Source organism: Kitasatospora sp. NPDC059812, assembly GCF_042732075.1.
Lineage (GTDB): Bacteria > Actinomycetota > Actinomycetes > Streptomycetales > Streptomycetaceae > Kitasatospora.
Map to the genome: position 1 here is coordinate 1 of NZ_JBHWIO010000042.1, position 57671 is coordinate 57671.

49 protein-coding genes (1 of these 49 running past the window's edge) are annotated in these 57671 nt (G+C 71.1%); 22 read left to right on the forward strand and 27 right to left on the reverse strand.

From position 1 onward, the window contains the following. Positions 1-106 precede the first annotated feature (106 nt). From ACFV6D_RS21350 to ACFV6D_RS21360, 3 genes are all read right to left on the reverse strand, one after another. On the reverse strand, positions 107-505 hold the full coding sequence (locus tag ACFV6D_RS21350) for a hypothetical protein (RefSeq protein ID WP_380560747.1): 399 nt from the start codon (positions 503-505) through the stop codon (positions 107-109). 6 nt (positions 506-511) lie between these two features. Next, positions 512-718 (reverse strand): hypothetical protein, encoded by a 207-nt coding sequence (locus ACFV6D_RS21355; RefSeq protein ID WP_380560748.1) that lies wholly within the window; start codon positions 716-718, stop codon positions 512-514. A gap of 261 nt (positions 719-979) precedes the next feature. Beyond that, positions 980-2233, reverse strand: coding sequence for an MFS transporter (locus ACFV6D_RS21360; RefSeq protein ID WP_380560749.1), 1254 nt, complete (start codon positions 2231-2233; stop codon positions 980-982). A 185-nt stretch (positions 2234-2418) separates the two neighbouring features. Between ACFV6D_RS21360 and ACFV6D_RS21365 the strand changes: the two genes are divergently transcribed. From ACFV6D_RS21365 to ACFV6D_RS21375, 3 genes are all read left to right on the forward strand, one after another. Further along, positions 2419-3282, forward strand: coding sequence for an amidohydrolase family protein (locus ACFV6D_RS21365; RefSeq protein WP_380560750.1), 864 nt, complete (start codon positions 2419-2421; stop codon positions 3280-3282). Positions 3283-3378: 96 nt separating this feature from the next. After that, on the forward strand, positions 3379-4359 hold the full coding sequence (locus ACFV6D_RS21370; protein ID WP_380560751.1) for a GlxA family transcriptional regulator: 981 nt from the start codon (positions 3379-3381) through the stop codon (positions 4357-4359). A gap of 155 nt (positions 4360-4514) precedes the next feature. Beyond that, positions 4515-5918, forward strand: coding sequence for a DJ-1/PfpI family protein (locus tag ACFV6D_RS21375; RefSeq protein ID WP_380560752.1), 1404 nt, complete (start codon positions 4515-4517; stop codon positions 5916-5918). Between the two features lie 62 nt (positions 5919-5980). Here ACFV6D_RS21375 and ACFV6D_RS21380 read toward each other — a convergent pair whose 3' ends face one another. Then, on the reverse strand, positions 5981-6520 hold the full coding sequence (locus ACFV6D_RS21380; RefSeq protein ID WP_380429776.1) for a MarR family winged helix-turn-helix transcriptional regulator: 540 nt from the start codon (positions 6518-6520) through the stop codon (positions 5981-5983). Here ACFV6D_RS21380 and ACFV6D_RS21385 point away from each other — a divergent pair. Next, the gene (locus tag ACFV6D_RS21385) at positions 6501-6842 is read left to right on the forward strand and encodes an SDR family NAD(P)-dependent oxidoreductase (protein ID WP_380429773.1); all 342 of its coding nucleotides are present in this window, start codon (positions 6501-6503) and stop codon (positions 6840-6842) included. The two genes, ACFV6D_RS21380 and ACFV6D_RS21385, sit on opposite strands and share 20 nt — an antisense overlap. Before the next feature lie 297 nt (positions 6843-7139). On the opposite strand, the gene ACFV6D_RS21390 is transcribed toward ACFV6D_RS21385, so the two are convergent. After that, on the reverse strand, positions 7140-7559 hold the full coding sequence (locus tag ACFV6D_RS21390) for a hypothetical protein (RefSeq protein ID WP_380560753.1): 420 nt from the start codon (positions 7557-7559) through the stop codon (positions 7140-7142). Between the two features lie 413 nt (positions 7560-7972). Between ACFV6D_RS21390 and ACFV6D_RS21395 the strand changes: the two genes are divergently transcribed. Further along, the gene (locus tag ACFV6D_RS21395) at positions 7973-8116 is read left to right on the forward strand and encodes a hypothetical protein (RefSeq protein WP_380429768.1); all 144 of its coding nucleotides are present in this window, start codon (positions 7973-7975) and stop codon (positions 8114-8116) included. A 357-nt stretch (positions 8117-8473) separates the two neighbouring features. Next, positions 8474-9169 (forward strand): alpha/beta hydrolase, encoded by a 696-nt coding sequence (locus ACFV6D_RS21400; RefSeq protein WP_380560794.1) that lies wholly within the window; start codon positions 8474-8476, stop codon positions 9167-9169. A 61-nt stretch (positions 9170-9230) separates the two neighbouring features. Here ACFV6D_RS21400 and ACFV6D_RS21405 read toward each other — a convergent pair whose 3' ends face one another. Then, positions 9231-9779: a SixA phosphatase family protein gene (locus ACFV6D_RS21405; protein ID WP_380560754.1), complete on the reverse strand. Its 549-nt coding sequence runs from the start codon at positions 9777-9779 to the stop codon at positions 9231-9233. A gap of 139 nt (positions 9780-9918) precedes the next feature. Then, positions 9919-10821, reverse strand: coding sequence for an alpha/beta hydrolase (locus ACFV6D_RS21410; RefSeq protein WP_380560755.1), 903 nt, complete (start codon positions 10819-10821; stop codon positions 9919-9921). A 42-nt stretch (positions 10822-10863) separates the two neighbouring features. Here ACFV6D_RS21410 and ACFV6D_RS21415 point away from each other — a divergent pair, with 42 nt between their 5' ends. Beyond that, positions 10864-11337, forward strand: coding sequence for a MarR family winged helix-turn-helix transcriptional regulator (locus ACFV6D_RS21415; protein WP_380492981.1), 474 nt, complete (start codon positions 10864-10866; stop codon positions 11335-11337). Between the two features lie 452 nt (positions 11338-11789). Here ACFV6D_RS21415 and ACFV6D_RS21420 read toward each other — a convergent pair whose 3' ends face one another. Next, positions 11790-12899, reverse strand: coding sequence for an FAD-dependent monooxygenase (locus ACFV6D_RS21420; RefSeq protein WP_380560756.1), 1110 nt, complete (start codon positions 12897-12899; stop codon positions 11790-11792). A 166-nt stretch (positions 12900-13065) separates the two neighbouring features. Between ACFV6D_RS21420 and ACFV6D_RS21425 the strand changes: the two genes are divergently transcribed. Further along, entirely contained in the window at positions 13066-14043 is a 978-nt protein-coding gene (locus tag ACFV6D_RS21425; protein WP_380560757.1) for a TetR/AcrR family transcriptional regulator C-terminal domain-containing protein, read from the forward strand. Between the two features lie 204 nt (positions 14044-14247). Here the strand turns inward: ACFV6D_RS21425 and ACFV6D_RS21430 are convergent, their stop codons facing one another. Then, positions 14248-14928, reverse strand: a complete 681-nt coding sequence (locus ACFV6D_RS21430) for a hypothetical protein (protein ID WP_380560758.1) — start codon at positions 14926-14928, stop codon at positions 14248-14250. 112 nt (positions 14929-15040) lie between these two features. Beyond that, entirely contained in the window at positions 15041-15868 is an 828-nt protein-coding gene (locus tag ACFV6D_RS21435) for a M55 family metallopeptidase (protein ID WP_380560759.1), read from the reverse strand. A 219-nt stretch (positions 15869-16087) separates the two neighbouring features. On the opposite strand from ACFV6D_RS21435, the gene ACFV6D_RS21440 reads away from it, so the two are divergent. After that, the gene (locus tag ACFV6D_RS21440) at positions 16088-17050 is read left to right on the forward strand and encodes a phosphotransferase family protein (RefSeq protein WP_380560760.1); all 963 of its coding nucleotides are present in this window, start codon (positions 16088-16090) and stop codon (positions 17048-17050) included. Between the two features lie 79 nt (positions 17051-17129). Here ACFV6D_RS21440 and ACFV6D_RS21445 read toward each other — a convergent pair whose 3' ends face one another. From ACFV6D_RS21445 to ACFV6D_RS21455, 3 genes are all read right to left on the reverse strand, one after another. Further along, positions 17130-17258, reverse strand: coding sequence for a hypothetical protein (locus ACFV6D_RS21445; RefSeq protein ID WP_279634965.1), 129 nt, complete (start codon positions 17256-17258; stop codon positions 17130-17132). Positions 17259-17345: 87 nt separating this feature from the next. Next, complete coding sequence (locus tag ACFV6D_RS21450) at positions 17346-20381, reverse strand: M48 family metallopeptidase (RefSeq protein WP_380560761.1); 3036 nt, start codon at positions 20379-20381, stop codon at positions 17346-17348. Next, positions 20378-20905, reverse strand: coding sequence for a hypothetical protein (locus ACFV6D_RS21455; RefSeq protein WP_380560762.1), 528 nt, complete (start codon positions 20903-20905; stop codon positions 20378-20380). The genes ACFV6D_RS21450 and ACFV6D_RS21455 overlap by 4 nt, the downstream gene beginning before the upstream one ends. A 475-nt stretch (positions 20906-21380) precedes the next feature. Between ACFV6D_RS21455 and ACFV6D_RS21460 the strand changes: the two genes are divergently transcribed. Then, on the forward strand, positions 21381-22649 hold the full coding sequence (locus ACFV6D_RS21460; protein ID WP_380560763.1) for a phophatidylserine decarboxylase associated domain-containing protein: 1269 nt from the start codon (positions 21381-21383) through the stop codon (positions 22647-22649). Positions 22650-22838: 189 nt separating this feature from the next. Here the strand turns inward: ACFV6D_RS21460 and dacB are convergent, their stop codons facing one another. The 4 genes from dacB to ACFV6D_RS21480 form a co-directional block, all read right to left on the reverse strand. Further along, a complete protein-coding gene (gene dacB, locus ACFV6D_RS21465) occupies positions 22839-24485 on the reverse strand; it encodes a D-alanyl-D-alanine carboxypeptidase/D-alanyl-D-alanine-endopeptidase (RefSeq protein WP_380560764.1) in 1647 nt (548 codons plus the stop codon). Positions 24486-24549: 64 nt separating this feature from the next. Next, entirely contained in the window at positions 24550-25317 is a 768-nt protein-coding gene (locus ACFV6D_RS21470; protein ID WP_380560765.1) for a DUF4097 family beta strand repeat-containing protein, read from the reverse strand. Between the two features lie 53 nt (positions 25318-25370). Beyond that, entirely contained in the window at positions 25371-26711 is a 1341-nt protein-coding gene (locus tag ACFV6D_RS21475) for an FtsX-like permease family protein (protein WP_380560766.1), read from the reverse strand. Beyond that, positions 26708-27487 carry an ABC transporter ATP-binding protein gene (locus ACFV6D_RS21480; RefSeq protein ID WP_380560767.1) on the reverse strand — a complete coding sequence of 260 codons (780 nt, stop codon included), beginning with the start codon at positions 27485-27487 and terminating at the stop codon, positions 26708-26710. Before ACFV6D_RS21480 ends, ACFV6D_RS21475 begins: the two co-directional genes overlap by 4 nt. A gap of 267 nt (positions 27488-27754) precedes the next feature. Between ACFV6D_RS21480 and ACFV6D_RS21485 the strand changes: the two genes are divergently transcribed. Then, entirely contained in the window at positions 27755-28765 is a 1011-nt protein-coding gene (locus ACFV6D_RS21485) for a sensor histidine kinase (RefSeq protein ID WP_380560768.1), read from the forward strand. A gap of 33 nt (positions 28766-28798) precedes the next feature. After that, positions 28799-29467, forward strand: a complete 669-nt coding sequence (locus ACFV6D_RS21490) for a response regulator transcription factor (protein WP_208869262.1) — start codon at positions 28799-28801, stop codon at positions 29465-29467. Between the two features lie 19 nt (positions 29468-29486). Here the strand turns inward: ACFV6D_RS21490 and ACFV6D_RS21495 are convergent, their stop codons facing one another. Beyond that, on the reverse strand, positions 29487-29777 hold the full coding sequence (locus ACFV6D_RS21495) for a hypothetical protein (protein WP_380560769.1): 291 nt from the start codon (positions 29775-29777) through the stop codon (positions 29487-29489). Positions 29778-29939: 162 nt separating this feature from the next. Between ACFV6D_RS21495 and ACFV6D_RS21500 the strand changes: the two genes are divergently transcribed. The 4 genes from ACFV6D_RS21500 to ACFV6D_RS21515 are packed head-to-tail and all read left to right on the forward strand — an operon-like array spanning position 29940 to position 37600. After that, complete coding sequence (locus tag ACFV6D_RS21500; RefSeq protein ID WP_380560770.1) at positions 29940-32621, forward strand: aldehyde dehydrogenase family protein; 2682 nt, start codon at positions 29940-29942, stop codon at positions 32619-32621. Between the two features lie 23 nt (positions 32622-32644). Beyond that, positions 32645-34333 carry a thiamine pyrophosphate-binding protein gene (locus ACFV6D_RS21505; protein WP_380560771.1) on the forward strand — a complete coding sequence of 563 codons (1689 nt, stop codon included), beginning with the start codon at positions 32645-32647 and terminating at the stop codon, positions 34331-34333. After that, complete coding sequence (gene fabF / locus ACFV6D_RS21510) at positions 34330-35607, forward strand: beta-ketoacyl-ACP synthase II (protein ID WP_380560772.1); 1278 nt, start codon at positions 34330-34332, stop codon at positions 35605-35607. The genes ACFV6D_RS21505 and fabF overlap by 4 nt, the downstream gene beginning before the upstream one ends. A 10-nt stretch (positions 35608-35617) precedes the next feature. Then, positions 35618-37600: a condensation domain-containing protein gene (locus ACFV6D_RS21515; protein ID WP_380560773.1), complete on the forward strand. Its 1983-nt coding sequence runs from the start codon at positions 35618-35620 to the stop codon at positions 37598-37600. 33 nt (positions 37601-37633) lie between these two features. Here ACFV6D_RS21515 and ACFV6D_RS21520 read toward each other — a convergent pair whose 3' ends face one another. After that, the gene (locus ACFV6D_RS21520) at positions 37634-38857 is read right to left on the reverse strand and encodes an RNA-guided endonuclease InsQ/TnpB family protein (RefSeq protein WP_380560774.1); all 1224 of its coding nucleotides are present in this window, start codon (positions 38855-38857) and stop codon (positions 37634-37636) included. Between the two features lie 185 nt (positions 38858-39042). Between ACFV6D_RS21520 and ACFV6D_RS21525 the strand changes: the two genes are divergently transcribed. The 3 genes from ACFV6D_RS21525 (at position 39043) to ACFV6D_RS21535 (ending at position 42027) form a co-directional block, all read left to right on the forward strand. Continuing rightward, positions 39043-40290, forward strand: a complete 1248-nt coding sequence (locus ACFV6D_RS21525) for an aminotransferase class I/II-fold pyridoxal phosphate-dependent enzyme (protein WP_063351932.1) — start codon at positions 39043-39045, stop codon at positions 40288-40290. Positions 40291-40392: 102 nt separating this feature from the next. After that, positions 40393-40635, forward strand: a complete 243-nt coding sequence (locus ACFV6D_RS21530; protein WP_063351933.1) for an acyl carrier protein — start codon at positions 40393-40395, stop codon at positions 40633-40635. 135 nt (positions 40636-40770) lie between these two features. Then, the gene (locus ACFV6D_RS21535) at positions 40771-42027 is read left to right on the forward strand and encodes an MFS transporter (RefSeq protein WP_380560775.1); all 1257 of its coding nucleotides are present in this window, start codon (positions 40771-40773) and stop codon (positions 42025-42027) included. Between the two features lie 765 nt (positions 42028-42792). Here ACFV6D_RS21535 and ACFV6D_RS21540 read toward each other — a convergent pair. Further along, positions 42793-42963, reverse strand: coding sequence for a hypothetical protein (locus tag ACFV6D_RS21540; RefSeq protein WP_380560776.1), 171 nt, complete (start codon positions 42961-42963; stop codon positions 42793-42795). 459 nt (positions 42964-43422) lie between these two features. After that, positions 43423-45705, reverse strand: a complete 2283-nt coding sequence (locus ACFV6D_RS21545; protein WP_380560777.1) for a DPP IV N-terminal domain-containing protein — start codon at positions 45703-45705, stop codon at positions 43423-43425. An 89-nt stretch (positions 45706-45794) separates the two neighbouring features. Here ACFV6D_RS21545 and ACFV6D_RS21550 point away from each other — a divergent pair, with 89 nt between their 5' ends. Then, positions 45795-46463, forward strand: coding sequence for a TetR/AcrR family transcriptional regulator (locus ACFV6D_RS21550; protein ID WP_363367813.1), 669 nt, complete (start codon positions 45795-45797; stop codon positions 46461-46463). 216 nt (positions 46464-46679) lie between these two features. Here the strand turns inward: ACFV6D_RS21550 and ACFV6D_RS21555 are convergent, their stop codons facing one another. The 3 genes from ACFV6D_RS21555 to ACFV6D_RS21565 form a co-directional block, all read right to left on the reverse strand. After that, positions 46680-48167 carry a transglycosylase family protein gene (locus ACFV6D_RS21555; protein ID WP_380560778.1) on the reverse strand — a complete coding sequence of 496 codons (1488 nt, stop codon included), beginning with the start codon at positions 48165-48167 and terminating at the stop codon, positions 46680-46682. A gap of 109 nt (positions 48168-48276) precedes the next feature. Then, positions 48277-49938, reverse strand: coding sequence for a hypothetical protein (locus ACFV6D_RS21560; RefSeq protein ID WP_380560779.1), 1662 nt, complete (start codon positions 49936-49938; stop codon positions 48277-48279). A 474-nt stretch (positions 49939-50412) separates the two neighbouring features. Then, positions 50413-50985 carry a hypothetical protein gene (locus tag ACFV6D_RS21565; protein ID WP_380560780.1) on the reverse strand — a complete coding sequence of 191 codons (573 nt, stop codon included), beginning with the start codon at positions 50983-50985 and terminating at the stop codon, positions 50413-50415. 226 nt (positions 50986-51211) lie between these two features. Here ACFV6D_RS21565 and ACFV6D_RS21570 point away from each other — a divergent pair, with 226 nt between their 5' ends. Beyond that, entirely contained in the window at positions 51212-54121 is a 2910-nt protein-coding gene (locus ACFV6D_RS21570) for a BTAD domain-containing putative transcriptional regulator (RefSeq protein ID WP_380560781.1), read from the forward strand. A 15-nt stretch (positions 54122-54136) separates the two neighbouring features. Here ACFV6D_RS21570 and ACFV6D_RS21575 read toward each other — a convergent pair whose 3' ends face one another. From ACFV6D_RS21575 to ACFV6D_RS21585, 3 genes are all read right to left on the reverse strand, one after another. Beyond that, the gene (locus ACFV6D_RS21575; protein ID WP_380560782.1) at positions 54137-54931 is read right to left on the reverse strand and encodes a hypothetical protein; all 795 of its coding nucleotides are present in this window, start codon (positions 54929-54931) and stop codon (positions 54137-54139) included. A 180-nt stretch (positions 54932-55111) separates the two neighbouring features. Beyond that, positions 55112-56614 carry an ATP-binding protein gene (locus tag ACFV6D_RS21580; protein WP_380560783.1) on the reverse strand — a complete coding sequence of 501 codons (1503 nt, stop codon included), beginning with the start codon at positions 56612-56614 and terminating at the stop codon, positions 55112-55114. After that, positions 56607-57281, reverse strand: a complete 675-nt coding sequence (locus ACFV6D_RS21585) for a response regulator transcription factor (protein ID WP_063351942.1) — start codon at positions 57279-57281, stop codon at positions 56607-56609. Before ACFV6D_RS21585 ends, ACFV6D_RS21580 begins: the two co-directional genes overlap by 8 nt. A 131-nt stretch (positions 57282-57412) precedes the next feature. On the opposite strand from ACFV6D_RS21585, the gene ACFV6D_RS21590 reads away from it, so the two are divergent. Continuing rightward, positions 57413-57671, forward strand: the 5' end (the start) of a protein-coding gene (locus ACFV6D_RS21590; protein WP_380560784.1) for a DUF2079 domain-containing protein. The gene runs 1196 nt beyond the window's last position; the window shows 259 of its 1455 coding nt (coding positions 1-259); its start codon is at positions 57413-57415; the stop codon falls past the right edge of the window.

Below are 57671 nucleotides of genomic sequence, written 5' to 3' on the forward strand. Positions count from 1 at the left end.
GCGTGGGTGTGGGGTCTGTCTCGGCGTGGGGGGGGGGCGCCGGCCCCCCCGCGCCCGCGGGGCGCCCCCCTATACCACGTTCAGGGTGTGTCGCCGGGAGCGGGGATCAGAGGCGGAACGGGTTGCCGCCCTGGGCTGCGATCACGTACCAGGCGGTCGCTCCGGTGTGCAGGGCGGCGTAGTAGTAGTCGCCCTGGCCGGTGTCGAGGCTGTCGCCGGAGGCCGCGACGATGCCGCTGCCGTCGGTGTTCGGGGCGCTGGTCTGGGCCGTCTCCAGGGTGGTGAGAAGCTTGTTGGCCTCGACGGGGTCGGTGCCGTTGGCGCGGGCGTGGTAGGCGACCAGCAGGTGTCCGGTTCCTTCGAACCAGACCTTCTTGGTGTCGTTCCGGTAGAAGCTGACACCGGTGTAGACGCCGTCCGTGGCCTTGATGGTGGTGGCCGCCCAGTCGATGGCGCGGCAGTAGGACGGGTTGAGGGTGGCCCGGTAGAGGCGGGTGAAGGCCATTCCCGCTCAGGCCATGTTGCCGGTGTAGACGGAGGGGCTGCCCACGTACGGGGTGGTGTCCTTGGTGACGAACGGGTGCGGCTCGTAGGAGGCGCGCAGGCGGCCGTCTGCGAGTTCGGGGTCGTGGGCCTGCGCGTGGAGCAGGCTCCGTCCGAGCTGGGCGGCGTACTGGACGTCGTCGGTGGTGCCGCGCTGGAGGAGCGCGGTGATCATCAGGGCGTTGTCGTAGGTGAAGGACGCCTGGAAGCCGTCCTGGCCGAAGATCGAGGTGCCGGAGAAGTGGCCGCCCTGGTAGCTCTGCGGGACACGGCGGCTGCCACCGGGGACAACGGGGTGGCGTCGGTGGTGGGTTCACCCGCTGGAGGCCCCAGGCAGTCCCGCATGCGGACGTGTCCGCCGTACACCGGGCCGCCGTCACGGGACGGTTGCCTGGTATTCGGGAAGGAAGAACACGCCCAGGCCGAAGGGGCGTTGTCAGCTGGCGATGCGCTCCGGTCGGGCGGCGGGGGCCGGGTCGTGGGGCAGTTCGCGGTTGCGGGTCTCGGGGAGGCAGGTGGCGGCGATGGCCGCCAGTGCGTAGGCGAGCCCCGCGAAGAGGGCGATGCTCGCCGCGAGTCCGAGGCGTCCGGAGAGGTAGCCGACGAGGGCGGGGAACGCGGCGCTGACGATGCGGCCCAGGTTGTAGCAGAAGCCCTGCCCGCTGCCCCGGACGCGGGTGGGGTACAACTCCGCGAACAGGGCGCCCAGTCCGCCGGGGATCCCGGCCGAGAAGAACCCGAGCGGCGCGCCCGCGATGAGGGTGCCGAGATCGCCGAGTGGCAGCAGCAGGTAGGGAACGAGGGTCACGAGGCTGCACAGGGCGAAGAGGACGACGTTGCGACGACGGCCGATCCGGTCGGAGAGCCACCCGGAGGCGAGGTAGCCGAGGAACGAGCCGGCGATGAAGACCGCGAGGTGCCCGCTGCTGCTCATCACCGACAGGTGCCGGGTGGTGTGGAGGTAGGTGGGCAGGAAAGTGGTGAGGGCGTAGTAGCCGCCGTGGCTGCCGAGCCCGAGCAGGGCGCCGAACACGGTGATCCTCAGCAGGCCGGGGAGGAAGATCTCCGTCGGCGACGCCTTCTCCCGCCGCCGCTGGTCGGCCGTGGGGTCGGCGATCCCACGGCGGAGGGCGAGCACCAGCAGGGCGGGCAGCACGCCGAGCCAGAACATCGCCCGCCACGCCCAGGCCTGCGGCAGGACGGTGACCAGCACCGAGTAGGCGGCGAGGGTGAAGGCCCAGCCGACGGCCCAACCACTCTGCACCGCCCCGAGGGCCCTGCCCCGGTACCGCGTGGTCACGTACTCACTGATCAGCACCGCGCCCGCGGCCCACTCACCGCCGAAGCCGATGCCCTGCAGACACCGGAAGGCCAACAGTGACTCGAAGCCGTTGGCGAAGCCGACGAGCGCGGTCGCCACCGCGTACCAGGCGATGGTGAAGCGCAGGACGGCCACCCGGTCCCACCGGTCGGAGGCCGCCCCGGCCAGCCAGCCGCCGAGCGCGGTGCAGACCAGGGTGACCGAGGAGGCCAACCCGCCCTGGCCGTTGGTGAGATGCCACAGCGCGGTGAGGGTCGGCAGCACCAGGCCGTAGATCTGCGCGTCGGCCCCTTCCAGCGCCCAGCCGCCGAAGGTGGCCCAGAACGCCCGTCGGCCCCCGGGCGGCGCCGAGCGGTACCACTGGCGCATGCTCGCTCCTTACCTGAGGTCCGTGCGGTGCCGGAGGGAACCAACGACCGGCGCGGCGCAGTGGCAGCGCCTCCGCGGCGCCGACCGACCTGAACGTGAGCACGTCAGTACGTCGTCGAACATGCAGGCCAATATGACAGTCGGTCAGGTGAAGGTCCAGAGGCCCCCGGGCCTACCATCGGCGGGTGATCTGCGAATCGGCCACGTCGGTGGAGTTGGCCGCGTCGGTGGAGTCGGTGGACACCCACGCCCACGTGTTCCACCGCGGCCTGCCCAGGGCCGACCGCCCCCGCTACGTGCCCGACTACGACGCCCTCCCGGCGACGTACCTGGCGCTGCTCGACCGGCACGGCATCGGCGGCGCGGTCCTCGTCCAGCCGAGCTTCCTGGGATCGCGCAACGACTTCCTGCTCGACTGCCTGGCCCGGCACCCCGCCAGGTTCCGCGCCGTCATCGTGCTGGACCACGACCGGCCCTGCCGACCAGGCGCGCTCGCCCCGCTCGCCCTCGACGGCGTCGTGGGCATCCGCCTCAACCTGATCGGCCGGCGGGTGCCCGACCTGGCCGGGCCGCACTGGCGGCAGGTGGCCGCGCTGCTGGCCGAGCGCGGGCAGCACCTGGAGGTGCACGCGGCGGGCGAACAGTGGGCGGCGATCGCACCCGCCCTCCGCAGCTGGCCGTCCCCCGTGGTGATCGACCACCTCGGCCTGCCGGGCGCATCCGAGGGCGCCGACCGCGCGGTACTGGATCTGGCCACGCGCGACCACGTGTGGATCAAGGCCTCCGCGCCCTACCGCTGCGCCCCCGGCGCGCCCGGCCGCATGCTGCGGCGCCTGCTGGAGGAGGCGGGCCACCAGCGCCTGTTGTGGGGCAGCGACTGGCCCTGGACCCGCCACGAACGCGGCAGGACGTTCGCCGACTGCCTCGCCTGGCCGGCCGAGCACGTCGACCCGTCGGTCCTGCGCGCCGCCCTCACCGTGAACCCGGCGCGGCTGCTGAACTGGTCCCCCGGGCGGCGAGCAGCATCCGGACCGCAGCTGTCGGCGTAGGTGCAGTCCACAGCCGGGACGGCAGTGCCAGATCTGTCCGCCGCCTGTCCCTGGGAGACCTCGTGCGGACGGTTCGTGGCGGCCTACCGTGGCGGGGTGAGCGAGGAGACGAACGGGCGTACCGGGCGGGTGCTGGTCCTGGTGCTGCCCGAGGTGAATCTGCTGGACCTCGGTGGTCCTGTGCAGGTGTTCGACGCTGCGGCGCATCTCGGCGGCGGCTACCGGCTGGAGTTCGTCGCCGAGACGGACGGTCTGCGGTCCGCGCAAGGCCTGCGGCTGGCGGGGCTGGCACCGCTGTCGACGAGCCGGGCGGCAGCCGGCGACCTGGTGCTCGTGCCGGGCCCCCGGCTGACCGGATCAGACCGGCCGGTGACACCCGCCGTGGTGCGCTGGGTGCGCGAGGCCCACGACGCGGGTGCCCGGGTGGCGTCCGTGTGCAGCGGTGCAGTCGTTCTGGGGGAGGCGGGGCTGCTGGACGACAGGGCGTGCACGACCCACTGGTCGCTCACCTCGGCGATGCGCGACCGGTACCCGCGGGCCCGGGTGCGTGAGGCCGCGCTCTACGTGCACGACGGGCGGATCAGCACCAGCGCGGGTATCTCGTCGGGGATCGATCTCGCGTTGTCCCTGGTCGAGCGGGAGCGCGGCCCCGAACTGGCCGCGGGAGTCGCGCGTGAACTGGTGCTGTACCTGCGGCGGGACGGGGACGCGGCACAGATCAGTCCGTTCCTGCGGCACCGCGACCACGTCCAGCCCGCGGTGCACCGGGTGCAGGACCATCTGGCGCAGCATCTGGACGTCGCCTTCACCCTGCGTGAACTCGCAGGCATCGCCGGGCTGTCCCCGCGCGGTCTGACGCGGGCCTTCACCACGGCTGCGGGCATCACCCCGTTCGCCTACCAGCGGCAACTGCGGCTGGAGCGGGCCCGCGCCCTGCTGTCCGGTACCGACCTGACGGTGGAGGCGGTCGCGCTCCGGTGCGGATTCCGTGACGCCCGGCAACTGCGCCGGGTGGTCGCTGACGCCTTCGGCGCGCCGCCCTCGCTGCTGCGCGCACCAGCGCGGCCGACTGCCTGACGGACTGGCCTCCTCGGCGAAGGGGCCTCCTTCCCGGCCGTCCCCTCTTTCCCTTCCTCTTTCCCGTTTCCCGTTTCCTGTTTCGCTTTTCCCACTTCCACGAGGGCCGACGGCACCGTGCTGCCAAAAACGTGCCCGGATTGTTGAGGTATGTCTTGCTCAAGGCGAGTTCCGAGGCGCGCAAGGGGCACCGCGCGCTGCGCCGCACCGGCTGGGTACTGCTGGGCACAGCTCTGGCGACCGCGTCCTTCGCGGGGATCGCCTTCGCGGGGGTGAGCGCATCGATGGCCGACAGCTTCGCCGCCGCCCCTCGCGGATCCGATGCCGGGGTGTGGCCTGCCGCCCGGCCGGTACCGGAGGGCAGGATCACGGTGGCGGTCGCGGTCGGCAACGAGGGCTCCGTGGCCACCGATGTACTCGCGCCCTACCAGGTGTTCGCCGAGTCGCGGGACATGTTCGTCTACACGGTGGCGGCCGAACGCCGTGTCTCCCCACTGTCCGGCGGCGCCCATCTGCTGCCCGACCACACGCTGGCCGAGGTGGCGGACGGCACTCTGCCGGAACCCGACGTGGTGGTCGTGCCCGCCGTGACCGACCCCACCGGCGCGGGCGAGGAGCGCCTGCGCCGGTGGATCGTCGAACGCCACCACAGGGGCGCCCGGATCCTCGGGGTGTGCGCGGGCTCCGAACTGCTGGCCGCCTCCGGTCTGCTCGACGGCCGCGACGCCACGTCGTTCTGGTCCAACATCACTTCCCTGGAGCGCAGTTACCCGAAGGTCGCCTGGAAGCGAGGGCTGCGCTACGTCGAGGACGGGCGGGTGACCACCACCGCGGGCGTCACCTCCGGCACCATGGGTGCGCTGCGGTTGGTCGAGGAACTGGCCGGCACAGCGGAGGCGACCCGTATCGGCACCGGCCTGTCCTACCCCGGCTGGACTCCGGACGGACCGACCGCGATACCGGCCAACCATCTCGCCCTCGGCGACCTCCCGTACGCCTTCAACGCCGCATTCCCGTGGCTGCGCCCCACCACGGCCATCGGACTGGTCGACGGAGTCGAGGAGATCGACGCGGCCGCCGCCTTCGAGGTGTACGGCGGAGTCTCCTTCGCCACCCGGACGCTGGTGATCGGCGCCGGTGACACCGTCACCACCCGCCACGGCCTGGTCCTCGTCACCCGGTCGGCGAAGGGGGGCGCCCACGGGGCGGATCGCTTCGTGGTGCCCGGTGTCAAGAACACCTCCGACCTCGGCAGTGCGCTGGACGGCTGGGCCCGCCGCAACGGGCTCGCCGCCGAACTGCCCGGCGGAGGACGGCGGTCCGGGGAGTTCGGCTTCGATCCGGTGCTGCGGGACCTTGCCGAGAACAGCGACCGTCGCACGGCGCTGGCCACCGCGAAGTTCTCCGAGTACCCCTCGGCCCACCTGGAGCTGACCGGCGCGTCCTGGCCGTGGCGGTCCACCCTGCTGGCCGCGGCGGCGGTCGTCGTGAGCGTGGGGGTGGGGCTGGCCCCGACGGCGATCCGCCACACGGTTCGACGGCGGCGCCCCACGGCGTAGCTCGCCTGACGCTCGGCGCCTTTCCGGGCTCGCTGGTTCGAGCGTTCCCGTGGGCGCGTGGTTCAGGCGCGGTGGTGGGCGCGGTCGCTGAGGTCCTGCAGCAGCACTGCCAGGAGGCGGGCCAGTTCCCGCTGCTCCTGGGGCGCCAGGGCTTCGATGAGGCCCCGCTCGTAGTTCAGGAGGCCGTCGACGGCGTTCTCCACTGCGTGGTGCCCCTCGGGGGTCAGCTCCACGGGCACGGCGCGGGTCCCGGGGTCCGCAGCCAGTCTGCGGACGAACCCCTCGTGCTGGGCTCGGTCCACCCGTTGGGTCACGGCCCCGGGTGTGATCAGGCAGCGGCTGGCGAGCTCGCGGGTGGACAGCCGGTAGGGCCGACCGGAACGGCGGAGGGTGCTGAGCAGGTCGAGGGTGGCGGCGTCCATGCCGACCTGGGTCAGGACGCGGCGCCGCTCGTCGGCCAGCAGTTTCGCGGCGTCGTGGATCCGGGTGAGGATGCCGATCGAGTCGACCGGGAGTCCGGGCTGCTCGCGCCGCCAGGCTTGGGAGATCTCGTCGGCGCGGTCGGTGCGGGGCTGGTCCGGTGTGGTCAGCGTCAGCTCCATCGCGGCCCACCGCGGCGGATCCGGCTCCTACGGCTCCGCCAAGGCCGCCGTCGAGGCCTGGAACCTCACGATCGCCCAGGACCTCGACAAGGACCGGATCACGGCCAACGTCATCGCCCCGGGCTACATCGAGTCCACCGACTTCTTCCAGGGCGGGATGATCCCCCAGCGCCGTGCCGCCCTGCTCGCCCAGACGGCCAACGGCCGGGCCGGCACCCCGGCGGACATCGCGGGCACCGTGCTGTTCCTCGCCTCACCGGCCGCAGGGCACATCACCGGCCAGACCCTGCACGTCAACGGCGGCGCGCTGGCCGGGCGCTGAACAACGCGCTCGGCCGGACCGGTGCCACCGGCAGGAGCCTCGGCGTCGGTGACGGGCAGGCCTTCACCGACGCCGACGGGCGCATGGAGTGCCAGTCATGTCCGATGTGCCATCCGATCCGCCACACGCCGAACCGTCCACCGTGGGCGACCGGTTGGCCGATCCCGCGTCCCTCCGGTGGGACAGGCCAAGTCCGAGGACGGACCTGGGCCACGCGGCGGCGACCCACCTCAACCTGCCTCGACCGATCTCACCGAGGTTTGACCGCACGGCGGTTCGTGGCCGTCGATCGAGGGTTCACAGGTACGGCCGCAGGTCGTCGCGGTAAGCGGTGGTGCTGCCTTCAGGCCGCCAGGAACGACTGTGCCGGGACAGGGTCCAGGCTTCCGGCGCGTCCCGAGCGGCACTGATCCAGGCCGCGAGTTCGGGAACGGCGATCTCCCGCAGGACGTGTCGAGCCGCCGCCCGTTCGGTGGCCGGGAGCGGAGCAATACGAACCCGCACGGTGCACCACCAGCTGGGATGGATGCCGCCACCGTAGTTGGCGGAGATGGGTGGCACCCACTCGGCGTGCAACGCGGTCCCGTCCCCCCAGAGCCGGTCGCCGAAATCCAGGTCGACGGCATCCGCCTCCTGCGCGCCGAGGACGGTGCGGATGTCCGTCGGGGTGAGCGGCCACGACAGGCCGCGCGGCAGGCGGCGGTTACGGGCTGGCATGCGCCCGAGGATGGCAGACGCCCTGCGGAAGCGCATGCGCATTTCGACCCGGCTCTACCGAGACGCCGGTCAACTTCGTTGGTACCAGCCGGACTTCGGCGAGGCATGTCAGGTTGAACACCCTCAGGGCCTCGGGCGCCCGTCCCGGCTCGGCCACCGTTTCGCCCATTCTCAGCGAACACGGCGGATCTTCAGGGGCGCCGTCTTGCCGGTCGGCCGGCCGCCCTCTGGCACCTGTCGGGCCGATCACACCTTGGACTTCTCAACGTTCTCATGCCACGTCAGGTAACTGATGGCACCGCCAAGTTGGCGCCGAAACGGCTCCTCCGATCTGTCGAGGGTGATAGTCCGGTGACGGTTGGTCATGGCAGGATCAGCACGGGCCGACACCGTGTCGGCCGGAAGGAGGAGACATGGCCGAGGACAGCAAGGTGACGGCGTCCGCCGAGGGCAAGACTCCGTCTGGCAAGTACGCAGGCACTGAAATCAAGATCGAGGGCGAGGATCACATCATCATTCGGGAGGACGAGGTTCCGGTAGCCACCGACACCGAGTGATACGCCCGCACTTCGGTCCGGGCTGATCTTCGCCCGTACTGGAACGGAGCGTTGCCCAGCTACGAGAAGGGCCCCGTCGGTCGCCACCGGAAGGGCCCTTTCCGCTGCGAGTTCCGCAGGCCGCAGGCTCGCCCTCCACACCGGTTCCAGGAACAGCCCGGAGGCGGCCGTGTCGTCGTGGACGGTGAGGCGCAGCAGGGCGTCGAGGTTGCTGTAGTGGATGGCCCAGGGGGCCAGGATCAGCACTCCGGGGCGGGCCTGACGAGATCCAGGCGTGCGGGATCTCGCGCAGCCCGTACGGGGCCACGAGTCGCGGCGACCACCGACGACATGATCGAGGTCGACGCGGAGGTGGCGATGAGGGTCGTGTTCGTGCACGGGGCGTGCGGGCGGGACGGTTCGTGGTGGTGGCACCGCGCCGCCGACCTGCTTCAGGAACGAGGGGTTCCGAGCGTCGCCCCGGCGCTACCGAGCTGCGGCGAGGCGGGCCCGCCCGGTGGCGTCGGCGGTCCGGGGCTGCCCGAGGACGTCGCCGCGGTGCGGCGGGTGCTGCAGGCCGGCGACGAGCCGACCGTCGTGGTCGCCCACAGTTACGGCGGTGTCGTCACCGCGGAAGCCGCCGCGGGGGTCGGGGCGGTGCGCCACCTGTTGCTGGTCTCCAGCTATCTGCCCGAGGTCGGACAGAGCCTGTCGGAGTTCGGGGACGGCCGCCCCGCCCCGTTCCTCGACGTCGACCCCGACGCCGGCACGTTCAGGGTCCGCTCCGAGCTGCTCGTGGACACGTTCCTCCAGGACTGCGATCCCGAGGTCCAGGCACAGGCGGCGGGCCACCTCGCCCGGCAGAGCGTGCGGGTGACCGGGCAGCCGGTCCGGGCGGCCGCATGGCAGCAGGTGCCCTCGACCTACCTCGTCTGTGCTCAGGACCGGGGCACCCCGCCGCAGTTGCAGCGCGAGTTCGCCCGCCGGGCCGGCCACGTCGTCGAGCTCGACGCCGGCCACCACCCGTTCCTGTCCCAGCCGGCAGCGGTCCGGGACCTGCTGCTGAGCCTGTGACGGCGGCGGCTGAACACCTCATGGGACGGCCGGACGCACCGACGCCCCGAGGCGCACCGTCTCAGCCCTGCGACGGCGTCCAGAACGCGGTGATCCTCGCGGCTCCGGGCCCGATCCCCTGCCAGGAACCGTCGAACGCGAGGACGGCCACGGAGGCCGTCGGGAACCCGGACTCCTCCACCCGCCGAGAGAGGTCGCCCTCGGCCGTTCCGACGAGGAGCCGGACCAGCTCGGGCAGGCTCGGATTGTGTCCGACGACGACCAGGTCGCCCACGTCGTCCGAGCTCCCCCGCACCATCGCGACCAGCTCGCCGATCCCCGCCTCCCCCCGATGGATCTCCACACTGAGGTCGTAGAGCCCCTGCTCGTGGACCGTCTCGGGGAGCCGCGGCAACGCGGCGCCCACGCGTTCCCAGGTCTCCCTGGTCCGGCGGGCGCCGGACACCCGCGCGAGATCGGGCGTGATGCCGGAACCCGCGAGCCATTGTCCGGCCCGGGACGCCTCCTCCTGCCCCCGCTCGTCGAGGCGCCGTTCCTTGTCGACCGCCGTCTCCCGTTCGGCCTGCGCATGACGGATCAGGACGAGCCTGCGGCCGGTACCCACGATCACGTTGACCTCCCCATGTCCGCGGGCCGTGGCGCGGCCCGGCGGAATCGCTTGATCCTTTGCATCCGAACACTATCCGGCCGCAGGTCCGCACAGCCGCGGTCTCCGGGTGGTGCCCCGTCACACCTGTGCGGTCGGGACGTCAGGGGGTCGGGATCCGCTGGGTGAGGAAGAGGGCCGCGCGGTCGAGTGCCTGGTCGGCTTCGTCGAGGGTGCCGCCGGCGAAGGCCTGGAAGACGTGGGGGGCGTCGGCGGTGATGTCGAGGATGACGTCGACTCCGGCCTCGCGTGCGCGGGTGGCGAGGCGGGTGGAGTCGTCGAGGAGGATCTCGTTGGCGCCCACCTGGATGAGGAGCGGGGGGAAGCCGGTCAGGTCGGCGAAGAGGGCCGGGCTGAGGAGGGGCTGCTCGGGGTCCTGGCCGGCGAGGTACATGGCCCCGGTGTGTGTGACGGCCTCGCGGGTGAAGATCGGGTCGATGCCCTCCTTGGTCGTCATGCTCTCCCCGCTCCGGGTGGCGTCCAGGCCCGGGGAGAAGACCACGATCGCGGCGGGCAGCGGCAGGCCCGCGTCGCGGGCGGCGAGGGCGGTGGTGACCGCGAAACCGCCGCCGGCGGAGTCCCCGGCGAACGCGATGGCGGACGGGTCCAGGCCGCTGTCGAGGAGGGCGCGGTAGGCGCTCAGGTTGTCTTCCAGACCAGCCGGGAACGGGTGCTCGGGGGCCAGCCGGTAGTCCACCGAGTACGCGTCGAGCCCGGTCTTCGAGACCAGCTGCGCGGTGAGCGACAGCGCGGTCTCGGGAGAGCCGAAGACGAAGCCGCCACCGTGGAAGTACAGGATCGTGCCCGGGCGCGCGCCGTTGTCCGGTGTGACGTGCAGGGCGGGCCGGCCGCCGAGCGCGGTCTGATCGGTGCGGACGTCGTCCGGCACGATCATCGTGTCCATGAGCGCCCTGAACCCGGCGCGCAGCTCCTCGACGGAGCGTTGGCCCTCCGGTCGGGGCCGGCGGAGCATCGCGTCGATCTTGGCGAGCTGTTCCTTGCTCATCTGCGTTCCTCCTATGAAATGGCTTCCTCTACACTATATGCCGTGGAATATACATCGGATGGCGCCGCCGACCTCCAGGGATTCTTCGCGGATCTCGTCCGCTGCGAGACGCGCCTGTACAACGCGCTGAACGACCGCCTGCGCGAGCGGCACGGCATCGTGACCTCGCAGTTCGAATTCCTGCGGTTCCTGCGCGAGCACCCGGGGGCCCGGGTGGCCGACCTCGCCGCGGAGTTCGCCATCGGAGCCGGCGCGACCAGCAAGGGCGTCGACCGCCTGGAGAAGCAGGGCTGGATCGTCCGCCAGGCCAACCCGGCGGACCGCCGGTCCTCACTCCTGGCCCTGACCGACGACGGCTCCCAGCTCCTCGACGCCGCCGAGGCGACCTTCACCGCGGGCCTGAGCGAACTGGTCGAAGGCACCCTCGACCAGTCCACGACGGCCGCCGCCGCCCAGGCCCTCCGCCGGCTGCGCTCCGCGCTCGAACGCGACCAGATCGGCACCCCCACCGGCTGAAAGCGCGAGCCCGGCCACCTGCTCGCCTACGCGCGGCCCGGCGACACCACGCCCTTCCGCCGTCACCTTCGGTGAAGGCCCTGCTGGGGTTGCCTCCGCGGCCGACAAGGCGCACGCTGGGGGGTGTCCCCTGGAAGCCGCGTAGGGCGAGAGCCCCACGGAAAGCAGGGAGCTCGGGAGCATCACCGCCCCATCCGGAGGAGCGGCCCCACCCCGAGCAAACCCGGGTGAAACGAACCGTCCGATCCGACTGCGCACGGACGGAGGCCCCAGCGGGGGTCGCTCTCGGAACAACATCACGCCGCGTCGTACGCGACGCTCGCTCCGTCCGGCCAGTGAGCACGGACGGCACCAACGAAGCATGAACAGGCGTCAAGAACGAGAGTGTAAGTCGCAGGAGCAGTAGAGGCCCCCTCCTGGTAGAGGGGGCCGACGCCTGCGCCGGGCAGGGCTCAGCCGTCCAGTGAGAGTGCGTTCTTGGCGTGCGCGACGGATTCCTGCGAGGCGGGCCCGCCGGGGCTCTCGGTGGCCAGGGCCTGGTTGAGGGTGACGAAGGGGCGCATCCGCCGCTCGTAGCGGGCATATGCGGCGCGGTGGTCGCCGCCGGCCCGGGCAAGGCAGTCGGCCAGCACGTGGGCGCCCACGAGGGCCAGGCTGGTGCCCTGCCCCGAGAGGGGGGAAGGGCAGTAGCCGGCGTCTCCGAGCAGGGTCACCCGGCCCCGCGACCACGGGTCCATGCGGATCTGAGCCATGGCGTCGCAGTAGAAGTCGGGGGCCTTCCGGGCGGCCTCGGCCAAGCGGGTCCCTTCCCAACGCATCGATACGAGCTTGTCCACGACGAGCTGCCGGAGGGCGCCGCCGCCGCGGAGGTCGTGGGCGAGGGGGGCGGACTCGAAGCCGAAGGCGATCCTGAGTTCGGTGTTGTCGCGTACGGGCATGATGCCGAAGCCCGCGTCGCCGTCCCGCAGCCACACCTGCCAGTTGTCCAGGGCGAGGAAGTTGTCCGCGCTGAACACCGAGAGGTAGCTGCCCAGGTGATGGGCGAAACGCTCCTCCGGCCCGAAGGCCAGGCGCCGTACGGTGGAGTGCAGGCCGTCAGCCCCGACCACGAGGTCGAAGCTGCGGGACGGTCCGTGCGCGAAGTCGACGCGCACGCCGGTGTCGTCCTCGTCGAGCGCGGCGATGCTGTCGCCGAAGAGGTACTCGACGCCTGCGCGCGTGTGCTCGTACACCATCCTCACCAGGTCCTCGCGCAGCACCTCGATGTCTTCGCTGTCGAGCCGTCCGCTGCTGAAGGTCGCCTCGGTGGAGCGGTCGACCTCGCGGCCGTCGGGGCCGAGGATCGACATGCCGCGCATCCGGGTCCGTACGCGGCTCGCCTGCTCCAGCAGGCCCATCCGCTCCACGACTTCCAGCGCGACACCGCGGATGTCCACGGCCTGGCCGCCGGGGCGCCGGCCCGGAGCGCGTTCGACGACAGTGGGCGCGAATCCGTGGCGGCGCAGCCAGTAGGCGAGGACGGGCCCGGCGATTCCGCCGCCGGAGATGAGTACGGTCTGCATGAGGAGCTCCTCCAGTGCTATGTACGGTGTACGCGCCCTGAACGTACGCCGTACGCGCAGAGCCTTCAACCAGCCGTCTACGCGACGTGTACTAGAGCAGTCCCCTTCCGTTCGGCGTTGCCGCTGCTACCCTCTGTCCTAGTACACAGAAGGAAGGCGGCAGGTCGTGACGAAGACCACAGGGACAGCCGGCGATCCGCCCTATCTGCGCATCGCCGCCGCGATCCGGCGGCGCATCGCGCACGGTGAACTCGCCCCCGGGGACCGGGTGCCCTCAACCCGGCAGATCGCCGCGGAATGGGGCGTCGCGCTCGCCACCGCCACCAAAGCCCTGACCACCCTGCGCCTGGAGGGACTTGTCGAGGCCCGGCCCCGGATCGGCACGGTCGTCGCCGGAACCACCCCCGCCGCACCGGCCCGCAGGCGCCCGCCACCCGCCCCGGACCCCGAGCAAGAGCAGGAGCTGAGCCTCGACCGGATCGTCCGTACCGCCATCGAGATCGCCGACGCCGAAGGGCTCCCGGCGCTCTCCATGCGCGGCGTCGCGGCCCGCCTCGGCGTCGCGGCGATGTCGACCTACCGGTACGTCCCGAGCAAGGAAGACCTCGTCCTGCGCATGGCCGACGCCGCGTTCGGCGAGAAGTCCTACCCCGCAGAAGCCCCCGACGCCCCCGAGGATTGGCGTACCCGCATCGAGCTGGGCGCCCGGACCCTGTGGAGCCTGTACCGGCAGCACCCGTGGCTGGCGCAGCTCGGCTCCCTCACGCGCCCGCTGCTCGTGCCCAATCTGATGGTCCACGGCGAGTGGGTGCTGAGCGCCCTCGACGGCCACGGACTCGACCCCACGACGCTGTTCGACATCCACGTCCTGCTCTACAGCCATGTCCAGGGCCTGGCGGTGCACCTGGAGATGGAAGCGCACGCCGAAGCCGCCACGGGCCAGTCGGAAGACCAGTGGATGGACAGCCGCGCCCCCGCCCTCCAGGAACTGGTGGAATCCGGCCGCTTCCCGGCCTTCACCAAGGTGGTCGGAGCCTTCGAGGACGGCTACGACCTGCGCCTCGACGCGCTCTTCGAATTCGGCCTCAAGACACTCCTCGACGGCCTGACTTCCATCGTCGAAGGCCAGGAAGCTGCCACGTAGAAACACGAGCGAGTTCATCCAGAACCGGACCCACCCACCCATTCGCGCCATCAGGGCACCCGCCGACGTCCAGTCCTGGCGGGCAGCGGCTCATCTGGAAGAACTACCGATGGGCAGTGGCGCGCTGCCTCCCGATACGCCGCAGGCGACCACCTACGATCACCATCCGGCTGGGCTCCCCAGCGAGTCACCGGCCGTTGAAGCTCAGGTCGCGTCCCGGACCGGCTGCGGGTAGCCGATCTCGGCGATGTCCTCGGCCAGGTCCGCGAGGGTGACCTCCGCGTTGAGTGACGACACGAGTTCCTGGCTCAGCGGTCGCAGGGCATACACATCGCGCACCGCTTCCAGGTCCACGGGGACCTCGTAGTAGTTCTCGGCGAAGCGCTGGAACGCTGCCGGCGAACGGTCGACCAGGAGCTCGAACAGGCCCGTGGCCCCGTCGGGGTCGGAAAAACCGGCGGGGAAGTCGATCACGCCGTGCTGCCACCGATCGTCCGTCGCCCCCCGCCACAGGCAGGCCGTGACGACGGGCACGTCGTCCTCGTCGGTGAACGCCGGCTCCTCGACAAAGGGCCTGAAGACCTCCGGGACATCGTCGATCACCCCCGGCCAGGTCTCGCCCTCGTTGCCGTACGGGCTCGTCGGTGCTTCGTGGTCGAAGCCGCGGGCATAGGCCCCGGCCTCCGAGAAGACGACGGAGTACTCGTCCCCCGACCCGTTCCGCATCGAGGCCATCTCCTCGCCGTCGGCCCAGCCTGCGTTGAAGGAGTAGCACCGGCCCTCCCAGTCCGGGCTCAGGATCGCATCGAGCATCGCCAGCGAGCGGCAAAGGTTCCGCAGGTCGGCGATGGAAGGGAACTGACGAGCTACGTCATAGACAGTCACGTGCTCATCCAACCGGATGCCCCTGACACCCAGAATCTCCGCCCAGGCCCGTCACACCCAGGAGTGAGTCCGAGGCCGGACGCGCCGTAACGATCCCCCTCAAGGGCGGGCTCTAGCCGGGCTTGATGCTCGCGAGTTGTACGAGCAGCAGGACCAGCCGGTAGGCGACGGCGAAGTCTGTGGCAGTGAAGGTGACCGTCCGGCCACCCTCAGCGCGTGAGACACCTGGCACGAGTGTCGCCAGGTCAACCATGTAGGGGCTGTGCAGGTCGACCTCGACTTCAAGGGGCCCGGCAAGAACAAGTGGCGGGACCGTCGTTCGCGCTCTGACAGCTTCGACGGCCGCCTGGTGCAGACGCTCTCGGGCTTCCTCAGGGTGCAGTGCCACGGCAGCGGCCTGGCCGATGCCTTGTTTGACCGCGACGGTGACAGCCGAGGGCACCAGATCACTCAGTTCGGCGCAGGCGGCGTCATCGCCACTGAGCAGTACGACTGGCACACCCACATGCCCGGCCATGGCAGCGTTGAGACCAATCTCGCCCAAGGAACGGCCGGCTACGCGAACGTCCAGGATGGCGTCGCTCATCGTGTGCGCCAGCACAGCTGGACCACTGCCGGCACGGGCGTGGTAACCGACGAACAACACCGCGTCAGTGTGCTCGTCGAGCCCACCGAGCATGCCCAGGGAGCGTGGCTTTCCGCGAACCAGCCGGGCCCGCCGGTCGAGTTCCGCCGGCAGCAGGTTACGGAAAGACCCGTGAGCGTCGGCAACCCACACCTCAGCCGTCGGCTCGACGTCCAAGACACCCGCGATCACGGCGTTCGCGTCGGCCATCATCAGCGCACGGCCTTGCTCGTAGTCATGGCGATCCGGATTCGTCTCGGCAGGATGCACGATCCCCGAGATGCCCTCCATGTCAACAGAGATCAGCACCTTCATGGCCAGGGAGCCTATGCGCCCCGCACACAGGCCGACAGTGCGCATGAGGACTCCTGGTCGGCCGGGACGGCTCGCCGTCAGGGCGCTCCGCTCGGGAAGCTGCGATGAGGCCCCGGCCTCCTCGATGGCGGTGACGGTGGCGGTGGCGGTGGCAGCTGCGATGCCGCCGGACGCTGAAGTCCTTTGCGCGCGCTGCCGCCTGGATGATGAGGTGGCGCGGTGACCAACCATGACGAAGCGTCAGCCGTCCGACCGTTGACGCTGGCTTGGGTGCGCCGGCACCTGGAGGCCGGCGAACGGATCGTCGGAATCGAGGCGCTGCACGGCGGCATCACTGCCGAGATGCGGAGGCTGACCATCGGCACGCGGGACGGAGGCACCCGCGACCTGGTGCTGCGGAGTTTCGTCGACCCGTTCTCCGTGGCGCGCGCCGAGGACTGGCTGGACAGGGAGGCCGGCGCCCTGGCCCTGCTGGCGGGGACCGGCGTGCCGGCTCCCGCGCTGGTCGCGGTTGATCCGAGCGCCGCGCAGTGCGAGTATCCGTCGCTCCTCATGACCCATCTGGCGGGCCGGACGGTCCTCGACGATGAGGGGGTGGAGACACGCGTCCCGCTGCTGGCCCGTCAGCTCGTGGCGATCCATGCGCTGCGGCCCGCCGAACGACCCCGGGATTATGTGGCGTTGACGACCGCCGACACCGTCGTCGTGCCGAAGGACGCCGACGCGGAGGCATGGGCCGCGGCGATCGACGTGATCCGCAGGCCCGCGCCGCCCGGTGAAGGGCGGTTCCTGCACCGGGACTTCCAACCCGGCAACGTGCTGTTCGACGTGCCGCCCCCAGGGCCGGCAGGTGCGCGGATCACCGGCGTCGTCGACTGGGCGGCGGCCTCCTGGGGCCCGGCGGATCTCGACGTGGCGCACTGCTCCACCAATCTCGCGCTGCTGCACGGCCCGGCGTGGGGTCAGCGGTTCGCCGAGGCGTACGAGGAGGCCGGCGGGGTGCTGGCCGCGACCGCGGGCGAGCGGCTGTACTGGCGGGTGCGGGACGGACTGGCGTGCTCGGAGGAGGTGCGGTCGGTGGCGCAGCCCTGGCGGGAGGCAGGGAGGACGGAGCTGACGACGCGAGCCGTGGAGCAGCGGCTGGACGCCTACGTCACCTCCCTGATGGACGCCTGGGGCTGAGCCGAGGCGGGCCGGAGCGCGGTCCGGGCGCCGAACGACGTCTGCACCGCGGTGACGCTCGTCGAGCAGATCGAAGGGCTCACCGCTCCGCACGCTCGCAGGACTCCGCGGTGCCGTCCCGTGGCGCCGCCCCATACGCCTCCACGTAGACGACCCGTGCCGCCTCCACGTCATCCAGTTGGATCGGCAGCCGATCCAGGTTTCCCACGACGCCTCCCGGAGCCCCGCCGACGGCCGGCACCAAGCGCGGCAGGGGCGACGGGCACGGTCATGATTGGGCCGCGGTGGTCGCGGGTCATCGGGGTGGGGTTCGCCGGACCACCGCGCCCGATCCGGCGAGCCAGGAGACCATCCGGCTCCCCGCGTCGACGGCGGCGCGCTGCGCCGCCCCGGCGGCATAGCCGTTCGCGACGATGTCCGGCCGGTCCACGAGGTTCCGGCACGCAGTGGTCAACTGCTGGTAGCCGAGCAGCAGTCGGGACCACAGCCGCTGTCCCGTCGGGTCGGGCACCGTGAAATACTCGTCGGCCCGCCGGGTCGCCCCGGCGAGCTGTTCGCAGGTGCCGCCCACTGTGCGCAGCTCCGCCTCGACCTGAGCGTCGGAGGTGGCGTTCGCGGCGCCGCCCATTGCGGCGGCGAAGTCACGCTGCGCCGCGTTGAACTCGTTGATGTGGTCCAGGCCTCCGACCGCCGCCCAGGCCTGGTTCTGGGCCAGCGCGATCGCCGCCGAGGGAGCGCTCCTCGTCTGGTCCAGCATCGACTCCGCGCGTTGGGCGTTCCCGCTGCCCGAGCCGGGCAGCTGGGCGACGGTCACCGCTGCGCCGGCGGCCCCGGCCACCACGGCCGCGACAGCCGCGACGGCCGCCACCCGGGCGCCATACCGCCGCCTCCGGCGGGGCAGCCCCACCGCGACGGGCGGCGCGACGTCAGGCGGTACCGCGACGGGGCGCAGCCCGGCCCGGACGCGCCGCCACAGCAGGCCCGCCCCCCGGCCCACGAAGGCGGCCAGGGCCGCCACCAATATCCCCAGGGTCAGCGTGTAGGCCGCCGCGATCTCCACCAGCCTCCACACCGCCCCCGGCCTCCACCCACAGGTGTTGGTCATGACGTTGAACGGGCCGAGGCAGCCGTCCGCACTCGCCAGAACGAAGGTGCCCACCATCCCGATCAGGCCGGCGACGCCGGCTGTGACGAGCCCGGCGAGCAGCCAGGCCGCCCTCGTCACGGCGGCGACGACCACGGCGGTCAGTGCCATCGCGGCGCAGATCACCAGGATCGGCCACATCAGGTAGGTGATCTGGAACGGGCCGGTCATCCGCACGGCCGCCGGGCGCGGTGTGTGCATGTGGGCCTTCGCCGCGGCCAGGGCGGCCCAGCAGAGCAGCCCGCCCGCCAGGCCGGCGACCAGGAGCCTGCCCGGGCCGGGCAGCGCGGCGGCGTTCGGTGACACGGCCAGGGACAGGGGCGAGGGCGAGGGCGGCGGTGCGTCCGGGCCGGGCGGTACGTCCGTGTTCGGCTGTGCGTCCATGTTCGGCTGTGCGTCAGCCGCCCCCGGCAGCGCTTCGGCGAGCCACTTCGCGCGGCGCCCCGGCCGGCGCAGCGCCAGCGCGAGCAACGGCAGCATCCAGAGCAGCGCCTCGGCCCACCACAGGCTGTGGGCCTCGCTGTCGGCGCCGGGCAGGACGCCCACCACCGCGATGACCTCCAGCAGCGGGCCGATGTGCGCCGGCGGCAGCCCGGACAGACCGTACGAGCCCAGGAGCCCGGCCGTGGTGAACGGCCACCCGTCGGTCAGGACCTCGCCCTGCGCGTACCACCAGTACAGCACGCAGGCGAGGGCCAGCGAGGCGGCGGCCAGGCCCACGACCATGACGGGGCGTAGCGAGCGCCCGCGCCAGGAGGCAATCCACCACTCGGCGTTCTGTGCGGTCCAGGTCATCGCCAGCACCAGCGCGGCGACGAGGACCAGCAGGGCTTCGGGGTGGTTGGGCCACCAGTGGTTCCAGGCCGCCCTTGGGCCGAGCAGTTCGGCCGCGACGACGCCGGTGCCGAGCCACAGGCCAGCGGGCCATCCCGGTGGAGTCGGCCGGCCGGTGAGGACGGCGTACACCACGGCGCGCCACAGGGCGACGCCGCCGATGCCGACGACGAGTGTCGCGATGAGGACCGCTTTCGCGGGGAAAGCCTCGTAGGGCAGGCTTCCGAGCTGCCAGACGAGGATGTCGGCGGCGAGCCCGGTGAGGAACAGGGGCAGGGCGTCCAGCGCGAACAATGCCTTCGGGTCGGTCAGGGAGGTCCGGCGCAGTTCCCAGGACGGGTGGGTGCGCCAGAGTTCGACGAACGCGGCGAGGGCCCGCGGCAGTGCGCGGCCGGAGCCCGGCCGGACGGGGACGTTCCAGGACTCCCGGCTCGCGCCCCAGCGGGCCGCCATGAGGTCGGCGTAGATCTCGCGGTTGCGCAGGATCCCGGCCCGCGTGAGGTGGACGGACACCGCGATCAGGAGGCCGAGCACCAGTTCGTGCGTGTTGAACGGGGCGAACTGCCCCCGGACGTCCGCGGTTCCGGTGAAGAAGAGGTTCTTCACGCCCACTGCGGCCCACGGGAGCAGGACCAGCACAAGGAAGACGCGCCACAGGGCGACGGTGGCGTAGGTGATGCCGATGTCCTTGTTCCGCAGGTGCGCGAGCTCGTGCAGGACCACGGCACGGAACCGGTCCCGGTCCGTGCCGCTTGTGGCGAACAGCCCGCCGTACAGGCAGACCGTGGGGTTGCGCCAGCGGCCGAACACGACGGCGCCGACCTCCGGCACGACCGGGTCGACGACGAACCGGGGCGTGCGGGCGAGCCCGGCCGTATCCACCAGCTCGTCGAGCTGCTGCCGCAGCCGTCCGGTCGTGTCCAGCTCCTCCAGGGCGACGACCCGGGAACGGCGTGCCTTCCACACCGGCAGCAACCAGTACGCCGTGAGAACCACGACGACCAGCAACGCGCCCACGGCGACGGACACCCCGTCGAAGTTCTGGACGTAGCGCGCCGCGCACACCTTGAGCGCGGACTGGTTCCGGGTGGACAGAACGTAGCCGGCATTCATGGGTGCGCCCGGGTCGAGGCCCGCGGCCAGCCAGCAGGCCATCTCCTTGTCGGCCTGCTGGGAGGAGGCGAGGAGCTGCCAGACGGTCCTCGGGACCATGCTGGCGCCGGCCGCCGCCAACAGGAGCAGGAGCAGAACGAAGCGCAGGGTGGTGCCGGCGGCGAGGACCCGCTCGTCGGGCGGAGCCGGGGCCTGCCGTGGGCCTGCGTCGGGGGCGGCGTCGGCGGGCGCGTCGGTCATCGCGCCTCGCCGTCGACCGCCGGGTCGGGTTCGGCCGGGTCGGCCAGGGCCAGCCGGGCCACCACCGCGTCGGCGATCGCCGACGCGCGCTGTTCCGCCAGGCCCCGCTGCGCGGCCGAGTCCAGCACCGACTGCCGCACCTCGACGAGCTGCTCACGCGTCAGCGGAGGGATCGTCACCGGCGCGGCCCCCTTGCGGAAGACCTTGCGCAGCCCGGCTCTCAGCCCCTTGGCGGCGCCGTCCACCGCGGCGTCCGCGATCCTCTGCCCCACCTGGTCCAGCGCCAGCCACACCACGGGGGTCACCAGCGCGGCGACTTCGCCGAGGCCGAAGCCCAGTGGTTCGCTCCGGCTGCGGCCCGCGAGCCGGCGCACGGCCGATGCGTCGTCGAACCGAGTCAGCCACGTCACGAGCGGCAGTTCCTCTGCGGCGGCCTCGGCCACCACGTCACGGACCACGTCGCGCACTCGTGCCCCGCCCGGCGCGGCCTTGCGGCTTTCGGAGTGAGCTGCTTCGGAACCCATGGCACCTCCGTGGCCAACTCGCGGCACGCCCAGGCCGGTTGCCGCACCGGTCTCACCTTGACCCAAGGAATCCGACGGGGCAATACCCGGCGGCACTCCCCGTACAATGCGGAGCCGCTGCGCCCGACCGGCCGTGCGCGGCGGCGCAGCCTGGCGGACGCCGGTGCCAGAAGGTCGGCCGGCGGGGAAGCAAGCAGGTGGCCTGGCTCGTCCACTACGGGCAGACCGCGCGCCTGGCCGCCGACACCAGCGGCGCGCATGAGAGTGACTCTGCGTAACGGCTCAAGTGGACATCAGATAGATCGTGTGCAGATAATGCTATCGGGGAGTGGGCGGGTTCGAGGTCGCTCCGAAAGAACCTCGTTCGGGCCGCACAGCACCGCGCGCCGCAGATCGAGGTCGTGCTGCCGAATGTGGACGCGGAGTCAGGCCCTCCCCATGCGTTCAGTTCACCAGCCAGGGCGAAGGGAACCCAGTGACGCACAGTAACGGTAACCAATGCACCGAGCAGGCCATTGAGGCCCGCTACCAGAACTCGTTCGCCCGGTCCGCCGGGTACCTTCCGCCGGACCGGGCCGTCGTCCACGCCTGGCTGGACGAACTCGGCGGGTACGTCGAGCGGCAGCAGACGCAGGGCGCCATCGTCCGGCACAACTCGGTGGCCGAGCTGGCAAGGCTGATCGACCGGGATCCCGTGGTGCGGATGTACGTGAGCCTGATGATCGAGCAGGCTCTGGAGAGCTGGAAGGGCAGGGTGCGCGACATTCCCGGCCTGCTCGACCACCTCGACGCCATCGTCACCTGGGCCCCGCGCTACACCGACAAGATCCACTTTCCGATGTCCGCCCTGTTCGTCGACATGATGTACACGCCGGCCGGAGAGGCGATCTTCCGCAACAGGGACCTCAACAGGGCGCTCGTGGGGATCCTGCAGGAGTGGTGCACGTACCTGGACAGCCCTGCCAGTCGTGAGGTGCTGACCACCGACCAGTGGCTGTCAGCGGATGCGAGGAAGGAGCTCAAGCTCGACGACTTCGAAGTCGATTTCACCCAGCCCTACGGTGGGTTGGCCTCGTTCAACGACTTCTTCCACCGGGAGGTCAGGCCCGGCAAACGCCCGGTCGCGGGCAGCACGGATCCCAAGGTCATCGTCGCCCCCAACGACGGCAGGGTGGTCAAGATCCAGGGCAACGTGCGGCGCACCGACGAGTTCTGGGTCAAGGGCCAGCGCTACTCCCTCTACGACATGCTGGACGGCAGCGATCTGACGGACGGCTTCGTCGGAGGCGACGTCTACCAGTCGTTCCTCTCCGGCGGCGACTACCACCGCTGGCACACCCCGGTCAGCGGTACGGTCATCAGCGCCCGGGTGGTCGAGGGGCTGACGTTCACCGAACTCGAATCGGCGGGCCACGACGAGGATGCCGGAGTTCAGTCCCAGATCTACGAGGCCTCGGTCAACGCCCGCGCCCTGATCTTCGTCAAGAGCCCCGACCCCGTCGGCATCGTCTGCGTGATGCCCATCGGCATCACCGAGATCTCCTCGCTCACCATCGGGGTCACGCCGGGGCAGCACGTCGACAAGGGCGACGAGCTGGGATATTTCAGCTACGGCGGCTCCAGCATGGTCCTGGTCTTCCAGCCGGGTGCCGTAGCCGCCTTCGACGTGCCGGACAACACGACCGGAGACATGGAGAAGGGCCAGTGGTGCGCGGTCAACTCGCAGATCGCCCACACCCGTTGAGGAAAACGCCGTTGCGTTTGGCTGTTCGGCGGCTGGTCAAGTCCCTGACGACGAGGAGCGGGACCTCTGGTAGATCACTTGTGTCGAGCAAGATGATCAAGAACCAGGGGTCCCGCTGCACGCCGCCGCCGGCAAACGCAACGGCGTTGGTCTCCGGCTGCTGAATCGATCACCTGCTCGGGCTGCCCATCACGCCTTGGGCGACTTGTAGATGGTGGCGGCCATCGCTCCCAGTTGCTTGTTGGCCTTGAGCGCGAGGTCGATGGCATCGCTCACGGAGTCACTGGGCACCGGAATGTTGTTCACGTAGATCGCGAAGGCGTAGCGGCGACCGTCCTTCGCATCGATATAGCCTGCGAGCGCCTTCGTGCCGAGAGCCAGCTTGCCCTGGTAGGAACTGACCAGGGTGCCAGTCTTCGCACGGATGTGTCCTGCGGCGGGATCGGTGCGCTCGATGACGTCGGCAAGCGAACCGTCGACGCCCATGCTCGGCATGGAGTCGTAGAAGACGTCGAAGTCGTCCTGTCGTGCCAGGTGCCGCAGCAGCGCCACCTGGGCAGTCGGCGTCGCCTTGTCGCCGGGGAGGCCCTGGGCATCGACGAGGCTCACCGAATTCGGATCCACACCTGAGTGAGCGAGGAACTCCTTCTCGATCTTCATGCCGTCCGCATAGGTTCGTTGCCCGTTGTGTGCTGCCATCAGCGGCGGCAGAAGGTTCGCCCCGAGGTTGTGGCTGACCTTGTTGATCAGCTTTGCGTACTCCTTGAAGGGCGGAGAAGTGTAGGTCGCCGATACGGGCAGCGAGCTCACTTCCGCCGACGGAGGAAGCTTGCTGTCGGGGTTCGCTCCCAGCGAGGGGGCGGATACGCTGACGCCGTTTCTGGCGAGTGCCTCGATGAGGACGGTGCGGGCGAACGCCGCCGGGTCGGGAACCTGGTAGGTCGTCACGAAGGGAGCCTTCACGTCCGCGGGCACGGAACCTCGGACCCGAATATGACCAGGACTCACGCTTTCGGTCGTCACCGTCGGCTTGCTTCCGGCGGGTGTGGTCGTCACCTGCGCGTCGACGCCGAAGGCGGCCGTCTTCGGGCGCCAGTCGACCTTGGCCGGCTCGCCGGGTGCGCCCGGCGTGATGAGCACGTCGATCAGGTTGTCGTTGACGATGGCCGGAGTGACCGGCACCCCGCCGATCGACACCGGATCCCAGAGTCGGTTGTCGATCACCACGTCGCCGTCGACATGGCGGACTCCACTGGCCGCGACCTGTCGAGCCAGCTCGTTGACACCCGCCAGCGGATCCTCTTCGGTGATGGTCGCCATGCCGGGTACGGCGTTGGCGTCATAGTGGTCGAAGTCGGGGACGTCCAGTCCGCCTGACGCGGTGGTCCGCCCACCGAGTGCCAGATCGCCGCTCCCGACCAGGATGAGATCGCCGGAGAGCCGCCCGTCCGCGGAGACCGTACCCGAATGCACCACGGGCGTACGGAAGCGATGGTCGTCACCCAGGACATCGAGCGCAGCACTGACCGCGAAGGTCTTGGCCGTCGAACCGGTCATGAACTGAGAATCGGCGCCCTTGGATTGGACGACCTTCCCCGTCTGCAGATCGGCGACCTGCAGGCCCCACTGGCCCGACGACCACGGCGCGGTACTCATGAGCTTCTGCAGGTCGACGCTTACCCGTGTGGCACCCGGTGCCGGAGAGGCTGAGTTGTCCGTGGAGTTGTGGGAGCACGCCGTCATCGCCACGGCAGCCGTCATCGAAGCGGCGAGCGCCAGGGCTGTACGCCGCCGTACCCGAGGTGTCTTGATTCCGGAGAGGGAGTTGCTTGGCATTCGTTCTTTCCTGTTCGAATTTCGCGCTCGATCGAACGCTTCCGGCCTGGTTGCTGCGCGACGGCTAGGACTTCCCGCCCTTGCCGATGGCGATGCTGCCGTTGCGGGTCCGGACGGCCACGGAATGGCCGCTCGCGTCGTCCTTCGCGACGTTCACGGTGACGTCGCCCTTCTTCGCGGCCGTGCGGACCGCGTACTTCGATTCCGGCAGGCCCAGCTCGACGTTGCCGTCCCTGCTCTGCACGTCGACCAGGTTGGGCACGGCGGCCAGGCCCAGGTCGACGTTGCCGTTCCGCGACGTGACGCTGACGGACCGGGCGGAGATCCCGTCGCCCTTGATGCTTCCGTCGCCGCCTTCCAGGGCCAGCTTGGCTCCGTGGAGGTCCGACAACCGGACGTCGCCGCCGGCGGTCCTGGCCGAGAAGTCCGCGGTGAAGCCGGTGGCCTCGATGCGCCCCTTGCCGCTCTCGGCGGTGACGGCGACGGCGCGCGGCACCTTCACGGTGTACTTCGCGCTGCAGCCCACCGAGATCCCCGTGCAGTCCAGCGAGAGTGTGAGCGTGCCCCCTTCGAGCTGCCAGCCGGACCCCACCTCCCCGCCGACCTTCCTGCCGCTGACCCGTCGTTCCACCTGAACGCCCTCGATGTCGGCGGCCACCAGCGCGAGGTCGGCGGAACCGGAGTTGACGGTCAGGCTGCCACCGGCGAAGTCGAAGGACTTCGATTCCACGGTCGCGTCGGCCGATGCGCCGTCCGTGGTGCAGGCCGTGGCGGCGAGGCCGAGGAGCGCGGCTGCGCCGAAGGCGAGAAGCGTGCGCGTGGTCGGTTTCATCGAAATTCTTCCTTCGTCAACGAACATGGTGGTGTGGATTCCCGCACCCCGGTTCACGAGCGCAGCGCCCGGACCGCGACCGTGCGCGACACCCGGGCCGCCTGCAGGACCAGCGCGAGGCAGGTGGTGACCAGCGTCCCGGCGGCGAGCGCCCCGAGCGTGGCCCAGGGGAGGCCCGCCAGGACCCGGACGACGTCGATCCGGGCTCCCAGGGCGATGGTGAGACTCGACACGGCGACGAACAGCGCGCCGAAGACGATCGCCGTCCCCGCGTAGATCGCCCCCTCGTAGACGATCGACCGGGTGACCACGCCCGGCCGCGCACCGGCCACCGTCACGACGGCGGAGTCACGGGCGCGCTCCCGCCCGACGAGGGCGATCACGGCGAGGCCCCCGACCCAGGACACGACGAAGACCCAGCCCAGCACGACCAGGATGTTGTCCAGCCCGGCGCTGCCTCCGGGCATGACCTTCCCCATCACCATGAAGAGGCCGACGAACGACAGGGAGAGCGCGAAGGGCAGCACCGTGGTGACGCTCCTCGTCGCGCGGGCCCGGCACGACTGCACGGCAAGGTGCCAGGCGACGCCGCGCGAGGGCACCAGCGCCGTCCAGAGCTTCATCAGCGGGGTGAGCACCCACGGCCCCATCAGCAGCAGCAGGCAGAGGAGGAAGAGGTTCCCGGCGAACGCGAAGGCCGTCCGCTGGGCGAGCCCGCCCTTGAGTTCGAGGCCCAGGCCGGGGACCCACATCCCGACCACACCGGCGAGCAGGCACAGGGCGAGGCCACCGCGGGCTACGCCCGGCCGCGCCGGGGGATCGGAGAGGTCCCGGAAGGCGCGCATCTCCGGCGTCCTGGCGGCCCGCCGGGTGACGCCCCAGCCCCCGAGCAGGCACGGAACCAGTCCGAACAGCACGCTCACGCCGACGTACCAGAACCGGAACCCGACCGAGGCCCCGTGCAGTTCGAGACCCGTCCCCTTCCACTGCGCGAGGGCGACACCCGCGACCAGCAGGGCGAGCGGTGCGGCCAGCGCGCCGGCCACCGCGCCCAGCACCACCAGCTCCGTCCGCAGGATGAACCTGACCCGGTGGCGCGGAATCCCGAGGATCACCCACAGGGCGTGCTCGCGCCGCTGGGTCGTCAGCGTCAGACCGACCGCGGAGGCGACGATGCCCACGGCGGCGAGCACGGTGAAGAAGACGATGTTGCCGCCGAGGGCGATCGACGCGGAGACCATCCGTGCGTCACCCGCCGCCCGCGCCGCCGAGACGGCGGTGAACATCGCGATGGCCGAGCCCGCCGAGCACGCCGCGCCGACCGTGGCGCACAGGAGCGTCCACCACCACATCGACGCCTGCAGGCGGATGTCCGACAGCACGAGCCGGATCACGACTCCTCCCCGCCCGCTTCGTCCGCCGACTGCGCCGCGAGGACGGCGTCGCCCACCGCGCGGGAGTCGCCACCGGGGATGACGGCGTGTACCCGCCCGGACCCCATCACCACGACCTGATCGGCCCGCGCGGCCGCATGAGGGTCGTGGGTGACCATGAGCACCGTGCTCCCCTGCGCGGGAAGCGCCTGCAGCCAGTCGAGCACCACATGACCCGACTTGAGGTCGAGCGCACCCGTCGGCTCGTCGGCGAAGACGATCCGCGGCTGGTTCGCCACCACCCGGGCCACCGCGACGCGCTGGCGCTCGCCACCGGAGAGGCGGTCGGGGCGTCGCCGCGCGTACTTGGCGATGCCGAGCCGCGCCATGGCGTCCTCGACCCGCGCCCTGGGCACCCGGCGGCCGGCGAGTCGCGCCGGCAGGGCGATGTTGTCCTCGACCGTCAGCGAGCTGACGAGGTTGTACTCCTGGAAGACGAAGCCGATGTTCTCGCTGCGGAACGCGGCCTGCTTGCGGGGGCTGAGTGAGCGGACGTCCGTCCCGAGGATCTCGACGGACCCCGCGGTCGCCCGCTCCAGCCCGGCCGTGCAGAGCAGGAGCGTCGACTTGCCCGAACCGGAGGGGCCGACGACGGCGGTCAGCCGGCCTTCGGGAATCTCCAGGTCGATGTCGTGCAGGACGCGCGTCGTCTCGCCCCGGCGGCCGGGAATGGGGAATTCCGTCCGAAGGCCGCGCAAACGAATGCACGGCACGGGAGCGGTAGTGGAAACTGGCATGAACCAAGGAAAGCAGGGCCGGGCAGTGGAGTGCACGGGTTCCTGCACTGCTATTGGAGGTAGACTTGGATCTACCGCCCGACCGATCCGAACTGTGCGAAAATGTTGATCATGGCGCAGATTCGTGTTGCCCGGAGGCTGCTGACCGAATTCGTCGCAGTGGCCGCCTTTCCGATTCTCCTGATTTCCGTTCTCGCTGCGCCGGTCTCGGTTCCGGTGGTGGCCGAACTGGACCGCTCCAGGGCGCAGTGGTGCGGAGTCCGGACGATGCCGCTGCGACCCGCCGGCCGCAGCTGGCCGCAGTGGGTGGCCGGCCGGCTGCGGACACGGTCGGTGTGGAGGACCGACCTCCCCGTGTTCGTCACCGCCGCGCTCCTGTCCGCGCTCTCGCTGTTGGTGGGCTTCTTCGGATTCTTCGGCGCTCTGGCGCTGGTTTTCTCCCCCGTCCTCTGGGGTTTCGGCATCGCCGCGAAAGTCGGCCCGTTCACCCCGGCCGCCCTGTGGGAAACCCTCGTGGCGGTGCCCGCGGGAATCGCCCTCGGTGCGGTCACCGTGGGCGCGCTGGCCGGCATCTCCCTGCTCCGCGACCTGCTCCTGCGGGCCTTCTCGGGGAGCCGGAACCCCGACCTGCTCGCGAAACTGGAGGAAGTCCGCGCCAGCCGGGCCTCGCTGACGGCGGCCTTCGAGAACGAGCGCCGGCGCATCGAGCGTGACCTGCACGACGGCGCCCAGCAGGAACTCGTCGCCCTCGTCATGCGCCTGGGAATCCTGGAAGCCGCAGCGACGGCCACCGACCAGGAACGGATCGTCCAGCTGGCCCGCCAGGCCCAGGCCCAGGCGGAGCGCGCGCTCGAACGGCTGAGGGAGACGGTGCGCGACATCCACCCCAGCGAACTGAGCGATCTCGGTCTCATCGCCGCCGTCCGGGAACTGGTGGCCAGATCACCGTTGCAGGTCGAACTGACCAGCACCGGTACGGACGCCTGGCTCTCCTCGACGATCGCCACGGCCGTGTACTTCACGGTCTCCGAGGCCCTGACGAACATCGCCAAGCACGCGGGCGTCGGGAGCGCCCGGATCGAGATGCGGTGCACCGAGAGCGGCGTCCGCGTCCGGGTGGGCGACGACGGCGCCGGCGGCGCGCGGATCAGCACCGGATCCGGGCTCTCCGGGCTGCGTGAGCGGATGCGAAGCGTCGGTGGGAACCTCGAAATCATCAGCCCGCCGGGCGGCGGAACGGAGGTCGTGGCATCCGCCCCGGCCCAACCCTCGTGGTGACGGAATTCGACAGGGAAAAGCGATGGGAAATCGATTGTGAGAATCATCCTGGCGGACGACAGTCTGCTGATACGCGCCGGAATCCGGGAGATCCTGGTTTCCAGTGCCCACGACGTGATCCGCGAATGCGAGGACGCCGACGAACTGGTCGCCGCTGTCGACGACCTCGCCGCCGCCGGAGCCGCCCCCGACCTGGTGATCACGGATGTTCGCATGCCGCCCGGGAACACCGACGACGGACTCCGGGCCGCGATCGACATTCGGTCGCGGCACCAGGACCTGCCGGTACTGGTCCTCTCCGCCTACGTCACGGGCCCATACGTGCGCGAACTCCTGAACGGCCCGGGCGCCGACGGGGCAGTCGGCTACCTGCTCAAGGAGAAGGTGGGCAGAGTGGCGGACTTCCTGCGGGCCGTCGAGACGGTCTCCGGCGGCGGAGTGGTGATCGACCCCGAGGTGGTTCGCCACGTCACCCGCGCCGACCCGCCGCGGGGCCCGCTCGCCCGGCTCACGGCCCGCGAACAGGAGGTGCTCGCTCTCATGGCCGAAGGCCGCTCCAACGCGGAGATCGCGGCAGAGCTGTTCCTCTCGGGCGCCGCCGTGGCCAAACACGTGGGGAACGTCTTCCTGAAACTCGGCATGCCCTCCGGCGAGGACAACCGCCGGGTGAAGGCCATCCTGACCTGGTTCGAATACAACTAGGACTTCAACGCCGTTGCGTTTACCGGCGGCGGCGTGATGCAAGTCCGTCTTCCGTGACGTGGATCTCGACGGAAAGGGCGTGGGTCTGGGTGGTCTGCGGGTGTTTTCCTGCGATCGGCCCGTACTTGCTCGTTGGGTTCTTGCGGCTGCGGGCCTTGACGCGCTGGCGCCGCGCGGTGGGCAGCAGGTTGTCCAGGACCATCCGGCCGATCGGTCCGAGCAAGGAGTCGGGTCCGGCGGCGTGTGTGCCGGTGGCGGTGGTGACCTGATCGGCGGCATTGCCCGCTCCACCTTCACCCTCAATGGCCATATTAAATGATTTCTATTGAGAATACCTCACACCCCATATTCCCCTTCCGTCACTACACACTCAATCACCCCTCACAGGTAGTGGAATTTCACCGAAGCACTCGACACCGTTCTTCGGATGTGGGACAGTCAATTTGAACCACCTGGTTTTGAGGAGCACAAGTTGCCCGTTTCCAGGAGATTGATCTCGCCCGATGGACACATCTGGGAAACCGACGAAATCACGGCCCACGTATTCGCCGCCACCGAACTCCTCGCACACCGTGGCGTCGGGCTCGGTTCGCGGGTGATGATGAGCGGGGCCAATTCCCCGGAATGGGTCGTCGCTCTGCTCGCGCTCATTCACCTCGACGCCTCGGTGGTCCTGGCCGATCATCGCGCCACCCCGTCACAGCGGTCGAAGATCCGCGCCCAGGCGCGCGTGGTGCTCGAAATCAGCGACGGTACGGGCCGCACCGCGGTGCCGCGCCCCGCTTCGAACACCGCGGCCGTGCCCGATGTCGCGAGCTGGGCACGGCGCCAGGACGCCGCGATCTCCTGGTCGTCGGGTACGACCGGCAGCCCCAAAGGCATCGTCCGCTCCGGCCGTTCGATTCTGGACAACCTCGCGCTCAGTGCGGAACGCATGGGGTACCGGCCTGACGACGTCTTCCTGCCGATCCTGCCGTACTCCCACCAGTACGGTCTGTCCCTGGTCCTCTGCTGGTGGCTGGGCGGAGGCACGCTCGTGGTCTACGGGCCGACCACGCGCCTGGACCGTGCGCTCGCGGTCGGCGTCGACCACGGCCTCTCCATCGTCGACGGAGCCCCGTCGACCTACTACAGCCTGCTCAACGTGCTCGACCGCCGCCCCGCCCTCATGAACGCGCTGGAGACGGTACGAGCCTGGTGCGTGGGCGGCGCGCCGCTGGGGAGCAACCTGGCGGCCCGGTTCCACGCCCGCACGGGCCGGCACCTGCTCGACGGCTACGGAGCGACCGAGGCCGGAAACATCGCGCTGGCGCCCCCGACCGATCCGGTCGGGTGCGGCACGCCGCTGCCCGGTGTGGTCGTCGAAGTCCACGACGACCACGGCAGGCCGCTTCCCCCCGGCCGGCTCGGCGAGCTCGTCGTCCGCAGTGACGGCCTGATGACCGGCCACCTCGGCACTGACGGTGAGATCGTTCCGGTTTCGAGTCCCGTTCACCGCACCGGCGACATCGGCCTGATCGACGACGCCGGCCGCGTCTTCCCGGTCGGGCGCAAGCACGCCGCGCACCGTGACGGCCACACGCTCTATCCCGACCACCTTGCCAAGCTGGCCGAGTCGGCCGGCGCGCAGACCGAGGTCGTCGCGGTCCCCGACGCACGTCTGGGCTGTCGTCTGGTGTTCGTGATCGCGGACCCGGACGCTCACGAGCCCGCGCACTGGAAACGGCTGCTGCGCCCTGTGCTCGCCCGCTACGAGCAGCCCGACCACATCGTCGTGCTTCCCTCGTTGCCCCTCACGAACACGGGAAAGCCCGACCGGGCCGTTCTGGAGAAGATCGCCATGAGCTCGCTGCCCGCATCGCCCAGGACGACCACCGACGCCACCGCATCCGACTCGACCGTCGGCTCGACCACCGGCTCGACCGTCGGTGCGACCGGCTACCGCATCCCCTTCGCCGGCCGTGTCGACGCGCTGCGCGCAGTGCGCCAGTACGTGGCCGACAACGAGGACGCGGTGATGGGAATCCTCACCGAGATCTCGCCCCACCACACCGCCGGCGCGGAGATCCGCTCGTTCCTCGCCACCCTGGACGGAGCGGAGGAGGAGATCCGTCGCGTCCGGCCCGGCTGCGTGCCCCGGGTCGCGGTCTTCATCCCCTCCAACATGCCGCTCCATTCCTACGCGCTCTACATGCTCATAGCATCCCTTTACAGCGAAAGAATCACCTTTCGGCCGTCCTCCGAGATCAAAAGCCAGGTGCAGCGCCTGCACGACCTGCTGGCACCGGTCCACGGCCTGCCCATCAGCCTTTCCGAGCTCAGTCAGCGCAAATTCGTGACAGGGCCGGTACGCGAGGCGGACCTCGTCGTCTTCACCGGCAATTACGTCAATGCCGAGACCGTCCGCGAGGGGCTGGCGGAAGACCAGCTCCTCCTCTTCTTCGGTAACGGCATCAACCCCTTCGTGATCGCACCCGACGCCGATCTCACCCGCGCCGTGCACGACCTCACGAGGATCCGGCTCTACAACTCGGGCCAGGACTGTTTCGGTCCCGACGTCGTGTTCACGCCGAAGGGCCGCACCGAGGACTTCGTCGACCTGCTGTCCGCCGAACTGGCTTCGCTGCGATTCGGAAGGAACGGCGACCCCGCCGCCGACTACGGCCCGATCTTCTACGACTCGGCGCTGGTGAACTGCTCGGGCTACCTGGTGCACCACGCACGTCGCATCCGGCACGGCGGGCGCATCGACCTGCCGTCCCGCAAGATCGAGCCGACCGTGCTGCTCTGGGGCTTCGACGACAAGATCCCCCTCGAAGAGATGTTCGCCCCGGTGTTCAACGTCGTGGCCTATCCCAGCGCGAGGCTGTTGCGTGAACGGCTGTCGAACCCCTACTTCAGCGAGCGCGCGCTGGGAGCGATGGTCTACGGGAACGATCCGCAGACGGTGGATGTGCTGGCCAGGCATCACCAGACCTGTGTCGACCACACGCTGCTCGACGCCGAGGACGGCAACCGCCCGTTCGGCGGATTCGGGATGCGGGCGAACTACATCTCCTACGGCGGCGAGCGGCACGCCGAACCGCTGCTCATGTCGCAGGCCGTGGCACAGACCCTCCCGACGGCTGCCCCCGTCACGGTGAGCGGGGAGTGAACCAGTTGAGCCAGGTGAGCAAGGTGAGCAGACGGTACGCCGACGCGTGGTCCGCGATCGTCGACCTGCTGGTGGCCAACGGGGTGGACACCTGCTTCGGACTGCCCGGCGACGATCTGGAGCTGCTCCGCGCCCTCGACGCCGCCGGACTGGACCTCGTGCCGTGCCGTGACCAGCGCAACGCGATGTACATGGCGACCGGTTACGCGCTGCAGTCGGGCCGGCTCGCCGTATGCGCACTGGGCAAGGGCCCGGCCGTCACACACGCGGCCACGGGACTGCTCGAAGCGCGGGAGTCCGGTGCACCCGTCCTCGTGCTCGCCGCCGGCGTGCCCGAACGCCGCCGGGGCAGCGGCGGGTTCCAGGAACTCGACCAGGTCGCCGTAACAGCGCCGCTCGTGCGGTGGGCGCACCGGGTGGGGCATCCGGACCGGGTCGTCCCGGCGACGGTGGCGGCGCTGACCCGGGCTCTGGGGCCGCCGCCCGGACCGGTGTACCTGGAGGTGCCCGATGACGTCCGCACGGCCGAGATCCTCGTCACCGGAGCATGGCCGACGCTGCCCGAACCACTGGTCCTCGAGTCCGTTCCCGTGACGCCGGGGCCGGCCCTGGCGGCGATCCGCGAGAGCCGGCGTCCGGTGGTGCTGGTGGGCGGCGGAATGCGGCACCGCAACGGCGGCGGCGTGGTCGAGCGCTTCGCCGAACGCCTCGGCGCGGCGCTCTTCACCACCGCGTCCGGCCGCGGTGCCGTCGACGAGCACCACCCGCTGTTCTGCGGCGTGGCGGGCCTCTACGCCGCGGCCCCCGCCCGCGAACTGTGGTCGTCCTGCGACCTGGTGGTGTCGCTCGCCGGGCGACTCGAGGAGACGGTCGTCGAAGGCGGGACACCGTGGCCCCCGGTCGCGGTGGTGCAGGTCAATGTGGATCCGGGCGGCCTGTCGGCCGAGTTCGCGGGCCCGCGGGTGCTCGGGGACGCCCGGCACGCTGTGCTCGGCTGGTCGCGGGCGCTGGAGCAGGGCGGCGAGGCCGAACGCGCGGACGCGACCGAGGCGTGGGCGAACAGGATCGCCGACGCCCGCAAGGCCATGTCACGTGAGGTGGAGGCGGAACTGGCCCGCACGGCGACGCTGCCGGGGATCCGCATCGCCGAGCTGCTCGCCGCGCTCGACGCCACCGCGGGCGAGCCCCGCGTGCTGGTCCAGGAGAACGGGCTGCAGGACATGTGGTCCTACGGCTTCCCCTTCCACGTCGGTGGCGGGTCCGTCGTGCCGTCGGAGCAGACCCCCTTGGGCTTCGGCGCGGCCGCGGCCATCGGGGTCAAGCGGGCCGCCCCGGGCCACCAGGTCACCGCGTTCATCGGGGACGGAGCATTCCTCGCGGCCCGCGCGGACATCGCCGTCACCGCTCCGGCCCACGGCGGCGTGCTGTACGTGGTGCTGTGCAACGGCGGCTACGGCTGGCTGGACGCCCAGCGCGCCCGCCTCGGGCTCGACGCCGAACGCCACCCCTTCGCCCGCCCGGGCGCGCCGCCGCCCGTGGTGGACGGGCCGGACATCCACTGTCGAGTGCTGCGCGACAAGGCCGCGCTGACCGCTGAGCTTCTTGCCGCGCGACGGTTCTGCTCCCGGGGAGGCACGGCCGTGCTCATGGTGCCGGTAGCGCCCGACGACATCCTCCCCTGCATCCGCGACGCCGAGGTGGTTCCCCAGTGACGAACGCAGGAGAGCGGGGCGACGCCGGGCGCAGCCGGCCCCGGCGCCGGGTGGTGGTCACCGGGTACGGGGCGGTGACGCCGCTCGGCCACAGTGTCGGCGAGACCTGGACGGCGATGCTCGCCGGCCGCAGCGGCATCGCCACCGTGGACGCGATCGACGTGACCGGTCTCGGAGTCCGGATCGGCGGCCAGGTGCGCGGCTTCACGCCCGGCCGCTACATGCCGCCGACGGTCAGCCGCCGCGCCGACCCGTACGCGCAGTACGCCCTCGCCGCGGCGCTGGAGGCGTGCGAGCACGCCGGACTCGTCGTCGACGACCGCCTGGCGCCGCGGGTCGCCGTGATCATCGGCAGTGGCTACGGCCCGGTCGGGGCGATCTACCGCGCCGCGAACACGCTGCGCGACAAAGGGCCGCGGGGCATCAGCCCGTTCACCCAGGTCACCACCGCCATGGACAGCGCTGCCTGCGAGATCAGCATGCGTCTCGGCACCCAGGGGCCCAGCCGGGCCCAGAGCACGGCGTGCGCCAGCGGCGCGGACGCGGTGGGCGCGGGGATGCGCATGATCGGCAACGGGGAGGCGGACGTCGTCCTGGTCGGCGGCGCCGACGCCTGCGTCACCACCGTCGACCTCGCGGGCAGCGGCAACGCCCGCGCGCTGTCCAGGCGCAACGACGACCCGACTGCGGCGTGCCGGCCGTTCGACGCGCACCGCGACGGGTTCGTGATGAGCGAGGGGGCCGCCGTGGTGGTGCTGGAGGCCGCCGAGGTGGCCGACCGGCGAGGGGCGGCGGCTCTGGCCGAACTCGCGGGTTACGGAGCGAGTTCCGACGCTCATCACTGGACCGCCCCGCATCCGCAGGGGCGGGGTGCGTGCCTCGCCGTCGAGGCGGCGCTGCGCGACGCGGGGATCACGGGGGCGGACGTGGACTACGTCAACGCGCACGGCACCGGAACGGTGCTGAACGACGCCACCGAGACGGCCGTCCTGCGCAAGGTGCTGGGTGATCGTGTCACCCGGATCCCGGTCAGCTCCACCAAGTCGATGACGGGGCACATGATCGGTGCCGCCGGAGCGGTCGAGCTCGTGGCCTCGATCCAGGTCCTGCGCACGGGTGACGTCCCACCGACCATCAACTGCGACGAGCCGATCGACCCGGACATCAACTTCGTGCCGCACCGGGCGCAGCACCACGAGCGGATGCGGATCGCTCTCAGCAACTCGTTCGGCTTCGGCGGCCACAATGCCGCTCTCGTGGTCCGAGCGGTGTGAGGGCCCGGCCGTGAACCGCCTCCCGGAGCCGACCCCGAGCGCCGCCGCCGTCACCCGCAGCGGGCCGCTGACCTGGGTCCAGCAGTGGCACTGGTTCGAACGCACCATTCCCGCAGCACGGCGGGTGAACCCGACGCCGCTCGCCGACCACTGCCACGTCCCGCCCCCGGCAACCCTCGCCGACGTCCACGTGGCACTGGCCTCCCTCACCGCCCGTCACGAGGCGCTGCGCACCACGGTCGACCCGCTCCGCCCGATCCAGCACGTCCACCACGCGGACTGGGCCCCGCTGCCGGTCGACCACCTCGACGTCCCCGCCGTCGATGCCGGCACCCTGGAGGCCGCCACCGCGGCGCTGGCCGCCCGCCCGATCGATCCCGAGCGGAATCCGCCCTGGCTCGCCAGGGTGCTGCTCGTGGCGGGAAGGCCGCGTGCGGTCCTGCTGGCCGCCCACCACGTGCTGATCGACGGCTGGGGGCTGGCGGTACTGATCAACCAGTTGCACGACCAACTGCACGATCAACTGCGCGGCGTCGGCGCGCCGGCGGAAGCGCCCGTGCACCCGCTCGACACGGTCGCCGCCCAGCCCCTGGAACGCGCCCGCGCGGCGGAGCGCGAGTGGCTCGCGCGTCGCGCGAGCAATCCGACCGGCGTGCTGGCACCGTTCGGCGGGGCCGACGACGGCGCCGGGCGCCACCGCCTCCAGCACCGCTCGGTGGGTGCGTACGACGATCTCCACCGCGTCGCCCGGCGCCATCGGGTCAGCCCGGAGGTCGTCGTGCTCGCGGCGCTGGCCCACGACGTCGCCAGCCGCACCGGTGAACACCGGTTCCTCGCGTCCGTGGTCGTCTCCAACCGGGCCCGGGCCGCTCTGCGCAACAGCGTCGGCGTCCGGGCCCTGACGGTTCCGGTGCAGATCGACCTCCGCCCGGGCGCGGCGTTCGGCGAGGTGGTCGCCTCGGTGGCCGCCGCCTCCGCCGCCGCCTACCGGCACGGTCAGTGGCGCCCTGCGGAACTGGTCGCCGCCGAGGCGCGGATGCACCGTCGCCTCGGTGTCGTGACCGTACCGACCATCGAGTACAACTGCTACTCGTGGCCGCGCGACTACCTGGTCCCCGGGTACCCGGCCCCCGCGCACGACACTTTGCCGGACGCGTCCGCCACCTGGATCCGCAGCGCGCCCGACGAGCCCTGCGACACGCTCTACGTCGACCTCAGCCTCGACGCGGGGTTCGTCACCCTCGATGTCACCGTCGGGGACCACCTGCTCGACGCCGGGCAGGCCGTGGCGTTGCCCGTCCGTCTGTGCGCCTTCCTGCGCGCGCTCGCCGGCGGTGCCGAGTGCCCGGTTCCGGCGCGCCCGCCGACACCGGCCGCCTCCGGATGGTGGCGCGCCCCGCAGGGGTGGGTGTGCCCGGCCAAGGTCGAGGACGTGCTGCGCGGCCATCCCGGAGTGCTCGACGTGACGGTGGCGCCCAGCGGGGACGCCGCGGGGCAAGGCGAACCGCACCTCGTCGCACACGCTCGCACCGCCCCCGGTGTCACCCCCGACGACTTGCACCGCCACATCCTGGACCACCTCGACGAAGTGCCCGGCATCGCGGCCCCGGGCCGCTACGTCCTGTCCCCGGCCGGTCCGGGATCCGGCCGGTCCTCCACCCCCACCACCGACACGGGAACGCTGCGGATCCCGTCTCGCCCGCCCACGACAGACGCCGAACGGGCGCTGGCCGCCGCCGTGGCCGCTGTCACACCCGGCGGCCTGCCGGGCAGCCCCTCCGACAGCCCTGACGCCGTGGACATGAACCGTTGCCTGGCCGACCACGGAGTCACCCTGGTCGCCGTCCCCCGTCTGCTGGCGCTGCTCCACCGGTTCGGCTTCACCGGTATCGCGTCGGACGAACTGGCCGGAACGGCCTCGCTCGGCCACCTTGCCACCGCCCTGGAGCCCTCACCGCCCCGCGCCCATCGTGGAGGAGACACCTCGCCTTGACATCCTCCCCGCCCTGAAGGACGGGGATTCCCCTCAGCCTCGCGGCTGAGCCGCTGCGCGTGAGCGCGGCGGTGGGACCACTTCCTGCTTCATCGACGACCGCCCGCCCGGAGTGCTCCGTTGAGGTCTTACACCGTCTCCACAGGCTGCAACCGCCAGTCCGGCGGCCAGAATGTTGATCGCCGCGTTGACGTCCCGGTCATGGGTCGTCCCGCAGTCACACGTCCACTCGCGGACGTCGAGCGGCATCCTGCCCCGCAAGGTGCCGCACGCCGAGCACAGCTTGGACGAGGGGAACCAGCGGTCCACGACCACCAGATCCCGCCCGTACCAGTCGGCCTTGTACTCCAGCATGGACCGCATCTCACTCCAGCCCGCGTCACTGATGACGCGGGCGAGCGTCCGGTTCTTGAGCATGTTCCGGACGGCCAGATCCTCGATCACGATCGTTTGGTTCTCACGAACGAGTCGGGTGGTGAGCTTGTGCAGGAAGTCCCTGCGCCGGTCGGCGATCCGGGCATAAGCCTTGCCGACCTTCAACCGGGCCTTGGCCCGGTTCGCCCCGTCGCCCCTGGCCTTGCGGGCAAGGTCGCGCTGGGCCCTGGCGAGGCGTTCGCGGTCCTTGCGCTCGTGCCTCGGGTTGGTGATCCTCTCCCCGGTGGAGAGCGTCACCAGCGCGGTGATACCGGCGTCGATGCCCACGGCCCTGTTGACCGGCTCGGGCATGGCGGGCCGGTCGACGCACAGCAAGGAGACGAACCAGCGCCCCGCCGCGTCCAACGACACGGTGACCGTGGTCGGCACCACCCCGTCCGGCAGAGGACGGGACCACACGATGTCAAGCGGCTGACGCATCTTCGCCAGCGTGAGCCGACCGTCCCGGTACCGGAACGCCGAGCTGGTGTACTCGGCGCACTTACGGGACTTCTTCCGCGACTTGAACGTCGGGTACCCGGCCCGCTTCTGCCAGAAGTTGGCGAACGCCCCCTGCAAGTGCCTGAGCGCCTGCTGCAACGGGACGCAGGACACCTCGCAGAGGTAGGCCAGCCCCTCGACCTTCTTCCACGCCGTCAGCATCGCCGAGGTGGCGTTGTAGCCGACCCGCTCCTGACGCAGCGTCCACGCCTCCGTGCGGGCCTGCAACGCCATGTTGTAGACCTTCCGCACGCACCCGAACGTGCGCGACAGTTCAGCCGCCTGCGCATCGGTGGGATAGAAGCGGTACTTGAACGCCCGCTTCACATGGGTGGCCGCCACAGATCACACACTATCGCCACTGCTTGCGGCCACATGACGGGTCATCACCGACCAGGACCGCACACCGTCTCGACGGCGCCCCGCCCACCCCTGGCCCTCCCCCAGCCCCCGACAGGCGGTACCCCCATGACGGGCGATCCATTTCCTCCCCCGGCTAACGCCAGGGGTATCCACGGAGGTATCCGATGACCGCGTCCCGCACCGCCGGCCCGTCCGCGGACCGCCTGGCCCCGTGGGCCTTCGCCGCCTTCGTCGAGGCGAACACCCACGACACGGCGTACCGCCCGCCGGTGGTGGACGGTCCGGTCGGGCCGACCATCGTCCGCAACGGCCGCGAGCTGGTGAACTTCGCCAGCATCAGCTTCCTCGATCTGGAGCGCCACGTCCCGGTACGGCGTCATTTCGCGGAGGGGGCGCTCGCCCACGGCCTGAGCACCAGCGGATCCAGGATGACCCAGGGGATCTGCCGCCCGCACCAGGTGCTGGAGGCGACGATCGCCCGTCACACCGGCAAGGAACGAGCCATCAGCTTCGCCACGGGGCTCCTGGCCAACATCGGGTTCGTCCACGCCATGAGCAGTTCCGCGCACTTCGACGCCGGGATCGAGGTGCGCAACCACGACACCGTGTTCGTCGTCGACCGCGACGTCCACTGGAGCATCTGGAAGGGCCTCCAGGGACTTGACTACGGCCGCAACGTCCACGCGTTCCGGCACAACGACGTCTCCGACCTGGCACGCGTCCTGGACCGGGCCCGCACCCGCAAGACCGTGGTGATCGCCGAGAGCATCTATTCGGCCGACGGCACCATGGGGCCGATCGTGGAAATCCTCGACGAGTGCGACCGGCACGGCGCCGTCAGCATGATCGACGATGCGAACGGCTTCATGGTCTACGGACCCGAGAACCGCCCCTACGCCCGGGAGGCGGCCGCGATCCGGGAGCGGGCCGACTTCGTCATGGTGTCGCTGTCGAAGGCCATCGGTCTGGAAGGCGGCGCGATCGCCGGGCCGGCGGCGGCCATCGACGCCTTCGAACTGCTCTCCGGCACCTCGATGTTCACGGCCGCCATCCAGCCACCGACCGCCTACGCCGCCGACCGCACGATCGACGTCCTCGCCGGCACTCCGGGGATCGTCGACGACTACCTGGCGCATGCCGCCCGCCTTCGCCAACAGATGCACGAGGCCGGCACGGCGACGACGCCGACCGAGTCGTACATGCTCTCGGTGCCGATCGGAAGCGACGCCGCCGCCCTGCAGATGCGGGAGTGGTTCGTCGAGGACGGCTACCTCGTACCCGTCTTCTCCTACCCGGCCGTCTCACGCAACCAGGCGCTCCTGCGCCTGTTCCCGCACGCGGGCCACACCGAGGAGCAGCTGGACGGCTTCCTGCGCACCCTCCTCGCCTACCGACGACGCCTCGGGCTCTGACGTCCCCACCGGGGCTCGCCGCACCGGGGCTCGCCGCACCGAGGCTCCTCACCGACCGATGATCGACCCCATCCCCATCCCCATCCCCAGAGAGAGGAACCCGTGGTGGACTACATCGACATCCTCAACGCCATTGCCGAGATCGTCGAAGAGGTCCTCGGCATCGACTCCGCCGAGGTGAGCGCCGAGACGTCGTTCACCGACGACCTCGACGTCGACTCCCTGGCCATGATGGAGATCGCCGTGGCGGTCGAGGACAGGTTCGAGGTGAAGATCCCGGACGACCGGGTCACGGGGTTGAGGACCGTCGGCGACGCGGTGAACTACGTCGCCGAGCACCGGTGACCGCCGCCGGGACGGCTCTTCGACGGGGGCACCCACGTCGCATAGTGACGCCCGGCGCCGGCGCCGCCGGCGTTGCCGGTGGGCCGCCGCCACGCCATGGCTGATGCCCCGTACCCGAGCCCCGGAGAGCCACCGATGACGACGGAGCCGACTGCCCCGCCCCTTCCGCGCGAACCGCTCGGCGATTCGCACCTGCGCCGCCTGATCGCGGGTCAAGGGCTGGCGGCCGTGGTCGATGCGCTGTTCATCGTCTGGCTCACGCTCTTCGTGCTCGACCTGTCGGAACCCGGAATCGCCACGGGGTTGGTTCTGGTGGCCGTGGCGCTGCCGCGAGCGGTGCTCCTGCCTCCTGCGGGAGTACTGGTCGACCGCCTCGGTCCCGCCCGTGTCGTGGCCGGCGCCGCCTGGCTCCGGGTCGCCGTCCTGCTCGCCCTCGGCGCCCTGGTCACCTTCACCTCACCGTCGTTGACGACGGTCGCGCTGCTCGGCGGGCTGCTCGGCGCCGCCGACGCCGCGTACTTCCCGGCGGCCCTGGCGTTGCTACCCGCCGTCGTGCCGACCGACAAGCTCTCCCGGGTCAACGGTCTGGTGCAGGGCGCGGAGTCGGGGGGCGACCTGGTCGGCCCGGCGGTGGCCGCCGGATGCATCGCCGCAGTCGGCTTCGCCGCGACGCTCGGTGGGATCGTGGCGATGGCCGCGTTGGCCGCCGTCGTCCTCAGCACGCTGATCCGGGTGGTACGGCGTGGCGAAGGTGCCGGGGTCGACGCCGGTCCGGCCGCCGTCGACGGCGAGCAGTTCAGCAGTGCGCGTGCCCTCGGCGTGGGCTTGGGATACGCCTGGCACGAACCACTGGTACGAGGGATGCTGGCCGCCGTCGCCCTGATCAACATCGCGGTCGTGGGCCCCGTGCTGGTGGGCGGCGCCGTGCTCGCCGATCAACGCCTCGGCGGCGCGGGATCCCTGGGCGTCGTGCTCTCCGGTTTCGGTGCCGGCTCACTGGCCGGCTCACTGATGGCCGGGTGGCGGCCGCCCGCCCGGCGCGGCCGGACCGTGGTCGGCGGTGTCGCGGCGATCGGCGCAGGCATGGCCGCACTCGCCGCCGTCACCCACGTCGTCGCCGCAACGGCGGTCGTCTCGCTGATCGGCCTCGGATCCGGGTTCCTCGGAGTGGTCGTCGTGGCCACTCTGCAGGAGCGGGTGCCCGAGCAACTGCTGGGCCGAGTGCTCAGTCTCGTCGTGCTGGCCACGGTGGCGTTCGACCCGTTCTCCTACGTGATCGCCGGCGCCCTGCTCCCCTACGGCACGACGACGCTGTTCCTGGTCTGCGGCAGCGCCGTCCTGGCGTGCGCCGGCCTGGTCGCCACGAGCCCGGCGATCCGCTCCCTGCGTTGACCGTGTCGATCACCGGTCATCCGCCGATCACCGGGCCCGGCCGAGGCCCCCGTCGACGAAGATCTGCGCGCGGTCGCGGCACGTGGGTCGAGGCGGGACCCTTCGAGTGAAAAACCGGAGCACGGCCGCCTGAGCGGCGCTTCGCCAACGATCGAACGGTCGTCAGACCATATGTTTATCTCCGGCGCTCACAGCGGCGGTGCTCGTGCCCGGAGTGCAATCCCACGTGCCACAGACCACGAAGCCAAGAGGACCAGTCATGCGCTCCACCCGCCGCGCTCTCGCCGCTTCAATCGTGGCGGCCTCCGCCTCAGCCTTCGGCCTGACCGTCCTCTTCATGGGCGGGACGTCCCAGAGTTCCGACGCCACCCAGGTCCGCACGGTCAACGCCCTCGGCGCCTCGCAGAGCGAAGCCGAATCATCCTGGTCACCCTCCACCGATCCGGACTCGGACGACTCGGCGCCCCGTTGCTTCAGCTACGGCGGGCCCTACTGCGGCTGGGTGAGAGCCTACTGGGGCGGCTGCGACAGGGACTGGGGCCTGAGCTACGGGTTCAAAGACCCCGACGTGCTCTGCCCCCACGACCCCCGCCCGAGCCCCTCGGCCACGGCCAGTCCCTCGGCAACGTCGAGCGCCTCGGCCAAGCCCAGCCCCTCCGCCAAGTCCGGCTCCTCGGCCACGCCCAGCCCCTCCGCCAAGCCCAGTTCCTCAGCCTCACCCAGCCCCTCCGCCAGGCCCAGCGGCGCTCGACCACAGCCGGCCCCTCAGCCGTACCCGAGCCGCTCGGACGAGCTCAGCCCCTCCGCCACGCCCAACCGCTCGGACGAGCTCAGCCCCTCGGCCACGCCCGCTTCCTCGGCCGCACCCAGCCCCTCGGCCACCCCCAACCGCTCGGACGAGCTCAGCCCCTCAGCCGTGCCCAGCCTCCCGGCCACGCCCGGTTCCCCGGCCGCACCCAGCGCTCCGGGCGAGCTCAGCCCCTCGGCGGAGCCCAGCCCCTTCGCCGGAAGTAGCAGCTCCTTCTCATGAGCCCCGTCGGGCCGTAGGAGAGAGTCGGCGATTCGCCGACCTGATGACGGACCTGGAACTGGACACCTCCTACGGCCACCACCTCCCCGTCGCACCCGCCGACGTGCTCGCCGGCCCGGTCGAGGTCGAGGTGCCCCGAGACCGTGAGGGCAGCTTCCATGGTCCGCCGGCGCCGTGTCCGTGGTGGCATGAGGTATCCACCGACGCGTTCCAGTCCGCGTTCATCGATGCGGACACGGCGTTCGGGAACTGGTTCGACTCGCCGGCCGGGCCGTCGTGTCGGCCGGGCCGGCGGCTACTCGCGGTTCAAGAAGAAGGGCCGGGCCCGGGCGGAGAAGGTGGGCATGGGGAAGGTCCTTTCCACGTCAGCTGAAGAGGGCTTCGAGCAGTTCCAGGGAGAGCGGGACGTCCGCCAGCCGGTAGCCGGCCGGCGGCTCGCGGTGCATGAGGTGGCGCACCAGGTAGTCCCAGCGGCGTCGGGCGACGTAGCCGCTGCGGCCGAGGAAGCTGTGCTCGACGCCGGGGACTATCAGCAGGTCGAAGTCCTTGTTCGCGGCGATCAGCGCGTCGACCAGCCGCATCGTCAGATGCGGTGTCACGTTGTCGTCCATGTCGCCGTGGACGAGCAGTAGTTTGCCGACCAGGTTCCCGGCCAGCTCGGTGTTGGACAGCCGGGCCCCGGCGTCCGGGTCGAACGGTCCGTCGTAGGCCTCGGCCCACAGCGCATGGTAGTGGCGGTTGTCGTGGTTGCCGGCCTCGGCCACGCCGACCTTGTAGAAGTCGGGGAACGCCAGGAGGGCGCGGGCGGTGGTGAATCCCCCGCCGGAGACGCCGAAGACGCCGACCCGGTCCAGGTCCAGCCACGGACGCGCCTGCGCGAGTTGGCGCAGCGCCGCGACATGGTCTTCGAGCGCGCCCGCGCTGCCCATGTTGCGGTGGGCGTGATCGTGGAAGGCCTTGTCCCGGCCGGGCGTTCCGCGGCCGTCGACGGCCAGCACCGCGAAGCCCAGCGCCGCCACCGCCTCGGCGTCGTAGCCGTAGGTGCCCGGGTCGAAGGAGGCCGCCACCCGGTGGATCTGCGGGCCCGGGTAGGGGTGGTCGATCACCGGGTAGCGCTGCGCGGCGTCGAAGCCGTGGGGCTTGTAGAGGACGCCGTAGATCTCGGTGACGCCGTCGGCGGCCAGGGTCCTGACCCGCTCCGGCGGCGTCCAGCCGGCGGCCAGCAGCGGTGTGATGTCGGCCTGTTCCAGCTCGACCAGCACGGCTCCGCCCCGGTCACGCACGGTGATCGTCGGCGGGGTGTCGACGGTCGACGCGGAGTCGACGAACCAGCGGCCGTGTTCCGGCGCGGTGATCACGTGGTCCAGATCGTCGTCGGTGAGCTTGGCGATCCCGCCGCCGTCCAGGCAGACCCGGACCAGCGACCGTCGGTACGGGTCGGCCTGGACCAGTCCTGAGACGACGGCGTACGCGACCCGTTCCGCCTCGTCGACGTGCACGATCTGCTGCACCGCGAACGGCCCTCGGGTGAGCTGTTCGACCAGCTCCCCGTCCTCGTAGCGGTACAGGTGCCCCCAGCCGTCGCGCTGGGAGTACCACAGCGTCTCGCGGCCGCCGGCGAGCACGTGCACGATCGGCTTCTGGGTGATCTCCTGCGCGGCCTCCACCCGCGTGTCGCCGTGCTCCTCGACCAGGGTGCGCACCTCGCCGGTCGCCGGGTCGAGTGCGTGCAGCCGCAACGTCCGGAGGTCACGGGGCTGATCCAGGTAGTAGACGGCCGTGCTGTCCTTGGCCCACCACGCCTTCTTCAGCGTGACAGGTGACATGTAGGGCAGCAGGAACGGGTCGGTCTTGGCGGGTGTCGCGGTCCGGGACGCGACGTCGAAGACGATCCACTCGCCGCAGGTCATCGGCTCGCCGGGGACCGGGTAGTGGTAGCTGCGCAGGCGCGGCCGGCCGCCATCCGGCGGGACGGCTTCGACCAGGTGCATCAGGGCGACATCGCTCTGGTCGGTGCGGTGGGTGAGGATGCGCGCCGAGTCCGGCGACCACAGCAGCGCCGGCGGCATGTCCGCAAGACCGAGCTTGCCGAGCAGGTGGGTGGGGACCGCCGCGTCGGGGTGGGCCGCGTAGCTGCGATCCGCGGTGCCGTCGGCGGTGAGCGCGAACTCCTCGCCCGTCTCGGCCGAACGCACCCACAGGTCGTGGTCGCGGCGGAACGCCGCCCACTTCTTGTCCGGCGAGGCGACTTCCAGCGGTGCGGGTTCGGCGTGCTTCTCGTCCCGCGCGCACCGGTAGTCGGCCAGCCGGCAGGTCCAGCGCGCGCCGAACGCGTCGAACGCGACCGTCCCGTCCGCGAACTCGACCGCCCGGAACGGCAGTGCGTACGGCTGGACCGGCTGGCCGGCGGCGGACGCCAGCGCGGCGGCGAGTCGTTCGGGGTCGAACGCCGGCCCCCGGGTCCCGGCGGCGGGGTCGACCAGCACGAACTCGCCGCCCCGCTCGGTCTCGACCCGGTACCAGAACCTCTCGCCGCCGCCGATCCAGACGGGCTTCGCCTTGGCCCGCAGGGCGAGCCGGGATCGGTTGTGCAGCAGCATCCGCTCAGCTCGGTCGTAGGCGATGGCGGGGAGTGCGTTCATGGACATCCGGCCTCCTGGAATCAGTCTCGATCCAGGAACAGTACAGCGTACGGTACGCTGATGGAACTGCGGTCCCGAACGAATCAGGAACCCCAATGTCATCGCCCAGACACAAGACAGCGCCCGCTCGCGCACCCCGCGGCACCCTCAGCCCCGAGGCCATCGTCCACGCGGCGATCGAACTGATCGACCGCGACGGACTGGACGCGGTGACCATCCGTCGGCTCGCCGACCACCTCGGCGTCCGCCCGATGTCGCTCTACACGCACTTCCGCGACAAGGACGCGATCCTCCTCGCCGTCACCGCGGAACTGCTGAGCCGATTCCAGTGGCCCGACCCCGACCTCGACGACGTCGCATGGCTCCGGCAGGTGATGCACGCCTACTTCGAGCTGTTCATCACGCACCCGGCCCTCCTGCAGATCAACACCCCCTCCGACGGAGTCGGCGACGTCGAGGCCCGCATGTCCGAACAGATCTACGCCCGCCTGGCGCGACTGCAGGTCGACCACCGGACGGCGATCGGCCTGCTCGCCACGCTGATCCGCTTCGTCCTCGGCTGCGCCACGCTCTACCCCGTCCGCCGGGTCTGGGACGAGGACCCGCAGCACTGGGAACGGGTCCGCCAACAGTGGGCCCGCCTCCCGGCCGAGGTGTACCCGGCGATGCACGCCACCACCGTCGACTTCCCGACCTTCACCCAGCGGGACGTCTTCGAGTTCGGCCTCGACGCCATCCTCGCCTCGCTCCCACGATCGCCCTGACGCCCTGACGCCGGCGGCGCTCATGAGCTGCTCTTCCGTGATTGGGAGACACACCGGTCACCGGGCGCTGCCCCGTAATCCCGAAAACACCACACTCACAAGCTCGTTGACATCTCGCATGAGCCGTCAGCGACGCCCGTCACGCTTCGGTACCACTGATGATGGGACAGGGCCTCTTCAGGGCCGGGCCGTTTCACCGTCGGCCTGGCTGGGGGGTCAGCTGGCGGGGGTGCCGACGATGTTGGTGAGGTCGACCGCGGCCCAACTGCCGTTCGGCTGGAGGGCGGTGAGGTTGATGTGGCCGCCGTTGAGGGAGCTGCGGGAGTAGATGGCGAGCGTGCCGTCGGGGTCGGTGGTGGCGCTGACGGCGCCGTCCGTCACCGGGGTGCCGACCTTGGTGGTGAGGTCGGTGGTCGCCCACTTGTCGGCGGTGTCCTTGTAGGTGATCTGCAAGTGGCCGTTGGCCGCATTGGCACTGACCACGCCGGTGACACCGTTCTTCATGGTGAAAGCACTGGGCGCGCCACCGGCCGAGACCGGGGCGCCGACGACGTTCGTCAGGTCTACCGTCGCCCACTGGCCGTTCGCATACCTGGCGGTGCCCTGAAGATGACCGTCCGTGCCGCGGGAGTAGATCATGAGGGTGCCATCGGAGTCCGTGGTGGCACTGACGGCGCCGTCGGTGGCGGGTGTGCCGGCCTGGTTGGCGAGGTCCGTGGTCGCCCACTGACCGGCGGCATCCTTGTAGGTGATCTGGAGATGACCGTTGGCAGCATTCGCGCTGGCCACGCCGACGGTCCCGTTCTTCTGGGTGAAGGTCGCGGGCGCCCCACCCGCCGATACCGGGGTGCCGACGACGTTCGTCAGGTCGACGGTCGCCCAACTCCCGTTCGGCTGAAGAGCGGTGAGACTCAGATGCCCGCCGTCCGTCGAACCACGCGAGTAGATGGCAAGCGTGCCGTCAGGATCGGTGGCGGCGCGGATCGCACCACCTGTGACCGGTGTGCCGACCTGGTTGGTGAGGTCGCTGGTGGCCCACTTGTCGGCGGCATCGCGGTAGGTGATCTGGAGGTGGCCGTTGGCGGCGTTGGCGCTGGCCACACCGGTAACGCCATTCTTCATGGCGAAGGCGCTGGGTGCACCGCCGGCGGAGTTCGGGGTGCCGACGACGTTGGTGAGGTCGACGGTGGCCCACTTGTCGGTCGGATACCTGACAGTCCCCTGGAGATGACCGTCAACGCTACGGGTGAAGGTGTAGGCCATGCCGTCAGCACCACTCACCGAACTACCGTCACCCAACGCCGGTATCCACGTCGAACCCGGCGGAGTCGACGGGTACGGGTTGGCGTGGTCGGAGCCCAGGCCCGCCTTCGGACCGCAGCTCGGCCAGGCGCCCTCGCCCTGCCCGGCGAGGACTTTCTCGCCGATCAGGATCTGCTGTTCCTTGGTGGCCTGGTTCGGGTACTGGGCGTACTGGCCTCCGCCGTAGGCGAGCCAGGTGCTCTTCGTGAACTGCAGGCCGCCGTAGTAGCCGTTGCCGGTGTTGATCGACCAGTTGCCGCCGCTCTCGCAGGCGGCGACCTTGTCCCAGGTCGACACGGAGGCGGCCGAGGCCTGCCCGGTTGTGAGGGCGGAGGTTCCCCAGGCGAGGAGGCTGGAGGCGAGCAGGGCGAGGGCGGACGTGCGGCGGGTGCGGGTGGTCACGGTCAACTCCGTTGACATTGGGGCGGCGCGATGGCGGGATGGGCGCCGGCCGGGGAAAACCCCCGGCCGGCGTCAGGACCGGTGGTCAGCCGTCGGTCTGGTTGGGGGGTCAGCTGGCGGGGGTGCCGACGATGTTGGTGAGGTCGACCGCGGCCCACTGACCGTTCGGCTGGAGGGCGGTGAGGTTGATGTGGCCGCCGTCGGTCGAACCACGGGAGTAGACGGCGAGGGTGCCATCGGGATCGGTGGTGGCGCTGACAGCGCCGTCCGTCACCGGGGTGCCGACCTTGGTGGTGAGGTCGGTGGTCGCCCACTTGTCGGCGGTGTCCTTGTAGGTGATCTGCAAGTGGCCGTTGGCCGCATTGGCACTGACCACGCCGGTGACACCGTTCTTCATGGTGAAAGCGCTGGGCGCGCCACCGGCGGAGTTCGGGGTGCCGACGACGTTCGTCAGGTCGACCGTCACCCACTGGCCGTTCGCATACCTGGCGGTCCCCTGGAGATGGCCGTCCGTGCTGCGGGAGTAGATCATGAGCGTGCCATCGGAGTCCGTGGTGGCACTCACGGCGCCGTCGGTGGCGGGTGTGCCGGCCTGGTCGGCGAGGTCCGTGGTCGCCCACTGGCCGGCGGTGTCCTTGTAGGTGATCTGCAAGTGGCCGTTGGCGGCATTCGCGCTGGCCACGCCGACGATCCCGTTCTTCTGGGTGAAGGTCGCAGGCACCCCACCCGCCGAAACCGGGGTGCCGACGACGTTCGTCAGGTCAACGGTCGCCCAACTCCCGTTCGGCTGAAGAGCAGTGAGACTCAGATGCCCGCCATCCGTCGAACCACGCGAGTAGATGGCAAGCGTGCCATCGGGGTCCGTCGTTGCACGGACCGCACCTCCGGTGACCGGCGTACCGACCTGGTTGGTGAGGTCGCTGGTCGCCCACTTGTCGGCGGCGTCGCGATACGTGATCTGCAGGTGCCCGTTGGCGGCGTTGGCACTGGCCACGCCGGTGACACCGTTCTTCATCGCGAAGGCACTGGGCGCACCACCCGCCGAAATCGGAGTGCCCACGACATTCGTGAGGTCAACGCTCGCCCACTTGTCGGTCGGATACCTGGCAGTCCCCTGAAGATGACCGTCAACGCTACGGGTGAACGTGTAAGCCGTACCATCAGCACCACTCACCGAACCACCGTCACCCAACGCCGGCACCCACGCCGAACCCGGCGCCGGGTCGTTGACGACGTTCTTGTAGCGCAGCGCCTTGTAGTCGCCGTTCGGGTGCGAGTCGAGGGACGCGGCGTTGATCGAGATACCGGTCCGGTGCTTCACCGGTGTGCTGCCGAAGGAGTAGTACGAGAAGGTGGTGTGGGCGGCGTCGTCCCACTTCTCGAAGAGGATGACGTGGTCGTAGTACGAGTTCAGGATGTCGCCCGGCATCAGGTCGCTGCGGCTGATCTGGTAGGTGAAGCTGTCCGCGAGGCCCTGCGTGTTGGCGCTGGTGCCGAGGTGCCAGGCCATCGAGACGTAGCCCGAGCAGTCCGTGCGGTAGCCGCGGCCGGAGGAGTCCGGGTACGAGCCGCCCTGGTCGTAGCCGATGTTCTTGCCGTACCAGAACTGGGCGCGGGCGAGGATCTCCGAGCGGGTGATCTGGCCGCCGACCGAGGAGGTCGTCGCCGCGTACGAACTCCCGGCGGTGACGGCCGTGACGACCACGGCACCGGAGGCGGCGATGGCGGCGGCGAGCGTGATGCGCAGCAGCTTGGACGTCTTCGAAGGCATGACGGTGCTCCAGCGGGGAGAAAGGGGTGGGATCGGCCGTGCGTGGTGCTCGGCACACACCGGGCCGTGACGGCTGCCCTCCAGGAGCAGCGATCGGTGACACCTGGTCCGGTGTGCTGCCCCGGGCAGGTGCTCCCTGGCGGCGGTCACCAGTCTCACCACAGGTCAGGAGCCTCGAAAGGGCCTTCGGCTGGCCTGAATCGGCCCAGGCCCGTTCCGGCCAGCCCGGAGGTTCCGGCGCTCTCCCTCGCCGGACTCGACTCACGAACACGTCCTTACCAAGACCCCTCGATCCACCAGCCCCTCGTGACCGACGTCTGCACCAACAGCCCTGTCCCGTCATCGCTGGTGGCGAAGCGGGACAGGTACCGCTGGCAGGTCATGCGCCCCTGCCCCGGCCGTGCCCCCGCAGCTGCCGGGATTGCCGGGGAGGGGCCCGCCGAGTGGGCGGAGTGGGGGCGTCGGGACCGTGGCTCAGCCGAGCGTCAACGACTTGGAGTGGGTCCGCCAGGCCTCGTCCACCGAGACGGTCTCACCCTTGTAGCTGGGGCTCTCGTAGCCGGTGGCCTGGAATCCGGTGAACAGGTTGAACCAGCAGTTGGCGTACGGGCGCACCGAGTAGACGTGGTCCTGGAGCGGGGCGGGGATGTCGAAGGAGTAGTCGGCGGCGTTCCCGTTGTAGCACGCGTGCGGGCCGGTGAAGGTCACCGATTGGCCCCCGAAGAAGAAGTCCTGGTAGATCGTCCCCAGGACCACCAGGTCGGAGAGGCCGGCCGGGCTGTTCAGCTCCTTCGCGAACGCGCTGTCGCGGGCGGCCTCGGCGGCGGTCGACGGAGCGTCGGCGACCCGCCCGCCGGTGGCATGGCTGATGGCCTCCCGGTAGGTGCCGAAGCACTGCGCCTGGCCGCCCTGCGCGTTCACCACGCAGTGTCGGGTCGAGTCTGCGGCCGTCGTGGGTTGAGCGACGGCCGTGGCCGCGCCGGACAGGGACAGTGCGATCGCCGTCGCCGCGAGGACGGCTCCGATGCGCTTGAGGGAGCGTGCCATGGTTGATCAACTCCTGGGTCGAAGACCGGCGCCTTTCGGCCGGTGCACGGCAACCCTCTCAATCGGCTGCACGATTCTGGCATGATCTGATCACTGCTTTGTCGTGACGCGCGCTGCCGCGTACCGGCACGTGACAGCTCAGGTGACACACCCGGGCGCAGAGTGACGCTTCGTCAACACCGGTGTCTCCCAAGGGAGGTGCCTCGGTATCGCCGGTGGGGGGGACATGGAGTTCAGGATCCTGGGGTCCCTGGAGGTGTGGGCCGGGGCCGCTCCCGTACGGTTGGGTGGACGCCGTCAGCGGAGTCTGCTGGCGATGCTCGTGGCGCACTCGAACCGGACCGTCCCGGTCGCCCGACTGGTCGACACGGTCTGGGACCAGGACCCTCCGGCCACGGCGGACCGCCAGATCCGCAACATGGTCGGCCTGCTGCGCCGCATGCTCGGCACGGGGGCGGCCTCCCCCATCGTGACCGACGGCGCGGGCTACCGGCTGGTGGCGGACGACGCCCGGGTGGACCACCGCCTGTTCGCCTCCCGGGTCGCGGCGGCAGCGGACCTGGACGCGGCGCAGGCCGTCCCCCGGTTGCGCGAAGCCCTGGAGCTGTGGCGCGGCCCCGCACTGGACGGGTTGCCCGGCCTGGTCTTCGCCGCCCTCGCGACCGGCCTGGAGGAGCAGCGGATGGCCGTGCTGGAGCGGCTCTACGAACTGGAGCTGGAGGCGGGGCGGCACCGCGAGGTCGCCGCGGAACTGACCGGCCTGGTCGCCGATTTCCCGCTCCGTGACCGCCTGGTGCGGCAGCTGCTGACTGCCCTGCACCGCTCGGGCCGACACGGCGACGGGCTGGAGGCCTACCGGCGCCATGCCTCCCGACTCTCCGAGGACCTCGGGCTGGACCCGACACCTGAGGCCCAGGCCCTCCAACGGGCCCTCCTCCTCCCCTGTCCGGCACCGACACCCTCACCGGCGCCCACCGCCCGTCCGACACCGACCGCCCGTCCGGACCGGACCGCCCCGACCACCGGCGCCGCCCCTGCGGCGGCGCCGGCGGACCCGCGACCCGAGCAACTCCCTTCCGACCTCTCCGTGTTCGTCGGCCGCGCCCCCGAACTACTCATACTGGACCGGGTGCTGGCCACCGGGGAGCCCGGCGCCCGCCCAACGGCGGCACCGTGCGCCGTGATCACGGGTGCCGCCGGAGTCGGGAAGTCCGTGCTGGCGCTGCACTGGGCCCACCTCACGCGGGAGCGGTTCCCCGACGGACGGCTCTTCGCGGACCTGCGGGGCTGGTCCGCCGCCGGCCCCCGCTCCCCGCACGGGGTGCTGGCGGCGTTCCTGCGCGCGCTGGGCGTGACGGCCGAGTCCATACCGGCCCAGCTGGACGAGGCGTCCGCGCTCTACCGGTCGCTGCTGGCCGGGCGGCGGATGCTCGTCGTCCTCGACGACGCCGCCGGCCCGGAACACGTCAGGCCACTGCTACCGGGCGGCAGCGGCTGCGCCGTCGTGATCACCAGCCGGGACCGTCTCACCGGACTCGTCGCCCGCGAGGGCGCCCACCGGGTCGCGCTCGACGGCTTCACCCCCACCGAGGGGCAGGCGCTGCTCGCCCGCATCCTGGGCGCCGACACCGCCGGCACCGCCGACACCGCCGAGGCGCAGCGGCAGGCCGGCGCCCGGCTGCTCGACGCCTGCGGGCACCTCCCGCTGGCGCTCGGCATCGCCGCGGCCCAGCTACGCGATCGGCCGCAGCGTGATCTCGTCGCCTTCGCCGACGAGTTGGCCTCCTCCACCGACCGCCTGGGCGCCCTGGAGGCCGACGGTGACGACCGCTCCTCCCTGCGATCGGCCTTCGGCCTCTCCTACCAGGCGCTCGACCCCGCCGCCCGACGCCTGTTCCGCCGGCTCGGCCTGTTCCCGGGGGTGGACATCAGCGCCCCCGTCGCCGCGACCCTGTCCGCGTACGCCGTCGACGAGTGCGACCGGCTCCTCGGCCGCCTGACCACCGCCCACCTGCTCGCCGAGCCCTCACGGGGCCGCTACCGCTTCCACGACCTGCTGAAGCTCTTCGCGGCCGAGCTGGGCGCCCGCGAGGAGAGCCCGGAGGAACAGCGGGAACTACACGGGCGCTGGCACGCGTGGTGCCTGCACCACGCGCACGCCGCTGCCCGGGTGCTGACCCCCGGGCGGCGGCGGGTCCCCCTCGGCCCGCCGCCCGAGGGCCTGCGGGTGGCCGACCTCACCGGCCCCGAACAGGCCACCCGGTGGTGCGACGACCAGCGGGCGAACCTGCTCGCCACCGTCCGCCACGCTCACGAACGCGGGGACGACGAAACGGCCTGGAAACTGCCCGCGCTGCTGTGGAGCTACCTCCACCGCGCTTCGCCGCAGACCGAAGGGGTGGCCCTGGGCCGGACGGCCGTAGCCGCCGCCCGCCGCCTGGGCGACCTGAGCGCCCAGGCACACGGCCTCAACGACCTGGGCCATGTCTGGGGCGCCCTGGGCGAACTCACCCTGTCCCGGCGGACATTCCAGCGGGCCAGGGGCCTCGCCCACAACGCCGGCGACCGGTGCGCCGAAGGCCGGGCCCTGGCCAACCTCGGCGCTTACCACTACTTCACGGGCCACTACGCCGACGCCGGGGAGTACTACGAGCAGGCCCTCGACCTGCTGACGGCCGACGGCCCGGAGACCGACGACTGGACGGCCGACCTCTGCCGTACCAGCCTGGCCCCGACCTACCTGCTCCTGGGCCGCTACCAGGAAGCATCGGACCACGCGAGCCGCGTGCTCGCCCGGCCCAGGGCCCAGCGCAACGGGCCGATGGACTGCTCTCTGCTCAACACCCTGGCCGCGGCGCAGCACGCCCTCGGGCGGCCGGAGGAGGCGGTCGGCCATTACGAACGGTCCCTCGCCGTGAGCAGCCGCCTGACAGGCTATCCCGCCCAGCGGGCCCACGCCTTGGCGGGACTGGCCGCCGCCCACCGGGCACTGGGGCGCGAACAGCGCTCCCGTCAGGCCTGGGACGCCGCGCACGAGATCTACGCGGAGCTGCCGGCGCACCAGCTGACCTCGAACCTGCCGATCCTGGCCGCACTGGGTTTCACTCCGCCCGCCACGACCGACCGGCGGCGCTAGGCTTCCGGCCGGCTGTCACGTGTCGGAACGACGTCGGATCCATGCCGTGGCCAGCACTCCCAGAACCACCAGCAAACCGCCGACCGCGATCCCGACGTGCTCCGCGCTCAGCAGACGGCTGTGCCTGCCCTCGGCCGCGGCGGAGCGCGGAGGAGGGGGGATGGTGGCCCCGGAGCTGGGGGTTTCCGACGCAGACTGGCCGTCCTGAGGACGGTCCGTCGCCTGGGGTGACGGGGAGCCGGACGGGTCGCTCCCGTCGGCAGCTCCGCCCCCGTACAGAAGAGCGCCGTCACCACGGTCGCCCTCACCGCGCTCACCGCCGTCGTGCTTGTCGATGCAGTGGGTGGCCGGGAAGGAGAAGACCCGTTCGTGGCGGTCGAACGCCTTCACCACGAAGAGCGGGTGCTCCCTGAAGAAGTCACGGATCTTCCACTCGTACTGGTTGCTGGTCTGGGTGGGATAGTTCACGTCCAAATACGTTGAAGGAGCGAAGTTGTCCCATGGTGCTGCCGGCGACGAGGGCGGGGATGACGTGGACCCCTGGAGAACGAGAGCCTCCGGCCCGTGCCGGCCGTTCTTCAGGATGATTCGGAAGCTCTGGTCGATGAGGATGACACGGCGGGCACTGTGGCAGTCACGCGGGGGATTGTGGTCGTGGTGTCCTCCCTCCCCCACGCCGTCCCCGTCCTGAATCCACAGGGAGCCGAACGCATGCCGTGCGGACGCCTGCGCGGCGACGTCTGCCGACGGGGACGCGAGGGCGATGGCCGCGCCCGCCAGCGACGCTGCGGCCCGGGGACGGCGATTCATCCAACGACCTCCATGGGTGGCGAACACGCTGGACCGCCCGCTGGGCGACGCGTCCGAATCTCAGGAGAAGTTAAGAGGAGTCGACTCGTCACATCGTGAGCCTCCCTGGGGAGCCCTCCTTTTGTCACTCAGCCGCAGCAGTCGGTTGACGACCTGGTCAAGCGCTGGGCCGGGCGGGGCTCACGGAGTGCGGGCGGGGTGGGGTGGCAGGGGGAGACGGAGGAGGAAGCGGGCGCCTGCGGGGGAATCGGCGAGGGCGAGGGTGCCGTGGTGGCGGGTTGCCAGGTCGCGGGCGATGGCGAGGCCGAGTCCGGCGCCGCCGGTGTCGCGGGTGCGGGCCTCGTCGAGGCGGGTGAAGGGGGCGAAGACGCGCTCGCGGTCGGGGGCGGGGATGCCAGGGCCGTCGTCCAGGACTTCGAGGACGGCCCAGTGGCCGTCGGGGCCGGGGTCCTCGGTGAGGGTGACGGTGACGTGGTCGGCGGCGTGGCGCAGCGCGTTCTCCAGCAGGTTGCGGAGCAGGCGGTGGAGTTGGGCGGCGTTGCCGGGGACTTCCAGCGGGCGGTCGGCGTGGACGGTGATCCGGCTGGTGCCGTGCGGGAGTTCGGCGGCGACGTCGCGGGCGAGGTCGGTGAGTTCGACCCGGGTGTGGTGGGCCGGTGCGGCGACGGGTGGGCGGGCGAGCAGGAGCAGGTCGTCGGCGAGGTGCTGGAGGCGGACGGTGTCGGCGCGGGCGGCGCGGACGACGGTGGGCCAGTCGGTGCGGTCGGGGTGGGTGAGGGCGACCTCCAGGGAGGTGCGCAGTCCGGCGAGGGGACTGCGCAGTTCGTGGGAGGCGTCGGCGACGAAGCGGCGCTGGGCGGTGACGGCGTGGTCGAGCTTCTGGAGGGTCTGGTTGGTGGTGGTGGCGAGGTGGGCGATCTCGTCGGCGGTGGGCGGGACGGGGACTCGCCGGTCGAGGTGCTGGGCGGTGATGGAGGCCATCTGGGCGCGGATCGCCTCGACCCGGCGCATCGCCCGGGCGGTGACCGCCCAGGCGATGGCGGCCACCAGCAGGACGGCGAAGGGCCCGGCGACCAGCAGCAGCCGTTGGACGGACTCCTGGACGCGTTCGGCGTCCCAGGGCGGTACGAGCAGGTAGGCGGTGACGGTGCGCTCGCCCCGGTCGGGTTCGCCGAAGCCGGACAGCAGGGCGCGGCCGTCGATGCCGCCGGCGCTCTGCCCGTACAGGGGGAGGGTGCGGTGGGCCAGACGGTTCGCGGTGCCGGTGCCGGTGGCGGGGACGGGGACGGGGGCGTCGAGTGTGAGGGTGCGGGAGACCTGCCCGCCTTCGGGCAGCGGCGTGAGCTGGGCGGCGACCTGGGCACGGAAGGGTTCGAGGTCGGGGCTGACCTCCAGGAGCCGGCCGGAGTCCAGGACGAGGGCGTAGACGCGGTCGCCGAGCAGCAGGCCGCTCGCCGGGACGTGGCCGGTGCGCATGTCCGCGACCGCCACGTCGAGGCGGGCCTGTGCGGCGACCTTCGCGTCGTTCAACTGGGAGTCGTAGAGGCTGTGGCTGAGCCAGAACGCGCCCGTGGTGAAGGCGGCGGCAGCGGCCAGGCCGGCCGCTGCGGCGGAACGGGCCCGCAGCGAGCGCAGTGAGTGCAGTGAGCGCAGCAGCCGGGGCGGCCGCGGCGGCCTAGCCACGGGAGTCCAGCCGGTAGCCGGTACCGCGCACGGTGAGGATGGAGTTCCGGCCGAACGGGACGTCGATCTTGCGGCGCAGCGCGCTGACGTACACCTCGACGATGTTCGGGTCGCCCTCGTAGCCGCTCTCCCAGACCTGGTCGAGGATGGTGGTTTTGGCGACGACCTCGCCGGGGCGTTCCGCCAGGCACTCCAGGACGGCGTACTCGCGGGGTGTGAGGGCGATCGGGGTGCCGGCGCGGCGGCAGGAGCGGTCGGCGGGGTCGAGGACCAGGTCGCCGACGGTCAGCGCGGGCGGGCGTTCGGCGCCGCCGCGGCGGACCAGGGCCCGCAGCCGGGCGACCAGGACCGGGTAGGAGAAGGGCTTGGCGAGGTAGTCGTCGGCGCCGGTGTCCAGGGCCTCGATCTCGTCGTACTCGCCGTCCTTGGCGGTGAGCATCAGGATCGGGGTGGTGACGCCTTCCTGGCGCAGTTGGGCGCAGACCCGGTAGCCGTTGAGGCCGGGGAGCATGACGTCCAGCAGGATCGCCCGGTAGTCGCCGGTGCGCGCGTACCAGAGGCCGGAGCGGCCGTCGTGGACGACGTCCACGGTGTAGCCCTCCGCTTCGAGCCCGTCCCGGAGGGCGTCGGCCATCCGGGTCTCGTCCTCCACCACCAGTACGCGCATGCGTCTCAGCATGTCACGGGGGGTGTCGCGGTTCCTGAAGGTGCTTTCAGGCTCTTTCAGCGGATCTTCAGAGGGCGGGTCGGACGCTTCGGGGGTCGCCCCACGTCCGCCCTACCGCGAGGTGAGCCCCCGTGACTCTGACCCTGACCCGCGCACCCCGCGCCACGGTCGAACCCCAGCTCCAGGCCCAGTCCCAGTTCCAGTCCCAGCCCCAGGCCCGGCCGGGCCGGACCGCCCTGCTGCCCTGGGCGCTCGCCGCCGTGCTGTTCGCCGCCTACGGCGCGCTGTCCGTCTCCCGCCACCTACACCTGCGGACGTCCGGCTTCGACCTGGGGATCTTCGAGCAGGCCGTCCGCGGCTACGCCGAGGGCCGCGCGCCGGTCTCCGAGC

What these genes read in the sequence shown, in the direction of transcription:
- ACFV6D_RS21350 (WP_380560747.1), bottom strand. Translation starts at nt 505, where the DNA reads ATGGCCTTCACCCGCCTCTACCGGGCCACCCTCAACCCGTCCTACTGC.
- ACFV6D_RS21355 (WP_380560748.1), bottom strand. Translation starts at nt 718, where the DNA reads ATGATCACCGCGCTCCTCCAGCGCGGCACCACCGACGACGTCCAGTAC.
- ACFV6D_RS21360 (WP_380560749.1), bottom strand. Translation starts at nt 2,233, where the DNA reads ATGCGCCAGTGGTACCGCTCGGCGCCGCCCGGGGGCCGACGGGCGTTC.
- ACFV6D_RS21380 (WP_380429776.1), bottom strand. Translation starts at nt 6,520, where the DNA reads ATGGAGCTGACGCTGACCACACCGGACCAGCCCCGCACCGACCGCGCC.
- ACFV6D_RS21390 (WP_380560753.1), bottom strand. Translation starts at nt 7,559, where the DNA reads ATGCCAGCCCGTAACCGCCGCCTGCCGCGCGGCCTGTCGTGGCCGCTC.
- ACFV6D_RS21395 (WP_380429768.1), top strand. Translation starts at nt 7,973, where the DNA reads ATGGCCGAGGACAGCAAGGTGACGGCGTCCGCCGAGGGCAAGACTCCG.
- ACFV6D_RS21400 (WP_380560794.1), top strand. Translation starts at nt 8,474, where the DNA reads ATGAGGGTCGTGTTCGTGCACGGGGCGTGCGGGCGGGACGGTTCGTGG.
- ACFV6D_RS21410 (WP_380560755.1), bottom strand. Translation starts at nt 10,821, where the DNA reads ATGAGCAAGGAACAGCTCGCCAAGATCGACGCGATGCTCCGCCGGCCC.
- ACFV6D_RS21420 (WP_380560756.1), bottom strand. Translation starts at nt 12,899, where the DNA reads ATGCAGACCGTACTCATCTCCGGCGGCGGAATCGCCGGGCCCGTCCTC.
- ACFV6D_RS21435 (WP_380560759.1), bottom strand. Translation starts at nt 15,868, where the DNA reads ATGAAGGTGCTGATCTCTGTTGACATGGAGGGCATCTCGGGGATCGTG.
- ACFV6D_RS21450 (WP_380560761.1), bottom strand. Translation starts at nt 20,381, where the DNA reads ATGACCGACGCGCCCGCCGACGCCGCCCCCGACGCAGGCCCACGGCAG.
- ACFV6D_RS21455 (WP_380560762.1), bottom strand. Translation starts at nt 20,905, where the DNA reads ATGGGTTCCGAAGCAGCTCACTCCGAAAGCCGCAAGGCCGCGCCGGGC.
- dacB (WP_380560764.1), bottom strand. Translation starts at nt 24,485, where the DNA reads ATGCCAAGCAACTCCCTCTCCGGAATCAAGACACCTCGGGTACGGCGG.
- ACFV6D_RS21470 (WP_380560765.1), bottom strand. Translation starts at nt 25,317, where the DNA reads ATGAAACCGACCACGCGCACGCTTCTCGCCTTCGGCGCAGCCGCGCTC.
- ACFV6D_RS21480 (WP_380560767.1), bottom strand. Translation starts at nt 27,487, where the DNA reads ATGCCAGTTTCCACTACCGCTCCCGTGCCGTGCATTCGTTTGCGCGGC.
- ACFV6D_RS21485 (WP_380560768.1), top strand. Translation starts at nt 27,755, where the DNA reads ATGCCGCTGCGACCCGCCGGCCGCAGCTGGCCGCAGTGGGTGGCCGGC.
- ACFV6D_RS21495 (WP_380560769.1), bottom strand. Translation starts at nt 29,777, where the DNA reads ATGGCCATTGAGGGTGAAGGTGGAGCGGGCAATGCCGCCGATCAGGTC.
- ACFV6D_RS21525 (WP_063351932.1), top strand. Translation starts at nt 39,043, where the DNA reads ATGACCGCGTCCCGCACCGCCGGCCCGTCCGCGGACCGCCTGGCCCCG.
- ACFV6D_RS21535 (WP_380560775.1), top strand. Translation starts at nt 40,771, where the DNA reads ATGACGACGGAGCCGACTGCCCCGCCCCTTCCGCGCGAACCGCTCGGC.
- ACFV6D_RS21545 (WP_380560777.1), bottom strand. Translation starts at nt 45,705, where the DNA reads ATGTCCATGAACGCACTCCCCGCCATCGCCTACGACCGAGCTGAGCGG.
- ACFV6D_RS21550 (WP_363367813.1), top strand. Translation starts at nt 45,795, where the DNA reads ATGTCATCGCCCAGACACAAGACAGCGCCCGCTCGCGCACCCCGCGGC.
- ACFV6D_RS21560 (WP_380560779.1), bottom strand. Translation starts at nt 49,938, where the DNA reads ATGCCTTCGAAGACGTCCAAGCTGCTGCGCATCACGCTCGCCGCCGCC.
- ACFV6D_RS21565 (WP_380560780.1), bottom strand. Translation starts at nt 50,985, where the DNA reads ATGGCACGCTCCCTCAAGCGCATCGGAGCCGTCCTCGCGGCGACGGCG.
- ACFV6D_RS21570 (WP_380560781.1), top strand. Translation starts at nt 51,212, where the DNA reads ATGGAGTTCAGGATCCTGGGGTCCCTGGAGGTGTGGGCCGGGGCCGCT.
- ACFV6D_RS21575 (WP_380560782.1), bottom strand. Translation starts at nt 54,931, where the DNA reads ATGAATCGCCGTCCCCGGGCCGCAGCGTCGCTGGCGGGCGCGGCCATC.
- ACFV6D_RS21585 (WP_063351942.1), bottom strand. Translation starts at nt 57,281, where the DNA reads ATGCGCGTACTGGTGGTGGAGGACGAGACCCGGATGGCCGACGCCCTC.